Annotated in this window: 56 protein-coding genes and 1 riboswitch (2 of these 57 cut by a window edge); of the genes, 41 read left to right on the forward strand and 15 right to left on the reverse strand. The window is 36.1% G+C overall.

Annotated features, from left to right (window positions below):
• The 8 genes from U8526_RS00275 to U8526_RS00310 all read left to right on the forward strand — a co-directional run.
• Positions 1 to 1,220: the 3' portion of a 6-phospho-beta-glucosidase gene (locus U8526_RS00275; protein ID WP_334339962.1), read on the forward strand. The gene continues 226 nt to the left of window position 1, outside the view; 1,220 of the gene's 1,446 nt are visible here — the last part of the coding sequence; its start codon lies beyond the left edge, outside the window; its stop codon occupies positions 1,218 to 1,220.
• Between the two features lie 17 nt (positions 1,221 to 1,237).
• The gene (locus U8526_RS00280; protein WP_334339963.1) at positions 1,238 to 2,695 is read left to right on the forward strand and encodes a 6-phospho-beta-glucosidase; all 1,458 of its coding nucleotides are present in this window, start codon (positions 1,238 to 1,240) and stop codon (positions 2,693 to 2,695) included.
• Positions 2,696 to 2,833: 138 nt separating this feature from the next.
• Positions 2,834 to 3,607, forward strand: coding sequence for a MurR/RpiR family transcriptional regulator (locus U8526_RS00285; protein ID WP_334339964.1), 774 nt, complete (start codon positions 2,834 to 2,836; stop codon positions 3,605 to 3,607).
• Between the two features lie 141 nt (positions 3,608 to 3,748).
• The gene (gene celB, locus U8526_RS00290; protein WP_334339965.1) at positions 3,749 to 5,050 is read left to right on the forward strand and encodes a PTS cellobiose transporter subunit IIC; all 1,302 of its coding nucleotides are present in this window, start codon (positions 3,749 to 3,751) and stop codon (positions 5,048 to 5,050) included.
• 24 nt (positions 5,051 to 5,074) lie between these two features.
• Positions 5,075 to 6,160, forward strand: coding sequence for a DUF871 domain-containing protein (locus U8526_RS00295; protein ID WP_334339966.1), 1,086 nt, complete (start codon positions 5,075 to 5,077; stop codon positions 6,158 to 6,160).
• 52 nt (positions 6,161 to 6,212) lie between these two features.
• Entirely contained in the window at positions 6,213 to 7,376 is a 1,164-nt protein-coding gene (locus U8526_RS00300) for a GNAT family N-acetyltransferase (RefSeq protein ID WP_334339967.1), read from the forward strand.
• A gap of 148 nt (positions 7,377 to 7,524) precedes the next feature.
• Positions 7,525 to 8,652, forward strand: coding sequence for a GGDEF domain-containing protein (locus tag U8526_RS00305; protein ID WP_334339968.1), 1,128 nt, complete (start codon positions 7,525 to 7,527; stop codon positions 8,650 to 8,652).
• 302 nt (positions 8,653 to 8,954) lie between these two features.
• Positions 8,955 to 9,914: a GGDEF domain-containing protein gene (locus tag U8526_RS00310; protein ID WP_334339969.1), complete on the forward strand. Its 960-nt coding sequence runs from the start codon at positions 8,955 to 8,957 to the stop codon at positions 9,912 to 9,914.
• A 136-nt stretch (positions 9,915 to 10,050) separates the two neighbouring features.
• Here U8526_RS00310 and U8526_RS00315 read toward each other — a convergent pair whose 3' ends face one another.
• The gene (locus tag U8526_RS00315; RefSeq protein WP_334339970.1) at positions 10,051 to 11,394 is read right to left on the reverse strand and encodes a uracil-xanthine permease family protein; all 1,344 of its coding nucleotides are present in this window, start codon (positions 11,392 to 11,394) and stop codon (positions 10,051 to 10,053) included.
• The gene (guaD, locus tag U8526_RS00320) at positions 11,384 to 12,721 is read right to left on the reverse strand and encodes a guanine deaminase (RefSeq protein ID WP_334340606.1); all 1,338 of its coding nucleotides are present in this window, start codon (positions 12,719 to 12,721) and stop codon (positions 11,384 to 11,386) included. The genes U8526_RS00315 and guaD overlap by 11 nt, the downstream gene beginning before the upstream one ends.
• Positions 12,722 to 13,098: 377 nt before the next feature.
• On the opposite strand from guaD, the gene U8526_RS00325 reads away from it, so the two are divergent.
• The 15 genes from U8526_RS00325 to ribH all read left to right on the forward strand — a co-directional run bounded on the left by U8526_RS00325 (position 13,099) and on the right by ribH (position 26,384).
• Positions 13,099 to 14,052, forward strand: a complete 954-nt coding sequence (locus U8526_RS00325; protein ID WP_334339971.1) for a N(4)-(beta-N-acetylglucosaminyl)-L-asparaginase — start codon at positions 13,099 to 13,101, stop codon at positions 14,050 to 14,052.
• Positions 14,053 to 14,064: 12 nt separating this feature from the next.
• Positions 14,065 to 14,781 carry a GntR family transcriptional regulator, LSA1692 subfamily gene (locus U8526_RS00330; protein WP_334339972.1) on the forward strand — a complete coding sequence of 239 codons (717 nt, stop codon included), beginning with the start codon at positions 14,065 to 14,067 and terminating at the stop codon, positions 14,779 to 14,781.
• A gap of 16 nt (positions 14,782 to 14,797) precedes the next feature.
• Positions 14,798 to 15,322, forward strand: coding sequence for a GrdB-related putative oxidoreductase (locus U8526_RS00335; protein WP_334339973.1), 525 nt, complete (start codon positions 14,798 to 14,800; stop codon positions 15,320 to 15,322).
• A 15-nt stretch (positions 15,323 to 15,337) separates the two neighbouring features.
• Positions 15,338 to 16,654 (forward strand): PTS sugar transporter subunit IIC, encoded by a 1,317-nt coding sequence (locus tag U8526_RS00340; protein ID WP_334339974.1) that lies wholly within the window; start codon positions 15,338 to 15,340, stop codon positions 16,652 to 16,654.
• 17 nt (positions 16,655 to 16,671) lie between these two features.
• A complete protein-coding gene (locus U8526_RS00345; RefSeq protein WP_334339975.1) occupies positions 16,672 to 17,979 on the forward strand; it encodes a Sapep family Mn(2+)-dependent dipeptidase in 1,308 nt (435 codons plus the stop codon).
• A gap of 87 nt (positions 17,980 to 18,066) precedes the next feature.
• On the forward strand, positions 18,067 to 18,852 hold the full coding sequence (locus tag U8526_RS00350; RefSeq protein ID WP_334339976.1) for a Cof-type HAD-IIB family hydrolase: 786 nt from the start codon (positions 18,067 to 18,069) through the stop codon (positions 18,850 to 18,852).
• Complete coding sequence (locus U8526_RS00355) at positions 18,842 to 19,654, forward strand: Cof-type HAD-IIB family hydrolase (RefSeq protein WP_334339977.1); 813 nt, start codon at positions 18,842 to 18,844, stop codon at positions 19,652 to 19,654. Before U8526_RS00350 ends, U8526_RS00355 begins: the two co-directional genes overlap by 11 nt.
• A gap of 46 nt (positions 19,655 to 19,700) precedes the next feature.
• Positions 19,701 to 20,693, forward strand: coding sequence for a dihydroxyacetone kinase subunit DhaK (gene dhaK / locus U8526_RS00360; protein WP_334339978.1), 993 nt, complete (start codon positions 19,701 to 19,703; stop codon positions 20,691 to 20,693).
• Between the two features lie 15 nt (positions 20,694 to 20,708).
• A complete protein-coding gene (gene dhaL / locus U8526_RS00365; protein WP_334339979.1) occupies positions 20,709 to 21,293 on the forward strand; it encodes a dihydroxyacetone kinase subunit DhaL in 585 nt (194 codons plus the stop codon).
• A 2-nt stretch (positions 21,294 to 21,295) separates the two neighbouring features.
• Positions 21,296 to 21,664, forward strand: coding sequence for a dihydroxyacetone kinase phosphoryl donor subunit DhaM (dhaM, locus tag U8526_RS00370; protein WP_334339980.1), 369 nt, complete (start codon positions 21,296 to 21,298; stop codon positions 21,662 to 21,664).
• A gap of 274 nt (positions 21,665 to 21,938) precedes the next feature.
• Positions 21,939 to 22,685: a gamma-glutamyl-gamma-aminobutyrate hydrolase family protein gene (locus U8526_RS00375; protein WP_334339981.1), complete on the forward strand. Its 747-nt coding sequence runs from the start codon at positions 21,939 to 21,941 to the stop codon at positions 22,683 to 22,685.
• A 155-nt stretch (positions 22,686 to 22,840) separates the two neighbouring features.
• Positions 22,841 to 22,975: riboswitch (FMN riboswitch) on the forward strand.
• Between the two features lie 117 nt (positions 22,976 to 23,092).
• Positions 23,093 to 24,124 carry a bifunctional diaminohydroxyphosphoribosylaminopyrimidine deaminase/5-amino-6-(5-phosphoribosylamino)uracil reductase RibD gene (ribD, locus tag U8526_RS00380; protein ID WP_334339982.1) on the forward strand — a complete coding sequence of 344 codons (1,032 nt, stop codon included), beginning with the start codon at positions 23,093 to 23,095 and terminating at the stop codon, positions 24,122 to 24,124.
• Entirely contained in the window at positions 24,124 to 24,723 is a 600-nt protein-coding gene (gene ribE / locus U8526_RS00385; RefSeq protein ID WP_334339983.1) for a riboflavin synthase, read from the forward strand. Before ribD ends, ribE begins: the two co-directional genes overlap by 1 nt.
• Entirely contained in the window at positions 24,713 to 25,915 is a 1,203-nt protein-coding gene (ribA, locus tag U8526_RS00390; protein ID WP_334339984.1) for a GTP cyclohydrolase II, read from the forward strand. The genes ribE and ribA overlap by 11 nt, the downstream gene beginning before the upstream one ends.
• A 1-nt stretch (position 25,916) precedes the next feature.
• Positions 25,917 to 26,384: a 6,7-dimethyl-8-ribityllumazine synthase gene (gene ribH, locus U8526_RS00395; RefSeq protein WP_334339985.1), complete on the forward strand. Its 468-nt coding sequence runs from the start codon at positions 25,917 to 25,919 to the stop codon at positions 26,382 to 26,384.
• A gap of 27 nt (positions 26,385 to 26,411) precedes the next feature.
• Here the strand turns inward: ribH and U8526_RS00400 are convergent, their stop codons facing one another.
• From U8526_RS00400 to U8526_RS00415, 4 genes are all read right to left on the reverse strand, one after another.
• Positions 26,412 to 27,257 (reverse strand): aldo/keto reductase, encoded by an 846-nt coding sequence (locus U8526_RS00400; RefSeq protein WP_334339986.1) that lies wholly within the window; start codon positions 27,255 to 27,257, stop codon positions 26,412 to 26,414.
• Between the two features lie 117 nt (positions 27,258 to 27,374).
• Positions 27,375 to 28,034 carry an HAD family hydrolase gene (locus tag U8526_RS00405; RefSeq protein ID WP_334339987.1) on the reverse strand — a complete coding sequence of 220 codons (660 nt, stop codon included), beginning with the start codon at positions 28,032 to 28,034 and terminating at the stop codon, positions 27,375 to 27,377.
• 70 nt (positions 28,035 to 28,104) lie between these two features.
• Entirely contained in the window at positions 28,105 to 28,830 is a 726-nt protein-coding gene (locus tag U8526_RS00410; protein WP_334339988.1) for an alpha/beta hydrolase, read from the reverse strand.
• 65 nt (positions 28,831 to 28,895) lie between these two features.
• Positions 28,896 to 29,954: a CdaR family transcriptional regulator gene (locus U8526_RS00415; RefSeq protein WP_334339989.1), complete on the reverse strand. Its 1,059-nt coding sequence runs from the start codon at positions 29,952 to 29,954 to the stop codon at positions 28,896 to 28,898.
• Positions 29,955 to 30,208: 254 nt separating this feature from the next.
• On the opposite strand from U8526_RS00415, the gene U8526_RS00420 reads away from it, so the two are divergent.
• Together U8526_RS00420 and U8526_RS00425 are read left to right on the forward strand one after the other, a co-directional pair.
• The gene (locus U8526_RS00420) at positions 30,209 to 31,492 is read left to right on the forward strand and encodes a GntP family permease (protein WP_334339990.1); all 1,284 of its coding nucleotides are present in this window, start codon (positions 30,209 to 30,211) and stop codon (positions 31,490 to 31,492) included.
• 13 nt (positions 31,493 to 31,505) lie between these two features.
• The gene (locus U8526_RS00425; protein ID WP_334339991.1) at positions 31,506 to 32,651 is read left to right on the forward strand and encodes a glycerate kinase family protein; all 1,146 of its coding nucleotides are present in this window, start codon (positions 31,506 to 31,508) and stop codon (positions 32,649 to 32,651) included.
• A 73-nt stretch (positions 32,652 to 32,724) separates the two neighbouring features.
• On the opposite strand, the gene U8526_RS00430 is transcribed toward U8526_RS00425, so the two are convergent.
• Complete coding sequence (locus tag U8526_RS00430; RefSeq protein WP_334339992.1) at positions 32,725 to 33,171, reverse strand: GNAT family N-acetyltransferase; 447 nt, start codon at positions 33,169 to 33,171, stop codon at positions 32,725 to 32,727.
• Between the two features lie 94 nt (positions 33,172 to 33,265).
• Between U8526_RS00430 and U8526_RS00435 the strand changes: the two genes are divergently transcribed.
• From U8526_RS00435 to U8526_RS00455, 5 genes are all read left to right on the forward strand, one after another.
• Positions 33,266 to 34,117: a fructosamine kinase family protein gene (locus tag U8526_RS00435; RefSeq protein ID WP_334339993.1), complete on the forward strand. Its 852-nt coding sequence runs from the start codon at positions 33,266 to 33,268 to the stop codon at positions 34,115 to 34,117.
• A 79-nt stretch (positions 34,118 to 34,196) separates the two neighbouring features.
• Complete coding sequence (locus U8526_RS00440) at positions 34,197 to 34,529, forward strand: hypothetical protein (RefSeq protein WP_334339994.1); 333 nt, start codon at positions 34,197 to 34,199, stop codon at positions 34,527 to 34,529.
• A gap of 176 nt (positions 34,530 to 34,705) precedes the next feature.
• Complete coding sequence (locus U8526_RS00445; RefSeq protein WP_334339995.1) at positions 34,706 to 35,014, forward strand: PTS sugar transporter subunit IIB; 309 nt, start codon at positions 34,706 to 34,708, stop codon at positions 35,012 to 35,014.
• A 26-nt stretch (positions 35,015 to 35,040) separates the two neighbouring features.
• Positions 35,041 to 36,258 (forward strand): PTS sugar transporter subunit IIC, encoded by a 1,218-nt coding sequence (locus U8526_RS00450; RefSeq protein ID WP_334339996.1) that lies wholly within the window; start codon positions 35,041 to 35,043, stop codon positions 36,256 to 36,258.
• A 1-nt stretch (position 36,259) separates the two neighbouring features.
• Positions 36,260 to 36,589 carry a PTS lactose/cellobiose transporter subunit IIA gene (locus U8526_RS00455; protein WP_334339997.1) on the forward strand — a complete coding sequence of 110 codons (330 nt, stop codon included), beginning with the start codon at positions 36,260 to 36,262 and terminating at the stop codon, positions 36,587 to 36,589.
• A gap of 127 nt (positions 36,590 to 36,716) precedes the next feature.
• On the opposite strand, the gene U8526_RS00460 is transcribed toward U8526_RS00455, so the two are convergent.
• Positions 36,717 to 37,682: an AEC family transporter gene (locus tag U8526_RS00460; RefSeq protein WP_056952230.1), complete on the reverse strand. Its 966-nt coding sequence runs from the start codon at positions 37,680 to 37,682 to the stop codon at positions 36,717 to 36,719.
• Positions 37,683 to 37,716: 34 nt separating this feature from the next.
• On the reverse strand, positions 37,717 to 39,339 hold the full coding sequence (locus tag U8526_RS00465) for a malolactic enzyme (RefSeq protein WP_334339998.1): 1,623 nt from the start codon (positions 39,337 to 39,339) through the stop codon (positions 37,717 to 37,719).
• 232 nt (positions 39,340 to 39,571) lie between these two features.
• On the opposite strand from U8526_RS00465, the gene U8526_RS00470 reads away from it, so the two are divergent.
• The 6 genes from U8526_RS00470 to U8526_RS00495 all read left to right on the forward strand — a co-directional run bounded on the left by U8526_RS00470 (position 39,572) and on the right by U8526_RS00495 (position 43,765).
• On the forward strand, positions 39,572 to 40,441 hold the full coding sequence (locus tag U8526_RS00470; protein ID WP_334339999.1) for a LysR family transcriptional regulator: 870 nt from the start codon (positions 39,572 to 39,574) through the stop codon (positions 40,439 to 40,441).
• Between the two features lie 542 nt (positions 40,442 to 40,983).
• Complete coding sequence (locus U8526_RS00475; protein ID WP_334340000.1) at positions 40,984 to 41,265, forward strand: helix-turn-helix domain-containing protein; 282 nt, start codon at positions 40,984 to 40,986, stop codon at positions 41,263 to 41,265.
• Position 41,266: 1 nt separating this feature from the next.
• Complete coding sequence (locus tag U8526_RS00480; protein ID WP_334340001.1) at positions 41,267 to 41,719, forward strand: low molecular weight protein-tyrosine-phosphatase; 453 nt, start codon at positions 41,267 to 41,269, stop codon at positions 41,717 to 41,719.
• A gap of 55 nt (positions 41,720 to 41,774) precedes the next feature.
• Complete coding sequence (locus U8526_RS00485) at positions 41,775 to 42,350, forward strand: PTS sugar transporter subunit IIA (RefSeq protein WP_334340002.1); 576 nt, start codon at positions 41,775 to 41,777, stop codon at positions 42,348 to 42,350.
• A 62-nt stretch (positions 42,351 to 42,412) separates the two neighbouring features.
• Complete coding sequence (locus tag U8526_RS00490; protein ID WP_334340003.1) at positions 42,413 to 43,114, forward strand: MgtC/SapB family protein; 702 nt, start codon at positions 42,413 to 42,415, stop codon at positions 43,112 to 43,114.
• Positions 43,115 to 43,255: 141 nt separating this feature from the next.
• Positions 43,256 to 43,765, forward strand: a complete 510-nt coding sequence (locus U8526_RS00495; RefSeq protein ID WP_334340004.1) for a hypothetical protein — start codon at positions 43,256 to 43,258, stop codon at positions 43,763 to 43,765.
• Positions 43,766 to 44,116: 351 nt separating this feature from the next.
• On the opposite strand, the gene U8526_RS00500 is transcribed toward U8526_RS00495, so the two are convergent.
• Together U8526_RS00500 and U8526_RS00505 are read right to left on the reverse strand one after the other, a co-directional pair.
• Positions 44,117 to 44,263, reverse strand: a complete 147-nt coding sequence (locus U8526_RS00500; RefSeq protein WP_167593944.1) for an SPJ_0845 family protein — start codon at positions 44,261 to 44,263, stop codon at positions 44,117 to 44,119.
• A gap of 91 nt (positions 44,264 to 44,354) precedes the next feature.
• Positions 44,355 to 44,912, reverse strand: a complete 558-nt coding sequence (locus tag U8526_RS00505; RefSeq protein WP_334340005.1) for a hypothetical protein — start codon at positions 44,910 to 44,912, stop codon at positions 44,355 to 44,357.
• Between the two features lie 178 nt (positions 44,913 to 45,090).
• On the opposite strand from U8526_RS00505, the gene uvrC reads away from it, so the two are divergent.
• Entirely contained in the window at positions 45,091 to 46,908 is a 1,818-nt protein-coding gene (gene uvrC / locus U8526_RS00510; RefSeq protein WP_334340006.1) for an excinuclease ABC subunit UvrC, read from the forward strand.
• A 13-nt stretch (positions 46,909 to 46,921) separates the two neighbouring features.
• Positions 46,922 to 47,761 (forward strand): type I methionyl aminopeptidase, encoded by an 840-nt coding sequence (gene map, locus U8526_RS00515; protein ID WP_334340007.1) that lies wholly within the window; start codon positions 46,922 to 46,924, stop codon positions 47,759 to 47,761.
• 41 nt (positions 47,762 to 47,802) lie between these two features.
• Here map and U8526_RS00520 read toward each other — a convergent pair whose 3' ends face one another.
• On the reverse strand, positions 47,803 to 49,854 hold the full coding sequence (locus tag U8526_RS00520) for a hypothetical protein (protein WP_334340008.1): 2,052 nt from the start codon (positions 49,852 to 49,854) through the stop codon (positions 47,803 to 47,805).
• A 512-nt stretch (positions 49,855 to 50,366) separates the two neighbouring features.
• On the opposite strand from U8526_RS00520, the gene U8526_RS00525 reads away from it, so the two are divergent.
• Positions 50,367 to 50,906: a GNAT family N-acetyltransferase gene (locus tag U8526_RS00525; RefSeq protein ID WP_334340009.1), complete on the forward strand. Its 540-nt coding sequence runs from the start codon at positions 50,367 to 50,369 to the stop codon at positions 50,904 to 50,906.
• Positions 50,907 to 50,980: 74 nt separating this feature from the next.
• On the opposite strand, the gene U8526_RS00530 is transcribed toward U8526_RS00525, so the two are convergent.
• The 3 genes from U8526_RS00530 to U8526_RS00540 are packed head-to-tail and all read right to left on the reverse strand — an operon-like array spanning position 50,981 to position 54,623.
• Positions 50,981 to 52,924, reverse strand: a complete 1,944-nt coding sequence (locus tag U8526_RS00530; protein ID WP_334340010.1) for a PTS fructose transporter subunit IIABC — start codon at positions 52,922 to 52,924, stop codon at positions 50,981 to 50,983.
• Positions 52,925 to 52,943: 19 nt separating this feature from the next.
• A complete protein-coding gene (pfkB, locus tag U8526_RS00535) occupies positions 52,944 to 53,864 on the reverse strand; it encodes a 1-phosphofructokinase (RefSeq protein WP_334340011.1) in 921 nt (306 codons plus the stop codon).
• A complete protein-coding gene (locus U8526_RS00540; RefSeq protein ID WP_334340012.1) occupies positions 53,865 to 54,623 on the reverse strand; it encodes a DeoR/GlpR family DNA-binding transcription regulator in 759 nt (252 codons plus the stop codon).
• Positions 54,624 to 54,811: 188 nt separating this feature from the next.
• Between U8526_RS00540 and obgE the strand changes: the two genes are divergently transcribed.
• Both obgE and U8526_RS00550 read left to right on the forward strand, forming a co-directional pair.
• Entirely contained in the window at positions 54,812 to 56,092 is a 1,281-nt protein-coding gene (gene obgE, locus U8526_RS00545) for a GTPase ObgE (protein ID WP_334340607.1), read from the forward strand.
• A gap of 13 nt (positions 56,093 to 56,105) precedes the next feature.
• A protein-coding gene (locus tag U8526_RS00550) for an acyltransferase family protein (protein WP_334340013.1) crosses the window boundary here: on the forward strand, positions 56,106 to 57,671 show its 5' portion. It continues 360 nt past the right edge of the window; 1,566 of the gene's 1,926 nt are visible here — the first part of the coding sequence; it begins with the start codon at positions 56,106 to 56,108; the stop codon falls past the right edge of the window.

Genomic DNA, 57,671 nt, shown 5'->3' on the forward strand with positions numbered 1-57,671 from the left:
TTAAGTTATTTGCTGAATTAGGCTTAAAATGTTTCAGAACTTCAATCGCTTGGACAAGAATTTTTCCTAATGGCGATGAAGATGAACCTAACGAAGAAGGCTTGAAATTCTATGATGATATGTTTGACGAATGTTTGAAATATGGCATTCAGCCAGTAATTACTTTGTCACATTTCGAAATGCCATATCACTTGGTTAAGGAATATGGTGGTTGGAGCAATCGTAAGATGATCGAATTCTTTGATCGTTTTGCTGAAGTTTGTTTCAAACGTTATAAAGACAAAGTTAAATATTGGATGACATTCAATGAAATTAATAATCAAACCGATTGGCAAGATCCACATCCATTGCTTCAAAATTCAGGCTTGCAATTAGGCAAAGATGACAACTGGGAAAAAGAAATGTTCCAAGCTGCTCATTATGAATTTGTTGCTAGTGCAAATGCGGTTCAAATTGCTCATCGAATTGATCCAAGCTTACAAGTTGGTTCAATGATTGCTATGTGTCCTATCTACCCATTGACTTCAAAACCAGCTGATATCATGAAAGCTGAACGTGCTATGCAATATCGTTATTACTTTGGTGACGTTCAAGCACTAGGATTCTATCCGGAATGGATTGAAAAGTATTGGGCTCGTAAGGGTTACGATCTTGATATCACTGCAAGTGATTTGGCAACAATTAAGACTGGAACAGTAGACTATGTCGGTTTCAGTTACTACATGTCCTTTACAACAAAGGCACATGAAGGTGAGACTCACTTTGATTATGATGAGCATGACGATTTGGTTTCAAATCCATATGTTGAAAAATCAGATTGGGGTTGGCAAATTGATCCAGTTGGATTGAGATATGCTATGAATTGGATGACTACACGTTGGCACAAACCATTATTCATCGTTGAAAATGGTTTTGGTGCTTACGACAAGGTTGAATCCGATGGTAGTATTCATGACCCATACCGTATTCAATACTTCCACGATCACATTTTACAAATGGAAAAAGCTGTTAAAGAAGACGGTGTTCAATTACTTGGTTACACTCCATGGGGTCACATTGATCTTGTGTCAGCAAGTACTGGTGAAATGAAGAAACGTTACGGAATGATTTATGTTGACGAAGATGACGAAGGTCATGGTAGTTTGAAGCGTTCCAAGAAAGATTCCTTCTACTGGTATAAGAAAGTAATTGAATCAAATGGTAAAGATTTAGATATATAGTTGAAAGAGGTTTTCGTATGACTGAGACAACAAAAAGCGGATTAAGAAAAGATTTTCTATGGGGAGGAGCCGTTGCAGCAAACCAACTCGAAGGAGCTTGGAATGTTGATGGCAAAGGTGTCAGCGTGTCAGATATTATGACTGCTGGTGCTTATCAAAAACCCCGTGAAATTACTGACGGCATAATTGCTGGTAAAAATTATCCTAACCACGAGGCAATTGATTTCTATCATCACTACAAAGATGATATTAAAATGTTTGCTGAAATGGGCTTCAAATGTTTTAGAACTTCAATTGCTTGGACAAGAATCTTCCCCAATGGCGATGAAGATGAACCTAATGAAGCAGGTTTAAAATTCTATGATGATATGTTTGATGAATGTTTGAAATATGGAATTGAACCAGTAATTACTTTGTCACATTTTGAAATGCCATATCACTTAGTAACTGAATATGGTGGTTGGAGAAATCGTAAGGTAATTGATTTCTTTGTTAAATTTGCAACTGTTTGTTTCAAACGTTACAAGAACAAAGTTAAGTATTGGATGACATTTAATGAAATCAACAACCAAACTACTTTTACAAATGACTTCTCAATTGCAACTGACTCAGGTTTGATTTTTAGAGATAATGAGTCTGAAGCAGAACGTGAAGCTTTGATGTATCAAGCCTCACATTATGAAGTTGTCGCTAGTGCTTTGGCTGTGAAGATTGGTCATAAGATCAATCCTGATTTTGAAATTGGAAATATGGTCAACTTCACACCAGTTTATCCAGCATCGTCAGATCCTAAAGATATCTTGTTAGCTGAAAAAGCTATGCAAAGACGTTACTGGTGGGCTGATGTTCAAGCCTTGGGTGAATACCCAGTCGGTATGGAAGCATACTTCAAGAATCATGACTTAAGACCAGATATTACAACTGAGGATCGTGTTGTTTTACGCGAAGGAACAGTTGATTATGTTGGTTTCAGTTACTATAATTCTATGACTGTTAAGTACAGTGACGACAATCCAGAATTCAAGTTTGTTGGTGACCGTGAAACTGTCAAGAATCCTAACCTTAAGTACAATGATTGGGGCTGGCCTGTTGATCCAATTGGTTTGAGATATTCAATGAACTGGTTGACGGAACACTATCACAAACCAGTGATGATCGTTGAAAATGGTTTTGGTGCATATGATAAAGTTGAATCAGATGGCAGTATCCATGATGATTATCGTGTTGATTACTTACGTGCCCACGTCAAACAAATGATTACAGCAGTTAATGAAGATGGCGTAGATCTTATGGGTTACACTCCATGGGGCTGCATTGATTTAGTTTCTGCTGGAACGGGTCAAATGTCTAAACGTTACGGATTCATTTATGTCGACAAAGATGATGAAGGTAACGGAACACTTGCACGTTCAAAGAAAGATTCATTCTATTGGTATCAAAAGGTAATCCGTACAAACGGATCAGATATAGACTGAACCTAACAAAAAAAGCCGAGACAAAACTAAATCAGTTGTCTAGGCTTTTTTTATCGCTAGAAAGTGTAACATGTTACATGTATACTGAAACTTGTTTAGTAAAAGTGATATATACCAATAGAAAGGAGGATGAAAAATATGTTTCCTTATCAGAAAGTTCATGAATTGAACCGATTAGAATTGATTGTTTACAAATATATTATTGGTCATACCAAAGAAGTACAAGATATGACGATTCGTGAGATGGCTAATGCAGCGCATGTTTCAACGACAACCATCTTGAGATTTCTTAAGAAGATGGATTATAGCGGTTTTTCAGAATTCAAATTTGCTTTAAAGCAGAGTTTGAAACAACCATCTAAGGCGCAACAGGATCCAAGCATGGAACCAATCAAGAACTTCTTCCAATTGGTTGCTGACGAAGAGCCGTTTGATGATAAGATCGATCAAGCGGCTGACATGATCAACGCTGCTGACCTAGTTTTGTTTTTTGGAGTCGGTAACAGTGGTCGCATTGCACAGTATGGAGCAAGTATCTTATCAAGCTATGGGATTTATTCGTTGCCAATCATTGATCCTTTTCAACCAGAACCATTCTCCAATCGTGATTTCAGTAAAACCTTGTTAGTTTTAGTATCTATCTCAGGTGAGACGGATGAAGTTCTGGAACAAGCACGCTATTACAAGAAAAATGGGGCAGAAACGATAGCCTTAACAGCTAATTCATACTCTGTTTTAAATCAGGTAACAGACTTTGCAATTTCCTACGATACTCCTCAAAATCGCAAAGGACACATTAATGTTACAACGCAAGTACCAATTGTTTATACCCTGGAACAGATCTCAAACTGCGCCTATCATAAGATGGTAGACCAAGTAGATAATAGATTTTCGGAACATGTCACGGATTAGTGACATGTTTTTTAGGTTAAAACATATTATTTCATCTCTAAAAGCATACACATTTTGATGAAAAGGGTTACAATGGTATTTGTAAGCGGATAACAGTGTTTCTGCTTAGTAACAAATTTTATTTTTGAGGGGGTTTTGCTCATGGCTGAAAAGAAATCCAACAGTTTTATCACCGACAAAGTCATTCCACTCGCTGGTAAACTTGCTTCTTCTCGTCATTTGATTGCATTGCGTGATGGTATGACATTAGCTGTTCCTATGATCATCATTGGATCAGTCTTCATGATCATCGCACAATTTCCAATTCAAGCCTATCTAGACTTTATGGCTAGTGTCTTCGGTAAGAATTGGGCAACTGTTTTACAATATCCAACTAACGCATCATTCCATATTATGGGTCTGATTGCTGTTATTGGTATTTCTTATAACTTGGCTAAGAGTTATAAGGTCGATCCAATTTCTGCTTCAATTGTTTCATTAGGTGCTTTTGTACTTACTATTCCATTGAAGACAGATAAAGCTGGCGCATTGTGGATTCCATTGACACAATTTGATTCAGCTGGTTTATTTACAGCTATTATTGTAGGTTTGTTCATTACCGACCTTTATGTATGGATGGTTCACAAGAACTGGACAATTAAGATGCCTGATACAGTTCCACCTGCAGTAAGTAACTCATTTGCTGCTTTGTTCCCAGGTTTCATCGTTTTGGCTCTTGTTTGGGTAATTCGTTTAGGTGTTGAAGCAACTCCTATGCAAAGTATTCCAAATATCATCTCATTCTTCTTGGCAACACCACTAAGTCACTTGAGTAACACATTGCCTGGTGCTCTAGTAGCTGAATTCTTAATTTCCTTCCTATGGATCTTTGGTATTCACGGTGCTAACGTTGTTTCTGGTGTTATGATGCCTATCTGGTTAACAGCTTTGAACCAAAACCACGCAGCCTTCACTGCTGGTAAAGCTCTACCAAACATCGTTACAACATCATTCTTTGATAACTTCGTTCACATGGGTGGTTCTGGTGCCACAATCGGTTTGGCTATGTTGTTAGCCTTCGCCGCAAAGAGTAAAGAACTTAAGACTTTAGGTAAATTGGTTGCTGGACCTGCATTGTTCAACATTAATGAACCTATCCTCTTCGGTCTACCAATTGTTATGAACTACAAGATGTTAGTTCCATTTATTGTTACACCATTAATTAATGTAACAACAACATACATTGGTATGGCTACTAACTTGGTTGCAAGACCAATGGGTGTTTATATTCCTTGGACAACTCCACCAATTCTATCAGGATTTATTGCAACTGGACATATTTCTGGTTCTGTAATGCAAATTATCAATATCATTCTTGATACTTTGATGTACTTCTACTTCTTCAAGTCAATGGATAAAGAAAAATTGGCTGAAGAATTAGATCCAAAGAGCGCTAAAGCTTAATATTAATTTCTTGGAGGTTTCGTTTTGAGAAGACTTGGATTGTCACTATATCCCGAACATTCAACTTTAGAGGAAGATAAAAAATATCTTGATACAGCTAGTAAACTAGGTTATTCCAGAATATTTGCTTCATTGTTAGAGTTGGGTGACGACAAGGATACGACTATCAACCGTTTCAAAGAAACAATTGCTTATGGAAATAAGCTTGGATTTGTCACGATTGTAGATATGAATCCTGGATTATTTAAAGAATTGAATATCAGTTACGAAGATTTATCATTTTTCCATGACCTTGGAGCTTATGGAATCAGATTAGACGAGGGCTTTTCCGGAATGGAAGAGGCTAAAATGACTCGTAATCCTTATGGCTTGAAAATTGAGATCAATATGAGTTCTGGTACTCATTATTTGGATAATATTATTTCATATCATCCAGATACGAACAACTTACTCGGTTGTCACAATTTCTATCCTCAAAGATATACTGGCTTGGGTGAAGATTTCTTCATTAAATGGTCAAACTTCTTTAAAGAACGTAATATTCATTCGGCTGCCTTTGTAAGTTCACACCACGCAACTTTTGGGCCATGGCCGGTGCAAGATGGTTTACCAACTTTGGAAGATGATCGTGATTTACCAATTGCTACTCAAGTTAAGCACTTATTATTAAGTGGTGTAGTTGATGATGTAATTATTGGTAATACTTATGCATCTGATGAAGAATTAGAGGAAGCTTCAAAAGCTTTCTACGCACCATATCCAGTTTTGAAGGTAGACTTTTCTCAAAATGCTACTGAATTAGAAAAAGAAGTTATTTTAAAGTCTACTCACGTTTATCGTGGTGACGCATCAGATTACTTGTTGCGTAGTACGATGACTAGAGTGCATTATCGTGATCGTGATTTTCCTGCTCATGATACTGATGATATTAAACGAGGCGACATCATTATTGTTAACGAGAAATACGGACAATATAAAGGTGAAACTCAAATAGCACTCCGTGATATTAAAAATGATGGACGACGCAACGTCATTGGTCATTTGAATTCAGACGAGGCTTTCCTATTGAAATACATAGAGCCTTGGAGTAGCTTTAAGTTAACTGACTAAGATAAAGAATACTATTCTCAATTGAATAGTATTTTTTTATAGGGAGAAAATTATGAATAAATATTTGCTTGGAGAAAATGAATTCGATAAGTTTTATGACTTATATTTATATTCCTTTAATCGTCAAGATTCTGAACAACGTAGACGAGTATTTAAAGAAAGATACGATCATTCTTTAGTTTATGGAATTATGAACAGAGGGAAATTAGGTAGCGGACTGTTTAGTATTCCTCTCGAAGTTAATTTTCATGGCGTCGATTATAAGATGAATGGAATCGGAGACGTTATGAGTGCTCCTGAATTTGGTGGCCACGGTGGTGCCGGTACATTAATGAATGAGGCACTATTCGACATGTATAAGAATCATGTGACCTTGTCTTATTTAGCACCATTCTCTTTTGGTTATTATCGTCAATTTGGTTTTGAACAAGCCTTTGACCATACTCAAATAGAAATTAAAAATACCGACCTACCAAGAATTAAAAATGCAAGCCACGGTTACGTTGAAAGAATTGCCATCAAGGATATTCCAGATGAATTAAAGAAATTATATCTGGATAATAATAACCAAGGTGGCGTTAATCGTGCAAAGTGGTGGTGGGATCATATGCTTGATAAGCATTCTGATTACCGCGCTGCTTTGGCCTATGACGATGATAATGTCTTGATTGGTTATTTAATCTATTACGATCAAGACCAGACATTTTACATTCATGAATGGATCAACCTCAATCCATTAAGTCGCCAATTGTTAGCAAAATTTGTTATTAAGCATCAGTCAATCTTTTTAAGTTTTGTCTATGAGTCAGCAGATCCTGATTTCAAGGCAGATATTTTAGAGAATCCTTATTCGGCAAACTTAAAAGTGACACCTTATATGATGGCTCGTATCGTTGACTTGGAAGACTTCTTGAAACGTTATCCAATTCAAGTAAATTCATTAGAAAAGATATATTTCAAAGTTAAAGATACATTAGAGTGGAATGACCACACTTGGGCTTTGACTATCAACGACGGCAAAGTGGAATTAAGTAACGCTGACGGTGAGGGGGCTGATCTGGAATTGACCATTCAGACTCTTACTAAAGCTATGTTTGGTTACCGTGATTTGAATTCATTAGCCGATTATGGCTTGGTCAAAGGTGATTTGACTAAGATCAAACATTTGTCAAAAGTCTTTGTTTCTGAAAAGCCACAGTTGATCGACTACTTTTAAATTGGTAAGGACCAAAATATAATAAAATATATAGAATAAAATTCATAAAAAATATGCGATAAATAATGAAAAAATAAAAAAATTATAGTGCTCTTGTCATGGGGTTATAAATTATAGAAGGAAAAATACTATTGGGAGGTTACATTCTTTGACATGGCATGTATGGCAAGTAGCACCGTTCGTCACCAGTATCTTTTTTATACTGGGTGTATTTACGTTGTATCAAGTCCTATATGATTGGCTCAAGTCCATTTTTCATTATAAGAATATCAAAGTAAATGATGATCAGTTGAGGGATGTTTTTGGGATCCTTTACATGCTAATTTTCATTTTTGGTATGCAAGCCACGATTGTAGGAAAATCTATTTCATGGGAATTCATGAACTTTCAAATAATAGGACTGATTTTCTGTGCTTACTTTTTGAATATTAAGATTCCTTATCGTTATTTTATTCCTATCATATTAGTTTATATGATTTTTAATTCTTCTATTGGTTATTGGGAGTCTTGGTGTCATGCATGGACCTTAATAATGAGTTACGAATCGTTTAATCATATTAGAAGAATGTCAGAGGGCAACTATCGTTTTGCGAGATACATGATGGTAGGTGTCACTTATGGCGGTTTAATGTGGTTCTTCGTAATGGTCAAGTTCAACCTGACATTGGCCACATTTTATGAAGAGTGGTTTTACTTAATCATCTTCGAATTTTTACTTTATAGTTACGTGAACATGGTTCGGCGCGACAGTAAAATGAAAATGCATCTACTGGAATTTGCTAACCACGATGCATTGACCAAAGCTGAAAATTATGCGGCTTATACTAATGAGATTCAATATGAATTTGAAGCTTGTCAGCAAAATAAGTTACATTTGTCGATGATGATGTTTGATATCGATCATTTTAAACATGTAAATGATACTTACGGTCACCTTGCAGGAGATAAAGTTTTGCAGCATGTTGCGGATGTTGCACAGACAATTATTGATGCTAATGATCCCAAAGTGAAATTTTATCGAACTGGTGGAGAAGAGTTCAATGTGGTTTTTCCAGGATATGACTTGGAATCAACTAAGGATATCGTGGATGAAATCTTTATGGCTCTCAATCATTTACCGATTGATATCAATGGTAAGAAAATTTATATTTCTATCTCGATGGGAGTGTCGTCACTTTCAGCAAAGGACATTCAACCAAACGATTTATACAGTCGTGTGGATGGTAATCTTTATCATTCTAAGAACAACGGCCGTACGCAAATCACAGCTTTCTAAAAAAATTCGCTATTTCTATGATTGTAATGAAATAACGGATTTTTTTATGCTAGAATTAATTGTCATGAATATAAAAGTTTATGAAAATTAAATAAATTATTAAATGAATTCAAATCCGAGGAGGTTATGCGTCTTTGACATGGTCTGTGTGGCACGTATCACCGTTTATAACAAGTGTTTTCTTTATTTTAGGGATCTTTACGCTATACCAAGTTCTTTATGATGGATTAAAGACGTTGCTACATTCTAAAAATATTAAAATCGATGATGATTCATTAAACTCTATATTTGGAGTTTTTTATATGTTGATTTTTATTTTTAGCATGCAGGCCACCTTAGTGGGCACACCCATATCGTGGCAATTTATGAATTTCCAATTAATAGGATTGATCTTCTGTGCCTATTTCTTGAATATTAAAGTTCCAGCTTATTTTTTCTTCCCAATTATGGTTTTGTACATGCTTTTTAATGGTTCGATTGGTTATTGGGAATCATGGCTTCACGGATTCATTTTGATGATTTTCTATATTTCATTAAATCGATTACGTCGTCGTCAAAAATATAGCCATCCGTTTGTCTGTTACATGTTGATGGGAATTGTTTTTGGAGGGGCATTGTGGATGTGTATGAAGATCAAATTTAATCTTCCAATGTCAACCTTCTTTGAAGAATGGGGTTACTTAGTAATCTTTGAAGCCTTACTGTTTAGTTATGTAGGGATGATTTTGCGTGATAGCCAATTAAAATTGAAGTTGTTACAATTTGCAAATCATGATGCTTTAACAAAAACTGAAAATTATGCAGCTTATAGCGCTGAAATCAATAATCTTTTTGATAGCAGTTCGAAAAATAAGTTAGATCTATCAATGATGATGTTTGACATCGATCATTTTAAACAAGTTAATGATACATATGGTCATTTAGCAGGGGATAAGGTATTGAAACACGTTGCCGACGTTGTTCAGACTGTTATCAATGCGAATGATCCGAATGTAAAGTTGTACCGTACCGGTGGAGAAGAATTCAATGTGATTTTTCCAGGTTATGATTTAGATTCAACAGAGCCAATCGTCAAAGAAATATTTGCGGCTTTGAATCATTTGGATGTTAATATTGATGGACAAGATATTTCAATAACAATATCCGTTGGTGTTTCCATGATTTCTAAAAAAGATACTGAGCCTAATGATTTCTATACACGAGTTGATAGTAATTTGTATCGCTCAAAGAGAAATGGCCGCATGAGAATCACAGTCGCATAGAGAGAGCGGAGCAGGCCTGCGAAGCTCGTTTCCACTATAAAACACAGAACAATGGTTATTAAAAAGGAAAAAGCCCATGTAACAATCAATCTCTTATAAAAGAGATGATTGTTACATGGGCTTTTTTAGTATCTATCTAAGCAGTTTCAACCTTAGAAACTTTTGCTTTAGGCATAACCAAGTTTAAGATAATAGCGGCGATAGCTGCTACAGCAATTGGAGAACCTAATAAATATTGAAGAATTTGAGGTGCGTTCTTAGTTACGTCAGCAGGTAAGAGTACTAAAGCAAGTGTAAGAACAATTGGTAGACCAATGATGTAAAGGTCACGATCGGTTGTTTCGAGACCACGGATAACGTTTAGACCATTAAGCATGATCGTAACTGTGATAATAGCGAACACGCCACCGATAACTGGGGCAGGAATGGCTGCTAAGAAAGCAGATAACTTACTGAAGAATCCTAAAATGGAGAACCAGATTCCGGCAAAAAGGAAAACTCGTTTACTTGCGACACCGGTGATAGAAATCACACCAGCGTTAGTTGAGTAACCTGTAACAGGAGTTGTACCAAGTAAAGCAGCGACTAAACAACTTAAACCTTCACCGATGATACCGTGGTTCCATTGCTTGTCAGTGATTTCATGATTAGTAACGGCACCCATGGCAAACCAAGTACCAGTTGTTTCTGTAGTGATAACGGCATAGATGATAATGAAAGTAATGATAGCTGAAGGTGAGAAGTTAATACCCCAATGGAAAACCGTTCTTTGTGGAAGTCCAAACCAAGCAGCGTCAGCAACAGTTTTCCAGTCGAACATACCCATCAAACTAGAAACTAGTGTACCAACACCTAAAGCTAGAATAATAGAACTTGTTCTGAAGAAACGACGAACCTTAGGGAATTTCAAACTAATACCAACGGAAACAACTAAAGTAAGAGCTGTAATTGAAGCTAAAATAATATTTTTGTCGATACTTCCAGGAGCATTGAAGATGTTGCTGTTTAAAGCTGTGGGAATTAAAGAAAGACCAACGCAGGTGATAATAGTTCCACCGACCATAGCGGGAACTAATTTGTTGATGATTTTTTGGAAAATACCTGTGGCTCCAAGGATAACTAGGATAATCGAACCGATCAGTAAGGCACCAATTAGAGTACCCATACCGTTACCCTTAAGACCACCTGAAGCTAAAACAACACCGGCTGCGGCGCCCAACGGAACAAAGGAAGGTCCTTGTGAAACTGGCATTTTCATAAAGACAAAGGTTTGAAGAATAGTACCAATTCCGGCAGCTAGGAAAGTAGACTGTAGTAAGCCCATTTGATCTCCTAGACCCATTGCCATCATTCCTGCAAGAATGATAGGTGGTACGTAGATATCCATTGCAAGGACGTGTTGAAGTCCTAAAAATCCAGCTTCTCCTAGACCAATTTTATCATCTGGTCCAACTAATAAATTACTTTTATTATTTTCCATTATTTTCCCCCATATTATCGTGAACTAATTTTCCAGATACATAGACTTGTTTGATATTTTCTTTATTGGTGTGATAAATCAATCTTTCGAAAATTTCTTGTGGATGATTAGACGATAGTTCATAGTATTGATCTTGAACAATTTGTAAGTCAGCTTTAAAGCTAGCCTTGATTCGACCAGTTTTGAGATGGAGTGCTAAAGCGCCACCAACAGTTGCTAGATAAAAGACATTGGCAGCTGTGAGACGGGTGTTTTGATTAGTTTCATCTTGTAAAGTTTGAGATGACATAATTGCTTGTTGCATATTACGATAAATACTTGGAGAAAAGCCTCCAGAGATGTCCGTTCCTAAACCAACTTTTACATTTTTGTCATGAGCATCTTTCACTCTCATAACATTATTACCAAAGTAAACGTTGGAAATAGGGCAGTGAGCCAAGGCAGTTTGCTTGTTGCGAAGTAGTTCTAAGTCGCCATCTGTGAGTTGAGTGCCATGAGCTAGAACAGTCTTATCAGTCAAGAGACCGAATTGTTCTAGTACTTGGGCATCGCGTTTGTGGAAACGTTCAATAGCGTATTGATCTTCCCAGATACTTTCACTACAGTGTGTTTGAACAGGAAGATCATATTTAGCAGCTAACTTTCCTAATCCATCAAGTGTCTCGTCAGTGCAGCTGGGTACAAAACGAGGTGTAATGACAGGAGTGATGTCAGCACTATTTGTTTTTTGAAGTTTGAGAACTTCTTCGATAAATCGTTTGGTTTCATCAAGTGCTTCTTTGGAAGAATTGTCTCGATAAAAATCAGGTGTTTGTTCAGGATTATCCATCGCAACTTTACCAATGAAGGCTCTTTGTCCCAATTGAGCACAAATTTTTGCGAGGACTAAATTAGCGTCGGTGTCGACAGAACCAAAGAAAAGTCCCGTTGTTGTACCGTTTGCTAATAACTCAGAAATGAGGTTTCGGTAAACTTTTTCAGCATAAGCTAGGTCCTTGAACTTAGCTTCCAGTGGAAAGGTATACGTATTGAGCCATTCCTGTAGTGGCCGATCCAAAGCCAAACCAGCTTGAGGCCATTGCGGTGCGTGAATATGTAAATCAGTGAATCCCGGCAATAGATAATTACCAGGTGGTAAAATATGAAGAATCTTTTGTTGCTCAGCTCTTTGTTTGACAGATTGATAATCAGAATCTTCAACGGAAATTACACGGTCAATAATGCCTGACTGGTCTACACATATAAGTACTTTTGGTGTAAAATCCGCCTTGTCAAACGTAGCTGAAGAAACAATAGGTCCTTCAAAAACGATTTGATAGGTGATAATCTAACACTTCCTTAAATTTGATGTTCTTAGAATAACATGAATGATTGTGTAAATAAATAGTAAAATGTTCGTATTTTGCTTAAATAAGGAAAAAGACACGTTCTTATATTTTTAAGAACGTGTCTTTTTTGATATAAAAATAATTTTGAAACAGGTTGTAATTGTTAATAGGACGGTGTTTTTATATGTGACAAATAAGCCGTTATAAAAATTATTTTTGTTAAGAAATTATGGAAATTTCTTTATAAAAAAGTTTAGTTTTGATTAAATTGACTGATTGTAATTATTCTTTACAAAAGATTGATTAAAGTTTTGCTTGATTGTATATACAATCCTGATTATACTATTCATGAAAACGTTTACTAAGGAGTGATAAAATGACATATGCAATGATTGGAACTTGGAGAATGGCATATGAAGGATTGGAAAAGGGTATGGAGCTTTTAAAAAATAAAGGAGAAAGTTCAGATGCCGTTGAGACAGCCATAAAAGAAGTTGAAGATTATCCATTCTTTAAATCTGTTGGCTATGGTGGATTGCCTAACGCTAATGGTCTAGTAGAAATGGACTCTGCATTTATGAACGGAGATACTTTTGAAGTCGGTGCTGTAATGGGAATTAGTGATATTAAAAATCCGATTTCAGTAGCAAAAAAGTTAAGTCATGAACATTTTAATAGTGTGATGGTCGGAGAGGGTGCTACCCAATATGCAGCTCAAAATGGATTTGAAAGAAAAAACATGCTAACCGATCGTGCAAAGAAAATATGGGAGAACAGAAAAAAGGAAATAGCTGAAAAAAATCTCTCCCCATATGATGGTCATGATACCGTTGGAATGGTGAGTCTAGATCAAAAAGGTTCTATTTCAGTAGGGACATCAACATCAGGCCTATTTATGAAAAAACCAGGTAGAACTGGAGATTCAGCTTTAGTAGGTGATGGTTTTTATGCTGATAGTGAAATTGGTGGAGCCGCAGCAACTGGATTAGGTGAAGATATTATGAAAGGATGTCTGTGCTATGAAATTGTTCGCTTGATGGGTACAGGACTGAGTCCACAAGATGCTTGTGACCAAGCTGTTTATCCATTTGTACAAAAGCTGAAGAAACGTTATGGCAAGGCAGGCGAATTTTCATTGGTAGCTCTTAACAAGAACGGTGAATGGGGAGTTGCAACTAATGTTGAGTTCACTTTTGCCGTAGGAACTGAGAAGGAAGAACCTAAGATTTATATTGCTCACCCAGAAGATGAGAATGAGACCAAGATCGAACCTATTACTCAAGAGTGGTTAGATGCTTATGAAAAAAGGATCAAAGCTCCAATAAATTAAGAGGAAGTTTTTATGAAGTATTTATACAGTAAGATAGCCGATAAGATAGAAAAAGATATCAAAGATGGTGAATTTGGAATTCATCAAAAATTACCCGCTGAAAATGAATTATCATTTCGCTTCGAAACATCACGTTTAACAATTAGAAAAGCCATTGAGGAATTACAAAGACGTGATTTAGTTGTAAAAGATCGTAACCGTGGAACCTTTGTTATGCCACCGGAAACTAAAAAGATTTCTAGTGGCTTGAATGGTTTGTATAGTTTCAGTGAAGTTGCTCGAAGACAACATATGAAACCAGGAACGGTTGTCCTGAATTTGGAGACAGCACGTAATATCCCTGATTTAGTAAAGAAACAACTTCATCTGCGAGGCGATGAACCAGTGTGGAAGCTAGAAAGATTAAGATTGGGTGATGGAGAACCGTTAACTCATGAGGAAATTTATTTACAAAAACGTTTTGTGCCCAACTTAACAAAGGAGAATGCTGCTACCTCATTATTTGAAATGATTGAGAAAAATATTTCCATTGCATATGCGAGTCAAGAGTTAGAGGCAGTTATTCTTGAGGGACGAATCAGCAAACTTTTACATAATAAGGCTGGTGAACCGACATTTTTAGTTCATACGACATCATATTCGGCTGATGGATATCCAATTCTACATGATGAATCTTACTATCGATCTGATAAATACAGTTTCCATAATATTTTATATCGTCATCATTAGTTAGGAGGTTAAGAAAATGAAAGTGATCATATTTTTGGATCAAATTCAATCTGGTTTGGGAGGTAAAGAAAAAGCTGATACTGAACTAGGTGGTAAAAAGTTAGCAATGGGTGCGGCTGATACGATTGATAAAACCCTGAAGAAGCAGGATTCTTCAATTATGGCAACTTTTTTCTGTGGAACAGAATACTATGAGGCTAACAAAGACATTGTTCAAGGAAAAATCACACGTATGTGTCAAAAAATGCAACCGGATGTAGTTTTAGTTGGACCGACATACGATTATAGTGCTTTTGCTAAGATGGCTTGTGAAGTAGGCTATGCAGTCGAAAGTAATTCTGACATCCCAGTAGTAGCAATGGTTGCTCAAGAAAAGAATGCTGACACCATCGAAAATTATAAGGATAAATTAAACATTGTGAAGATGCCTAAGAAAGGTGGGACCGGATTATCAGACTCAATCGATCACGGAATTGAGCTATGTTCAAAGAAAGTAAAGAAGGAAGATATAACTGAATTTGTAAATGAGTATTGTTTTTAGAAAGGGATGATTTTCATGCAAAAGAAGTTTGAACAAGTATTAATGCCTGTGGCAACAAAATTGGCTAACAATGTTGTATTACGTTCCCTACGTGATGGATTTCTAATTATTACGCCATTGATTATTGTTACTTCAATTTTCTTGCTGATTGGAAACTTTCCAATTCCCGGTTGGGCCGACTTTTGGACAGGAGTTCTCGGTCCACATTGGACAGAATGGTTTAGTGCCGTTTCCGATTCTGTATTTAGCTTTACTGGTCTTTTAGCATGTTTTGGTATTTCTTATGCTTATGGTAAAAACCGTGGTTTGCGTGCAGTTCATGCTAGTGCCGTAGCCATCGTTTCATTTTTAATTATGACACCTACAACAGTTGAAGTAGGTAAGAAAACTGTTGGAGCTGTTCAAACAATTTATTTAGGACCTAATGGTATTTTCTTAGGATTATTTACGGCCTTAGTCAGTGTTGAATTGTTCCGTTTTGCAATTAAACGTAATTGGACAATTAAGATGCCTGACGGTATTCCACCTGCAGTAAGTGAATCATTTGATGCTTTGTTACCTAGTGGTTTTGTAATTTTGGCCTTTTTCTTAGTTAGAATTATTTTTAGTTTGACTGATTTTGGTACTGCTTATAACTTTATTTACACAATGTTACAAGCACCATTAAAGAATGTTGGTAACTCATTACCATCAGTTCTACTTTATAACTTCTTAGCATCATTACTTTGGTGCTTTGGTATTAATGGACCAACTATTACTAATAGTGTCTGGTCACCAATCTTTTTCGTTTTAACACAAGATAACCTTAAAGCTTTCCAAAATGGTACTGATCTACCACATATCTATACACAACAATTTATTGATATTTTCACAACTTATGGTGGTGGCGGTAGTACATTGTCACTATTGATCGTGATGTTGTTTGTCTGCAAATCTAAACGTATTAGAGAATTAGGTAAATTAGCTGTTGTACCGGGAATCTTTGGTATCAATGAACCATTGATTTTCGGATTGCCAGTTGTTTTAAATCCTATTATTGCTATTCCATTTATTATTGTGCCAGTTTTGAATACTTTAATTTCTGGTATTGTCTTTAGCTTGCACTGGGTCCCTTATACCAACGGAGTTATGTTGCCATGGACTACGCCACCATTGATTTCCGGATGGCTCTCGACAGGTAGTTGGACAGGCTCGGTATTGCAACTGTTTGAGTTAGTATTAGGCGTTTTGATCTACTATCCATTTGTCAAGATGCTAGACAAACAATACTTGAATGAAGAGGCCGCTGCCGAAGAAGTAGAAGATGTTGATATCGACTTTAGTAATATTTAAAGACGAGGAGAATAGTATTGAAAGAAATTAGAACAGATTTTCAAAAATTATTTGATGAATCTAAAGATGAATTTTTGGCCGACTTTAAACAATTGATCAGAATTCCCAGTGTTAATGGTAATAAAACTTATCAAGCACCATTTGGAATTGGACCAAAGCGTGCTCTGGAGTATATGCTGGACTTGTCGCAGAGACTAGGTTTTAGAACTGGCCAAGCTGGCGACTGTGTTGGTTGGGCCGAATATGGTCCGGAGACTGAAGATTATTTCGGTGTTTTAGGACATATCGATGTTGTTGATGTTGTTGACGACTGGAACTATCCTCCATTTGATCTTACGTTAAAAGATGGATATTTCTACGGTCGTGGGGTATTAGACAATAAGGGTCCCCTGTTATCAACCTTGTTTGCCTTGTATTTGATTAAGAAGCAACAATTACCATTAAAAAAGAGAATCCGTATCATGTTCGGGACAGATGAGGAAATGGGAAGTCGTGATATTCCGTATTTCTTGAAAGAACAACAACCTCCATATGCAGGATTCACCCCCGATTGTAAATTTCCAATTGTTTACGGAGAACGAGGAATCGTCGATTTGACAATTACTTTACCAATTGAAGATGGATCATTAGAACAAATTGATTCAATTGATGGTGTATTTGATCATAGTTTTTTGCCGGACTATGCCGCTATAACGGTTAATGGTCAAACAAGTGAATTTCATGGTAAAAAGGCTCCTAGCAATGCTCCCGATATGGCTGAAAATGTTTTACCCGTTTTGGTTAAAAATAATCAGTATTTGACAGGTCGTACAGGTGATGTATTTAAATGGCTCAATGAAAAAATTGCTGATCAGTATAACGGTGAAAACTTAGGCCTTAATTATCGAGATGAGGATTCAGGGGAACTTCAATTGTCATTCTATGATTTGGAGAAGAGCGTAGATGAGATTAGTTTCAGTATTTCAATGCGTTATCCAGTTACAATATCTGAAGAAAAGATTTTAAGTCAATTGAAGAGTCAGTTATTGGATGGAATGAAGATAAAGATCAATCGTAGTTTCCCATCAACTGTTAAAGATAAAAACTTACCTTATATGCAAAGATTCTCGAAAATATATGCAGAAGATACTGGTTTGAATGGGGAGCCAGTGACTACTACAGGAGCAACCTATGCAAGAGAGATGCCAAATATCATTGCTTTCGGACCGTCTTTCCCTGGTCAAAAGGGAATTGCGCATAAAGGTGATGAGTGGTTGAAATACAGTGATTGGCTAATGATGATGCAGATTTATTATGATTGTCTCATTGATGAAATAACTAATTAATTAACTAAAAGTGGAGTCTAATAGGCCCCACTTTTTTTATGTAAAGGATTACAATAAAAGTAGATACTACTGTAAGGAGAAAAGCGTATGGACTATAAATTAATTGCACTAGATATGGATGGCACTCTTTTAAATGATAAAAAAGAAATTACAGATAAAAATAAAGAAGCCATTTCTAAGGCTACCGCTCAGGGTGTAAAAATTGTGCTTAGTTCTGGGAGATCCTATGACGGTATAGCCTATGCTTACAAAGAACTAGGTATTTCGGGCTCAGATGAATACATGATCAATTGCGGTGGCAATTTGATTGAAAGTTTGGACAAAGAAATTATCTATGAAAAAGTATTGGACAACAGTGTTTGTGAAAAAGTTGCTCGTGAGTTGAATGAAAATAAATTAAATTATATTTTGATTGATGAAGAAGGAAATTCATACGATTCCTATCAAGAATGGATGGAACAACATATGTTGAACAACGAGTTGGGTATCGTGAAATTCATGGTGCATACGCATAAACGTAAATTGTTGGAGGCGGCAAAGTTACTCCATCAAAAATTTGATCAGGAATTCTTTGTCGTTGTAACTAGCAAGCAAGATATTGAAATCTTTCCTAAGGAGGTCAATAAAGGAAAAGCTCTCAAAAAATTAGCTAAATATTTGAAGATAAAAGCTGACGAGATTTTGGTCATTGGTGACTGGGATAATGATGTTCCAATGATTAAATTTGCTGGCTTAGGAATTGCTATGGGTAATTCTCCAGAACACGTAAAGAAAGCAAGCGATGAGATAACTGCAGACAATAACCATAGCGGTGTTGGTCAGGCAATTGAAAAATATGTTCTAAAAGAGGGAGAAGCATTAGATGAGTTATAAATTAATTGCTTTGGATATGGACGATACCTTATTGACGACAGAAAAAACTATTTCTGCTAAAAATCAGGAAACTATTAAACGAGCTTTAGAAAAGGGGATTAAAGTCGTTTTGTGTTCTGGACGGACGCATAACGCTATTACAAGTTACGCAAAGACCCTCGGAATTAGTGGTGAGGACCAATATATGATCACTAATGGTGGTGGCATGATTGAAAATATGGCTGGAAAAGTAATTTTCTGTAGAACAATGACAAATCAGTTTTATCGTGAATTTGTCGACTTTATTAAGAAGAATCAATTACATTACAATGTCGTCGATGATAAAGGAAACACCTACACTAGTCATGTAGAGTGGATCGATAAATATACTATTACGCAAGCATTTGAGAATGAAAATGGTCTCTATATCCGTGAGCCCGAAGAGTTACCGGATGACTTTGAGATTGTTAAGGCCATTATCAATGGTAAAGAGAAACAATTGGATGAGATATCCGCAATTGTTCATCAACACTTTGATAAAGACTACTTTGTCGTACGGACTGGTGTGGGTTTTCTAGAAATTTTTCCCAAGGATGTCAACAAAGGAGAAGCCGTCAAACAATTGGCTGCTAAATTGAAGATTGACTTGAGCCAAGTTATGGCTATGGGTGATCGTGATAATGATATTTCCATGTTAAAAGTGGCTGGCAAAGGTGTCGCAATGGAGAATGCTACTAGTGGTGCTAAAGCAGCTAGTGATTATGTAACAGCCGATAACAATCATGATGGTGTTGGTTTAGCAATTGAAAAATTTGCTCTGTGAGTATGGCGTAACTATTAGATTGAAAATGGAAGGAATGGATTAATTTATGAAGAAAATCATTAATAATACTGAGGATATTGTTCCTGAAATGATTTCAGGACTGGTGAAAGCTAATAGTGATTTAGTAAAACAGATTGAAGGCACAACCGCCGTTGTCAGAAATGATCCTAAGTTCACTGAAGAAAAGCAAGTTGGTGTCGTTTCCGGTGGTGGTAGTGGTCATGAACCTTTACACGCCGGTTACGTTGGTGACGGGATGTTGAGTGCTGCAGTTGCCGGCGAGGTCTTTACTTCGCCAACTCCTGATCAGATTTATGAAGCCATAAAAGCAGTTGATCAAGGTCTAGGTGTTTTGTTGATTGTGAAAAATTATTCTGGTGATGTTATGAACTTCGATATGGCTAAAGAAATGGTTGAAGCCGATGACATTAAGATTAAATCAATAGTTGTCGATGATGATATCTCTGTTGAAAACAGTGAATTTACACAAGGAAAACGTGGTGTGGCCGGAACTGTTTTGGTTGAAAAAATTGTTGGTGCCGCCGCTCGTTCTGGAATGAATTTAGATGATTTGGCTGCACTAGGTCAAAAAGTTATTGATAGTACTAAGACTGTAGGAATTGCTCTTCATGCCGCAACTGTTCCAGCAGTGGGTCATCCTGGATTTGAATTAGGCGACGATGAAATCGAATATGGCATTGGGATTCACAACGAGCGTGGTTATTCAGTTGAGAAGATTCAGCCATCAAAAGAATTAGCTCATGAATTGATCAAAAAAATTATGGGTGAGTTTTCGGATCAGACTGGTCATTTTGCAGTATTGATCAACGGAATGGGTGCCACTCCATTAATGGAGCAATATATTTTTGCTAATGACGTTTTAACTGAACTTGAAAATGACAAAATTGCGGTTGAGTTCAGTAAGGTAGGTAACCAAGTAACATCGCTTGATATGCAAGGAATATCTTTGACGATAATGAAAGCTGAGGATTCTTGGATCAAGATGTTAAAAGAACCAGTAACAACAATTGGTTGGTAGAAAGGGAGTAAACTGATGGAATTAAATTTAGCGGATACGAAAAAGTGGATTGAGTTATTTGTTAAAAAAGTAGAGGACAATACCTCAGAATTGAATGAACTGGATACAGCAATTGGTGATGGTGATCACGGCAGCAACATGGCTCGCGGGATGGCCGCAGTGACTGATGCCCTTAATAAAAAAGAACCAACTGACTTGGCAGACTTGTATAAGACAGTAGCGTTTGCGATGATTCAAAAAGTTGGCGGAGCTTCTGGTCCATTGTATGGAACGGCTTTCTTAGATATGTCAAAGAAGGCTAAGGACACGACTGATTTAGCTGAACTAGTGCAAGTTGGTTGCGATGGCTTAAAGCGTCGTGGTCAATCAGACATTGGCATGAAGACAATGATCGATGTTTGGCAACCAGTTGCGGAATCGTTAAAGGTTGATCATTTTTCTAAGAATGTAGTAGAAGACGCTTTGAACTCTACCAAAGATATGGTCGCTACAAAGGGCCGTGCCAGTTATCTAGAGGAAAAATCCAAGGGTCATTTGGATCCCGGATCACAATCAAGTGCGTACTTATTTGAATCCTTACTTGAAGTGTTAGGAGAATAAAAATGAAATATGGAATAGTGATCGTGTCTCATTCATTTGAAATCGCTGAAGGAGTTAGAAAATTAATTTCTCAAGCTGCACCCGACCTTTCAATTACCACAGCTGGGGGAACTGATGATAATGAAATTGGCTCTTCATTAGAAAAAATTCAGAAAGCCGTTGATGAGAATACTGGTGATGAACTTTTAGCATTTTACGATTTAGGAAGTTCCAAGATGAATTTGGAAATGTTGATGGAAATGACTGATAAAACAATTCATAAGTATGATGTTGCCTTGGTCGAGGGTGCTTATACAGCAGCAACCTTGGCAGAAGTTAATAGTCCTTTGGCGACGATTGAGACTAATTTAAAGCCGTTAAAAATAAAATAATTTTGTTTTAAAATCCGATAATCTAATTTAGAATTGTCGGATTTTTTATTTTTTAGCCAATTTCTATTAGAAAAAGAAGAAATTTTATCCAAAATGTCTATAATATTAGAGACCCTTTAATATTGATTGTATGAATCAGCTTTATTATACTAAATTATAAGTGTAAATATTAGACTTTTATTAGTATTTATTTAATATTATTAATAAAAGATTTGACAGATTAATTTAGAGTGCTAATCTTACAATTAAAATTATAAAAAGGGGGTTCAACTCTATGGGCAAATTAATTGGTATTACTGCGGATGTTTATTTAGGGTCAACTGATGTAATAAACCAAAAATTAATGGACTACGTGCCACGACCAATTGTTGATGGGGTGTTGATGGCAGGAGGTATTCCGGTCGGATTACCGATTTTACCAGTTGATAAAGTAAATCAATTAATTGAGAGAATGGATGGAATTATCTTTTCTGGTGGACCAGATATTGATCCTAGCTTTATGGGAGAAGAACCAATCCCAAAATTAGGTGTCACCAATCGAAATCGTGACCGTTTTGAAATTGCAATGATTAGAACTGCTGTAGCAAAAAAAATTCCAATTTTTGGTATCTGTCGTGGTACGCAGATGATAGATGTAGCTTTAGGTGGAACGATTTATCAGGACTTGGGGAGTCAGTATTCAGGTAAATTGATCAAGCATAAGCAACAAGCTCCGGGGGACCAACCAACCCACTTTGTAAGAGTAGACTATAATTCTAAACTTTATAAAACGATAGGCGATAATGTCTTTGTGAATTCTCGACATCATCAGGCTATTAAAGAAGTTCCTGATTTCTTAAAGGTTGTAGCGACAGCCTCTGATGGAGTAATTGAAGCAATTGAAAATGAGGATGCCAGTATTCAGGCGGTACAGTGGCATCCCGAAAATTTATGGAGACATGATTCACAACAACTGGCTTTATTTAGTGATTTTATCGGTCGTATTGGCAATGAAAGTACAATTCCATCAGGTTTGAATTGAAAGAAAATAATTATATAAAAATGGACTCTGTGAGAGCGATGATTTTTGGGAAACTAAGAATTCAATGCTCTTTTTTAATTTATTAGATAAAATATAATAAAAGTGTATTTGCTAAAATTATTTTTTTATAGTACTATCGTTTTTGAAAACTGAATAGATTTCTTCGGGGCAGGGTGTAATTCCCGACCGACGGTAACAATTCTTTGAAATTGAAGTCCGTGACCCGCGAAAGCGGTGGATCTAGTGAGAGTCTAGAACCGACTGTAAAGTCAGGATGGTAGAAGAAAATAATATTTCATGCTATTGATAAGTCTTTTTTGGACTGCACTCGTATGAAGTCTTATTTAGCTTATCTTGAAAGCCCCGCAATAATTATTGCGGGGCTTTTTTTGTGGGGTGAATAAGCATTGGAAAAATTTATGAAATTGGCTTTTATAGAGGCTAGAAAGGGAAAAAACACTTGGACTAATCCACAAGTTGGTGCCGTTATAGTTAAGGACAATCAAGTTCTAGGACAAGGACACCATGAGACTTTTGGTCAAAACCATGCAGAAATTAATGCTTTGAATAGTTTAAGTGATATAGCACAAGCTAAGGGATCCACTCTGTACGTTACTTTGGAACCCTGTTCGCATTTTGGCAAAACACCACCTTGCGTTCAGAAAATAGTTGAAGTGGGAATTAAAAAAGTTGTGATTGGACAAATTGATCCTAATCCTATCGTTAGCGGACGAGGAGTTGAATATCTAAGAGATCACGGTGTTGAGGTAGAAATACTGGAACTTTCTTCGGATTTAAATTCTGCATATAATTTTTTCTATAAAAATAAACGTCCGTTGGTTACCTTGAAGTACGCCATGACCTTGGATGGAAAAATTAATCGAAAAAAAGGAACTCGCTCAATGATCTCAAATCAATTGGCCTTTGATGATTCCCAGAAGTTACGTGAACAGAATCAAGTAATTCTAATTGGTGAAAATACGTTAAAGGTTGATGATCCCAAATTAACTGTCCGCACAAAAGATTTGATGTTTCCACCAATTCGAGCGGTGATGGTACGTGATATTAATACGATTGCTTTAAACGGTCGATTGTTTCAAGCATCAGGTCCTATTTGGATTTTTAGTGGAACACAATCGCAGCAAGAATTTCCTCAAAATGTACGGATTTTGGTGAATGATTGGACCCCACAAAGGGTTATTGATTATTTAGGCAAGCAGGGTTTGGAGTCGGTTTTGGTTGAAGGTGGCAGTCATATTCAAGCTGATTTTTTTGAACAAGAGTTAGTTGATCATATCATTATCTACCTCGCCAACAAGATTTTTGGCCAAGGATTACCAGCAATCTGGGGTAAGCAGTTACCGACAATGAATTTCAGTGATTTGACTGTAGAGCAGTTGGGTTCAAATTTAAAAATCACAACTTGGAGGTTAGATTAATGTTTACAGGAATTGTAAAGGATATTGGTAGTGTGATTGCTATTGATCAGACTAAAGAAAATTTTGTTTTGACCATTCAACACAATTTTGGAACAGTACACTTAGGCGACAGCGTTGCGATAGATGGCATTTGTCTAACAATTATTGATTCTCAGAATAATCAGATCCAAGTTGAAGTCATGCCGGAAACAGTTAAAAGGACTAATATTGCTGATTTAACAACTGGTCAAAAAGTTAACTTGGAACCGGCGTTGAGACCAAATGATGAACTAGGCGGACATTTTGTTTTGGGACACGTTGACACTACAGGTCAACTTTTGAAAAGAGAATTAGCTAAGAATTCAATCTTATTAACTTTTTCTATTGCATCGCAGTTTTTACCTTATCTAGTTGAAAAAGGATCAATTGCCATTGATGGTGTCAGCTTAACCTTGATTCAGGTAACCGATAAAGATTTTCAGGTCGGTATTATTCCTTACACGAGTAAAGAAACGGTTTTAGGAAATTTGGAGATTGGTCAAACTGTTAATTTGGAAACCGATATTTTAGGAAAATATATTATTCAAGCATTTAAGCGGGGGTATCAAAATGTCAATTAATGAGACAATTCAAAAAGTGGAACGTGCAATTGAAGAATTAAAGCAAGGAAAGCTAATTATCGTAGCTGATTCAACAAAAAGAGAAGCCGAGGGCGACATGATTGGTCTAGCGGATTTTGTTACTCCTGAAGCAGTAAACTTTATGATCAGTCATGCTAAGGGTTTGCTTTGTGTACCAATGAGTTCGAAGCAAGCTAATAAATTGGACCTTCATTTGATGACAAAAGGACACGATGCTTTTAATACTGCTTTTACCGTCAGTACTGATGCCAAGACAACTACTACGGGTATTTCAGCGTTTGACCGTGCAGATACGATAAAGAAATTAGCAGTTTCACAAGATCCACAAGACTTTTATCATCCGGGACATATTTTCCCATTGATTGCTAAAGATGGAGGAGTACTAGAACGTGATGGCCATACGGAAGCAGCCGTTGATTTAGCTAAACTTTCCCAATCTTCTCCAGTTGCCTACATTTGCGAGATGGTTAAAGATAATGGAAGAATGGCCCGTAGACCAGAATTAAAAGCTTTTGCCAAGGAGCATGAAATGTCTCTAATTACGATAAAAGATATTATTGATTATCGTTTTGCACGTGATGTTGATGTATTAACAGAAGTGTCAGATGTAGATTTGCCTACTAAATATGGACATTTTCGATTAAAGTCATTCCTATTCAAACAAGATCCCATTCTGATTATTTATAAAGGCGAAATTCAGCAGCAAAAAAATCTCTTAGTCCGTGTTCACTCAGAATGTTTTACGGGAGACGTTTTAGGCTCAATGCGTTGTGATTGTGGAGAGCAATTGGCGACTGCATTGCAAAAAATTGAAGAAAATAAATCCGGAGCCGTAATTTATTTGAATCAAGAAGGTCGTGGGATTGGTTTGATCAATAAATTACGAGCTTATCAATTACAAGATCAAGGCTTAGATACCGTCGAGGCCAATCTAAAATTGGGTTTTCCAGCAGATCAACGTGATTATCGAGTCGTTACTGCCGTGTTGAACAAATTAGACATAACTTCTATTTCGTTGTTGACTAACAATCCTGATAAAGTTGATCAATTAAAGCAGATGGGACTGACAGTTACACGAGTGCCTTTAGAAATGCACCCCAATAAAAGTGACATAAAGTATTTAGAAACTAAGAAACACAAATTTCATCATCTATTAAGTGAGGTAGAGTAGAATGCCAGAAATAGTCGGTCAATTGAATGGAGAAAAATTAAATATTGCGATTGTTGTAGCTAAATTTAATGACATTGTCACTAATAAGTTACTAAACGGAGCACGAGAAAAATTGTTGCAACTGAATGTGGCAGAACAGAATATTACCGTAGTCAAAGTTCCAGGAGCAATGGAGATTCCACGAATTGTTAAATTGTTGTCTGAAAGTGAACGCTTTGATGGTATTATTGCTTTAGGAGCCGTTGTTAAAGGTGAAACAGCCCATTTTGATTATGTCTGTGCTGAATCAGCAACAGGAGTCAGTCAAACTTCTCTAAATGGTTTTGTACCAGTAATGTACGGTATTCTAACAACAGAAAATATGGCACAAGCATTGAATCGTGCTGGTGGTAAAGCTGGTAACAAGGGTTCTGAATGTGCAGTAGACGTTGTTGAAATGGCAAATTTGGAAATTGAGTTAAAAAAATAACGTGAGAAAAGTCTCACGTTAAAATAATTAAATAGTTTCAAGGGATGGTTCACTAGTAGGTTTAGGGTAACTTTTATCTAGAAGTTCTAATTCGTCAGCAGTGAATTGAACATCAAGAGCGGCTATATTACTTTGCATATGATTTGCGGAACCAGTCTTTGGAATACTCAACAAATCATGATTACGAAGGACCCAGGCCAAAAGCAACTGATGAATTGAAATGTTCTTTTGTAAAGCCATCTCTTTGATGACTGGTTTGATATTAAGATATTCGCTGCCATCAGAACCAAAAGGAGAGTAACCAACAAATGACATGTCATGCTGCTTTTGCCATGGTAAAATCGAATACTCGATTCCTCGACTACCAATATTATAGAGATCTTCGTTGATACGACAATGGTTACCATTTTCCAGATTGGATAATTCCTTCAAATCATTTAAATCAAAGTTGGAAACACCCCAATTTTTAATGAGGCCAGCTTGGACCATTTTTTCTAATCCAGAGACAGTTTCTGAAAGTGGTGTATTACCACGCCAATGAAGTAAATACAGATCTAGATAGTCGGTTTGAAGTCGCTTGAGACTAGCTTTTAAACTTGTTTCGATTAACTGTGGAGTTGCGTGAAATGGATAGAATTTAGAAATCAGTTGCAAATCTTCACGATGATAATCTTTTAGTACATTACCAACTAGTGATTCCGATAAGCCTTCACCGTACATTTCAGCAGTATCGATAAGATTAACGCCATGATCCAGACCATATCTGATAGCCTGCATTTCTGCTTCAGTTTGGGATTGGTTTCCTTCGCCGATATGCCAAGTGCCAATACCAATGGCGGAAGTCTTCTGATGATTAAACGTAATGTATTGCATAAAAGTCCCTCGCTTTCTCGTACATCTTTACTATCATTATAAGTCAGTGAATTTGTTTTATATATGAAAATACCAACCAATCGTTAATCTAAATTGGTTGGTATTTTTTAGTGTCAATTAATTTAAAAATTCCAATGTGGAAGTTAAGTCAGAGACTGTATGTGTCGGTTGAACAGAACTTGATGCTGAAGCTTTTGAACGATTGACCCAAATAGACGGCCACCCTATTTTGTCGGTTGAAATAATATCACTTTCATAACCTTCAGCGAGGTGCCAGTGATTTTGGGATGTAAAACCGTATTCCTTTTCAACAGTCTCAAAAAAGTGAAGGTCAGGTTTGTAAGCATGAACATCCTCAGCTGTCCAGATGTCAAAAGGTACTTCGAGTTTTTGAACGTTTTTATCGATGATGTCCCATGAGGAATTGGACATGATAATAAGATGGTAATCACGCTTAACCAGTGTTTTTAGTGTCTTAATTGTTTCTGGAAAGGGAACTAAATTTTGATGAGCAATCATCACATCAACAAAATATTTTTCGAATTGATGTTTTAAACCAAATTGATAATCTAAATGAATCAAATTATTACGAATGAGTAGATCATAATCCAAATAGGGATGTACATTGTTGGAATCATTTTGATAAGTTTCAAAACGTTGTCGGGCAATTGAGGGGTCAACCCCAACTTGAAGAGCTATTTTTTCGATCTCGTCGTAAGTGTTATTTTCTTGAAGCAAAGTGCCATAACAATCAAAAGTAAGATATTTTTCAGACATGATAGAAGACTTCTTCCATAAAAAGATTTCATATCCATAATATCATTATATAAATATATTTATATGAAAGCTATGATAACCAATCAAAAATATTCTGGATGTTGCTGCTCCAAACTTTCCAAGAATGGTCTCCTTCAACTGGCATCCAAGTGTAATGATCTTTAGCGTGAATCGTTAAGAAATTCTTGAACATAACGTTGTCTTCATGCATAAAATCAATATCACCACAGAGTGTTAAGATAGGTAACTTTGGTTGGCGATTGTTATAAATATTGATCAGTTGATTTTTGGCTATCTCTTCAGGACTGTCAAAAATAGCGTTGAAGGTATCTTTAGACATGGGGCATTTAGGATTGTCTCGGAAATGTTCGATATCGGTAATGGGTGATAAAGCAGCTACTTTACCGAATTTATCGGGATTTTTAAAAGCAAATTTTAAGGCGCCGTAGCCACCCATACTTGAACCGACGATATAGTTTTTGGCCGGATCTTTAGAGATCGGTAATAGGTTTTGCATTTTAGGAATAAATTCATCTATGAAAAAAGAGTAATAAGGAATGAATTTAGAATCAGAATAAAATGAATTTAGACCGTCAGGCATGATAATTGCCATGTTATATTTACGAGCGATTTCTTCGATATAAACATGCTTACCCCAAGCAGTATTGTCACCAGTATATCCATGCAACAACCACACAGTCGTGTAATTATCTTCATTAGTATCAGGAATGACGACGGAAGTTTTGAAATAAGTGTGTAAATAATTTGTACGATAATTAAGATTCATTAATACCATTATTAGACCTCTTTAGATTAATTATTAGTCTTCGTGAAAATGGTAAACATAATGTCAATAAAAGTCTAGTTAGACGGTAACCATTTATTTTCGTAAAGATATTTTTTGAAGTGCAAATAGTTAGTATATAGCTCTAACATATCCGTAATATCATGCAAGTCGAGGTTAAAGTAGTCAGAAATTTTGTTCAGACGGTAGTTGGTAGTATTTCGATGTATATTTAATCTGGTGGAGGTGTCGGTTACGTTACCATTCGACTTGAAGTAACAATCGAGTGTGTCGATCAATTCCTTACCGGCTCTAGTTTTGAGTAAACCCTTAAAGGTGTTGATATATTTGTCCGAATAAAGATGGCTTTGCAACAATTGGTTGAGGAAAGTGATTTGTTGATAGTAATAAACATTAGTCAACTGCAATTCGTGAACTACTTTGATAGTATCGATGGCCTGTTGAACAGCCTTCTTTAAATTGGCACTTTGATTACTAATACCAATCACAATTTTGTTTAGACGACTGTACTCTAGATACTTTTCTAAGTTGTCAGTGTTTCTAGTAATAATTAACTGTTGATGTGGTGTTTTGCTAAAGTAGAAATCACCCTCTAAAATAGTAGGCTGGTTATCGGTTTCTAAAATGAGAGCATAACGTTTTAATTCAAGATTAATATTTAGAGCCTGAGCGCGTGATTTCAATTCGAAGTTTTCAGAAATATTGTCAATTGTCGTCCATTGATAGAGAAAGTGATTTAAAGATTCTTTACGTTGATTTTCAGCCTTGGAACTGTTGATCTGTGTGATTAACAGTTCAGTCGAAACTTTAAGTAGTGAAGCCAAGGGGGTGACTTTTTCAGGGTCACCAGTAATACCGATAACACCGATAGTTTTGCCTTGGAATTCAACGGGGATATTAACGCCCGGCTGACCAAATTTACCAAAAGATTCGATCATCGGTTTAGTTTTACCGCTTTCTATGGTTTCGATAGCACCAATATGTAAAGTATTGATTCGATCTTTATTGCCACTAGCAATGATGTAGCCTTTTTCGTTCATCATATTGATATTATAGGGGATGTAATCCATCATTTTATCAACAATAGATTGTGCTAATTTAGGGTCTAATTTCATAATTTTTTCCTTGTTAAAGATCAAGCAAAGTTATGCAAAAGCTTGAATCTGTTATTTGTGCATATAAATATTTTACATTATTTTAAAATTTAAAAACATTGATTTATCAATAAAATTCATTATTTTTTAAAGTATCACCCAATTATTTTTGTGCAAATGTACATTGATTTAGTGATTTCATCACGGTATTATACAAAAGTTAATAATTGTTCAATATTTAACAATTACCGTGTTTTTGAGGAGGAAGTTTTAAAATGGTTATTGCTTGGTGGGCAGCCTTATTAGGTTTGCTTTTAGCAATTGGATTGATTTTATTCAGAGTTAATCCTATTTATGCATTAATTTTTGGCGCAATCGTTGGTTGTTTAATTGGGGGAATGAACCTTTCGCAAACGACAGACGTGATCGTTAAAGGTAGTTCTGGCGTTATGGGTACAATTATCCGTGTGATTGCGGCTGGTGTTTTAGCTGGAGTCATGATGGAATCAGGTGCAGCCAACGTGATCGCATCTAATATTGTTAATCGTTTTAATGATAAGTTAGCGATTTTAGCTCTAGCGTTATCGACGATGGTTCTAACAGGTGTGGGGATATTCATTCCTGTGGCAGTTTTGATCGTGGCACCAATTGCTCTAGAGGTAGGGCAAAAGATGCACTACAGTAAGCTCTCATTATTGGTAGCTCTTTCTGGTGGTGGTAAAGCGGGAAATATTATTTCGCCTAATCCAAATACAATTGCAGCTGCAAAAGGTTTCAATGTTGAACTTTCACAAGTTATGATTGCTGACTTTGTACCAGCAGTCGTAGGTCTTATTGTGACAGTACTTTTAGCTACCTTGATCAAAAATAAAGGATCTTTTGTACCAGCTGATCGTAAGTTTGAAGCCAAAGAGGAAAAAGACTTACCAAGTTTAAAGGCAGCCATTGTGACACCTTTAGTGGCGGTCGTCCTCTTATTGATCACTCCTGTAGGTGATATTTTGGGAATCAAAGCCTTAGCATCATTTAATTTGGATGCAATGTATATTTTACCGATTGCTGGTTTAATTGGAACTTTGGCAATGGGACAACGTAAAAAGTTTTTGAAATATATGACTGGTGGATTAGCACGTATGACCGATGTGGTACTGATTTTGATTGGTGCTGGTGCAATTGCTGGTTTAGTTTCAGCATCTGACTTGCCCCAGAAGGTAGTTGAGATAGTAAAAGTTTCCGGAATCTCTGGAACGTTCTTGGCACCAATTGCCGGTATCTTGATGGCAGCAGCAACGGCATCAACATCAACTGGTGTTATCTTAGCTTCAAATTCATTCAGTAAGTCAATCATGTCATTTGGTATCTCCGGTACTGGCGCTGCAGCAATGGTTCATACCGGAGCCACAGTTATCGATCAATTGCCACATGGTAACTATTTCCACGTGACAGCCAAAGCTGTTGACATGCACTTTAAGGAAAGAATGAGCGTTGTCTTCTGGGAAATGCTCGTTGGACTTTCAATGACGATTGTAGCAACATTAATGTATGGAAATCTGTTCTAGAGGTGGATTATAAATGAAAATAGTTTTGGCTCCAGATTCATATAAAAATTCATTAACAGCTAAGGAAGTTGCTCAAGCAATGCACAAAGGCTTTGCTAAAGTTTATCCAGAAGCCGAGTTTGTCAATGTACCAATGGCCGATGGTGGTGAAGGAACAGTTCAATCATTAGTCGATGCTAAAAATGGTCAAATTATAACTGAGGAAGTTGTTAATCCTTTAGGCCATAAGACAACAGCTCACTACGGTTTGATCGATGATGGCAAGGTGGCTGTTATTGAGATGGCAGAAGCTAGCGGGATTCAATACATCAATCAATTTACGCAAAATCCATATATCACAACAACTTTTGGAACTGGTGAGTTGATCAAGTCAGCCATTCAAAAGGGCGCTAAGACGATTATCATTGGAATTGGTGGTTCGGCTACTAATGATGGTGGTGCTGGTATGGCTCAAGCCTTAGGTGCTCATTTATTAGATGAAAAAGGCCAAGAACTCCAATATGGTGGTGCCATGCTGGAGAAATTGGATCGAATCGATATCTCAAATATGTTGCCAGAATTAGCGGATGTTAAAGTTATTATTGCTTCAGATGTAACCAATCCTTTAACGGGTCCCAACGGTGCCAGTCATGTTTTTGGGCCTCAAAAGGGTGCTAATGAGAAAATGGTTGAATTTTTGGATAAAGCTTTATCACATTACGCTGACATTTTAAAAAGAGATCTTGGAAAAGATTTAGAAGAAGTTCCTGGAGCTGGTGCTGCTGGCGGATTGGGTGCGGGACTCTTAGCCTTTACGCACTCGGAAATGCGTTCAGGAGTCGAAATTGTCGTCGACTATACTGATTTAAAAGATAAAGTAAAAGATGCTGATGTTGTAGTGACAGGAGAAGGTCAAATTGACTTTCAAACTAAGTTTGGCAAGACACCGATTGGAGTGGCCAAGGCAACTAAAGCTGTTAATCCAAAGGCAACAGTCATTGCGATTGCAGGTTCTGTTGGTGAAAAAATATCGGAACTTTATCCTTTGGGAATTGACGCAATCTTTACTTGTGTGCCTGGAGTTGAAGAGCTGTCAAAGGCTATTGCGGATACTGATAAAAATTTACAACAAGTTTCAGAGAACATTGCACGTTTAATTAAAAATACAAATATGAAATAGATGATTTAAGCACTTAAAAAGGCATCCGTAACGTCCAAATTTTTTTGGTTGGTATGGATACCTTTTTTGTGAATTAGTCTGCATCAGTTTTTTTCATGTGTAAAATAGGATAAGGATTACCGGCATCATCAGTTTCAGTACGGCGGTAAGTTTCAAAGCCAAGATGTTGATAAAATCCAATGGCTTGAGGATTCTGTTCGTTGACCGTCAATTTATTCACATTAAAATTTTTGATTCCATAAGTAATTAATTGCTTGCCAATGCCATGGCCACGGAATTCTGGAGCCACAAATAACATTTCAAGTTCTTGATGAGAGATACCCATGAAAGCAATAGGGGACTCATCCTCTGCAATTATCAAATCAGGAATTTTTCGTAAAATTTCTGGTAAAGAAGTCTTAATTGTTTGAACTGCCTCTTCAGATAAAAAGGAGTGGGTAGCTCTAACAGATGATTCCCAAACATCGGTCAATTGAAGTATTAGATTTTCGGACCTTTTAGAAACAATTTTTATTTTCAAATTACACCTCAGAATAGATTTTGCTTATTAGCAAAGAATTAATTATGATTGTAACAGGAGTTAAAGAAGGTTAAAAGGATAAGAGGAATATCTAATGCTTATAGATAAAAGTTGGTATGACGAACTGAAGTTAGGTCAGATTCAAAATGTCCAAGCTGTTTCTGGCGGCGATATTAATTTGGCTTTTAAAGTGGTTTCAGATACAGGTGAATATTTCCTAAAGGTTCAACCAAACAACAATGAAGGCTTCTTTGATCATGAAATTGAAAGTCTCAATCTGATTAATTCAGTGGCTAATGCTCCTAAGGTAATTCGAAGTGGAACTTTTCAAGATAATGGCTATCTGGTTTTGGATTATATTCATTTTGGAACGGGTTCCCAGTATGATCTAGGTCGATTAGTGGCTAAAATGCATCAACGTCATTCACTACGTTTTGGTTTGGGACATGATGTTTTAAATGCAAAGAATCCTAAAATAAATACTTGGCGCGCTAATTGGGGTGACTTCTATATCCAACAACGTTTGAATGTTTTGATCAATGAAGTTCAGAAAAAAGGTTTGTGGAATGATGACCGCGATAAGTTAATGCGTCAATTTGAGGAAAAATTAACAGATTATTATCAAGTTCATCCCATCACGCCGAGTTTGATGCACGGTGATTTGTGGAATGGTAACGTTGGTTTTCAACAAAATCATCAACCAATTTTATTTGATCCCGACGTCTTTTTTGGTGACCGTGAGATGGATATTGCAATGACTTTGTTGTTTGGTGGCTTTAATGAAGAGTTCTATCAAGGATATCAGGATCTTTACCCATTAGATAAGGATTGGCAAAGAAGGGTACCTTGGTATCAGACTTATTATTTACTGGCACATCTAAATCTTTTTGGTGAGACTTATGGGGCAAGTTTTAATAATACATTAAGACAAAGTGTAGAAAATTAAGACTAACTTCCTTGTCAATTTACCAAAATAAGAGCGATACTATAAGTAAAGACTTTTCTTTTTAGCGGGAGTGAATTAAATGAATAACGAAATTAAATATATCTTAAATGAACTAACGGTTATTTACGGATTTTATCAAGATAAGTTTAGTTTGGAGAGAATTAAGACTTATATTTTAAGCATGCCCGAAGGTTCAAAGTTAGTTAAGGTGGAAGAAGGGCAAGTCCCAATGTACGATCATAATGTAACTTTGCCTATTGGAAAATTTAACGATGATACCGATTCTGTCAGCTTGTTGTTAGTAACTCACACCATGGTCAAAGAACGCGATATGGATATGATTGCTAGTGACGCTAGACGAGTAGTGGCTTTAGTCAATCGTTTAATTAGTTTGATCTCACCTCAAAAATAGAATATTTTACCGATATTTTGGCCAATGACTACACGATTTTTATCGTTGTCATTGGCTTTTTTTGTTGATATAAAGCCTTTTTTGATGGAATAGAAAAATAAAGGTAAATTTGACTTATATTTTTGACTTCATTAAATTGAATGAGTATTAAATAAATCAACGATTGAGGGAAGAATATGAGTTTACAAGTTTTATTAGTTTGTGGTACTGGTGCTTCGTCAGGATTCATGGCTGTTAGCATGCGAAAAGTCGCTAAAAAGAAAGGGTTAGATTATCAAATTAAAGCCCGTAGTGAATCTGAATTAGAAAATTATCTTGCTGAGACCGATGTTATCATGATAGGCCCACATTTATCTTTTATGGAAGCAGAAATTAAACAATTGGTGACAGGTACTGATAAAAAAGTTATTCTGATGAATTCTGATTACTATGCCACTTTAGACGGTGAAAAAGCATTAGATCACCTTCAAAGCGTACTTGATTAGAAAATAATTGGAAGGATTTGAAGCAAATGAATAACTTTATGACAGTTTTTAAAAATAAAGTAGCACCCAAAATGGATCGAATCAGTCGTAATATTTGGATCAGTGTTTTAAAAGATTCGATTTTACAAACATTGCCCTTTATTTTGGTTAGCTCGGTAATTACTTTTTTAGGTTTGTTCGCTAATATTTGGAAATGGTGGCCTGATTTATCAGGTATCAGTAATTTTACTTTTGGAATTATTTCAATTTTTGTCGCATTTCTAATACCTTTTAATATGATGGAAAAAAAGAAATTAGCAAAGCAGAGAATTATTTCTGGACTAGCTTCTTTAGGATTATTTTTACTTCTAACTAATCCCGTGATGGGAAAAGATGGTAGTGCGATATTTGAATTCAGTCACTTTGGTGCAGCAGGGATGTTTGTAGCCATTATTTGTGGTATTTTCGCGGCCTTAGTTATGGGATTCTTTGGAAAATTCAGTTTCTTTTCTGAAGATACTGTTATTCCCGACTTTGTGACGGCATGGTTTGATTCAATGTTACCGATAGGAATTGTTATCACAGCCGGTTTTATTTTAGTCGATGTCTTAAAAATCAATGTTTATCAATTGATCATTCAAATGTTTTCACCTTTAGCTAATATTGTTGAGACTCTACCTGGATTTGTATTAGTTATGTTGATCAATTGTTTGATTTATTCAATGGGGATTTCAACATGGATTTTGACTCCAATCACAACGCCGGTATATTTAGCAGCTATTCAAGCTAATCAAATACATGGGGCCCATAATATCGTTACTGGAGAAACAATGTTTTCAACCTATTTATGGATTGGTGGGGTAGGTTGTACGATGCCATTAGTTTTAATGATGTTATTTTTAGCTAAGTCGCAACGATTAAAAATTTTAGGAAAAGCCTTTATCGTACCTAGTATTTTTAATATCAATGAACCGGTTGTCTTTGGTTCGATCGTCTGGAACCCATATTTGATGATTCCGATGTGGATTCAAGGAGTAATTTTGCCAATCATTGTTTGGCTTGGTTTGAAAACAGGATTAGGACATATCCCTGATGCAGTTTTCCAGATGTGGTATGTTCCTTTCCCAATCAATACGTGGATCAATGGACATACGATCGGTTCAATTATTTTGGTATTAATTATTTTCCTAGTCGCAGCAGCAATTTGGTATCCATTTTTCAAGGCTTATGACCGTGAATTAATAAAGAAAGAAGCAGGTAAGTAAGATGATAGATGAATCTGAAAATAATGCTGACCTACGTCGATCAATGCAGATGATAATCTCTTCTGGTGATGCCAGAAAATTTATTATGCAAGCGTTAGACTTAGTTGGAGATGCTAAATATGATGAGTCTGAGCAATTATTGAAGCAGGCACATGAGAAACTATTAACAGCACACGCATTGCAGACAGATAAGATTCAAAAAGAGGCTGAGGGTGAAAAATTAGAGTATTCAGTTTTGTTCACTCATGCTCAGGATACGATGATGTCCGTTAACAGTGAATATAACTTAGTTAAGCATTTGATTGAGGTATTTAAAAAATTGAAGCAATAAAAAACTCCTTAACCTGGATTCTTGTCCAAGTTAAGGAGTTTTATTTTGAAAGAATCAAACACGGAAAGCTCAATTCTTTATGCGAAAAGATAATTTATAGGAGGTTTTGAATGTGTGAATAGTTTGATTAGATCAAGTTTGCTACTTGCATCAAGATTGGAACGACGATTACGAACAAGACAGTTGATGTTGTAACAAGATTTGTTGCGTAGTCGACGTCACCATGTGATTGGTCAACCAAGATAGGTAGAACAGCAAGTCCAGGAGCAGCAGATTGAATGATGAATGAGCTACTTTCTAGAGCAGGTAAGTTAGTACCCATCATTGATTTACCTAATAGGATGATACTGATCATTAAAGCAGGGGCGATAATGAATCTACCAACTAGGGCTAGAATTGTATCACGGTCGAATTTGATAGATTTCAAACCAGCATCAGCTAAGATAATACCAATGTAGATAAGTGACATAGGTGTAACGATACCACCGACCATGTCCAAAGTCTTATTGATCCATTCTGGAACAGGAATAGCTAGTAATAAGAAGACTAATGAAACTAAGAAACCAACAAGTGGAGCAGGTAGAAGTTTCTTCCAGTTGAAGTCCTTCTTAGCACCCTTTTCAACGGTTGGATCATCACTTGAGATGAAGAAGATACCGACAGCCCAAGTTGAAATTGTGTTCATAACATAGTAAACAAGGAAGTAAGGTAAACTCTTTGTACCAAATAGAGCCATGTTCAATGGTAAACCAATGAAGATAGTATTAGCATTAACGAACATGTTAATGAAAGTACCACGACGACCTTTTCTGATACGGAATACTTTAGTTAAGATCCAAGCTACGATGTAACCTAGAGTGAAACTGGCGAAAGTGAAAATCAAACCGCCAGACAGACTTGCTAATTTATCTCGATTCAAATATTTAAGAACAGAAACGAAGATAGAAGCAGGTAAAGCAATTTTCATGATGATGAATGAAATATTGCCCTTGAATTCATCACCTAGGCGACCAGACCCTCTTAGCCAGTATCCTAAAGCAATGACAATAACGATTTCAGCAACACTTTCTAGTGAAGTGATAAATGCAGCCATAAAATAATTCCCCTTTGTTTGACAAATTTATATATTAATATTTAGGTTCCCACTTAAGGTCAGCAACGGCCTTCTTGGCGTCAGTAGCTGATGATAATTTTTCATCAATAGCTTCTTGTGCGACACCTTCAGCAACAGTAATACTGAACTTATCTAGTTTTGAAACAGGAGGCAATACTGCAGCACCTGCTTCTGTAGGATCAACGATACCACCCAATGAGTGAGCAGCTTTGTTGATCATACCGTCACTAAGCAACTTAGCGTTAACAGCCATTGAACCAAGTCCAAGACCAGGATATACCAAGGCGTTGTTAGCTTGTCCAATATTGTAAGTTACACCATTGTATTCGATTGGATCAACAGGAATACCAGTAGCGATAAGAGCTTTACCATCAGTCCATTTCAAAAGATCTTCAGCCTTAGCTTCAGCAAGCTTTGTAGGATTTGATAGTGGGAAGATGATTGGACGTTCAGTGTGAGCAGCCATTTCCTTGATAATTGATTCAGTGAAAGTACCAGGTTGTGTTGATGTACCAACAAGAATAGTAGGATGAACAGCCTTAACAACAGCTTCTAGATTTGTTAGTTCATCAGCATTAGCAAATTCACTACGTTTTCTAGTAAATGGTTTTTGTTCTGGTGTTAGATCTTCAGTGTCATCGAACAATAGACCTTGCTTATCAACTAAGTAGAAGTGTTTCTTAGCTTCTTCTTCAGATAGGCCTTCTTCAACCATTGAGTCAAAGATTCTCTTAGTAATACCAGCACCGGCAGTACCAGCACCAAATGATAGATAAACTTGATCAGTAAGCTTTTGCTTAGAAATGTTCAAAGCACCAAGGATACCGGCAAGAGTGATAATACCTGTACCTTGAATATCATCGTTAAATGTAAGAATTTGATCCTTGTACTTGTTTAAGATATTGGCAGCATTGCTACGACCGAAGTCTTCAAAGTGAAGATACATATTAGGGAACAAGTTTTCAGCAGTTTCAACGAATTGGTCAACAAAGTTGTAGTACTTGTCGCCTGTGACACGTTCGTGATGGTTACCCATGTATAGGTCATCATCAAGTAATTCTTTTCTGTTTGTACCAACATCAAGAACAACCGGAAGAACTGACTTAGGATCAACACCAGCAGCAGCTGTATAAACCATCAATTTACCAACAGAGATGTCAACACCTTGAACACCCCAGTCACCAATACCAAGAATACCTTCACCATCAGTAACAACGATAAGTTTGATATCACGACCCTTAGCAGCATTCTTTAGTGATGCTTCAAGATCATCAGGATCATCGATTGATAAGTAAGCAGCATTTTGTGGATCTAAGAAGAGATGACTGTAGTTTTCAATTGTATCGGCAATTGTTGGATCATAAACAACAGGCATGAATTCATAAACGTGTTGACTGAATAATTTATAGAATAAGGTAATATTCTCATTGAATAAATCCATCAAATACATTCTCTTATCAAGGAATGTTTTCTTACTTGAATAGTTCTCGTAAGCTTGTTCAACTTGTTGGTCCAAAGTTTGAACGAATGGTGGAAGCAAACCTTCAAGATGATTTTCTTTTCTTTCTTCTTTAGTAAAAGCAGTACCTTTATTTAAGAAGTGATTATTTAATAAATCTAAACCCTCATATTTCATAGAATTAATTCCTCCTAATTATTTTTTTATACAAGTAAACACTACAATAATTGATATACGTTTATATATCACGTTATATAAAATAAATTTTCGAATAATGAATTTTATATATAGAACGGTTGGCATATTTATTATTGGTGTTCGTAAATAACTTTCGTATGGTACTATAAAACATAATAAAAAATATAGTCAAATATATCATCTTTGATAAATAAAATTTATAGGTGCAAATATGAATATAAAAGATTATCAGTACTTCAAAAAACTGTCCGAGTCTAAGAGTTTCTCTGATACAGCTAATTTTTTTGGTGTCAGTCAACCGACGATTACTTATTCGTTAAAGCGTTTGGAAGATACATATGGCATTCCTCTGATCAAGCGAAAGAGTTACGCTAATTCGTTATCTTTAACCTATGCAGGGGAACAGTTGTTAGCTCATATTGATAAGATCTTATTAGAGAATGATTTGATTAGCGATGACATGAAAAGAATCAAACGTAAGAAGATTGTCATGGGATGGCCACCGATTATTAGTAATTATGTAATCCCTAAAGTCTTTGATCAGCTGCGGGACGCCAATCTGTTAAGTGCAATTGTCCCAGAGGGTGCCAGTTCACGTCAGTTATTGTCGGAATTAAAAAATGGCAAGATAGATCTATCCTTATTAGGATCGACCATCTTGCCACAAGAAAATCACTTGGATTATCAATTAATTAAAGAACATCACTTCAAATTCATTGCTTCCGCAGATCGGGATGTCTCTAATATTAAAACAGTAGAGGCACTATTCAATGAAGATTTTATTTCCCTAGACGAAAAATCAGTTCACAGTCAAGTTTTACAACGAATTACTGAACGCTATAATGTCAAGCCACACACAATGTTTAAAACAAATGATTATCGGTTGATGTTAAGTCTAGTTAAACAGAATAAAGGTGTCAGCTTTGTCACGGAAACGGCCATTCAGGATGTCCCAGGCATCCAAGAAATTCATATTGATGATTTAGATTTGCCTTCATTCTATATTTTGTTTGTTTATCGTCATAATATGGTGGGAAGTGAAAGGCTTCAACAATTAATGAAAATTTTCAAAAATATTTAGATAATAATTTTTATTTATAAATAAAACGAGGTATACAGGTCTAGTCCATTTTAGTAAAATATAAATTGTCAGTTGATATATCTAATTGGCAATAGGGGATTAGTGGTAATTATTTAAAAATTAAAGACTATATCTCATCAATATGGTTTCTAATTTTTGTGAATATATTGTGTAATTATCATTTTTTATAATCAAAATGGATTAAAAAATTATGGGATAGGCATGTTTTGATAATCTGTTTACTGATAGAAGGCCATTTGTATAGACCTTTTTGTATAAAAGAATTGATTTATAAAAAGTTGTCGACTTTTGTAAACCCACTTATCTTTCTGAGGGAATATGGTAGTATTATTTGTGGACAGAGATTCTGCTAAATCTTTGTTAGATGATTTTATGATTACAAAAGAATATAAAATTGATGGTAGTTCCTCCCTGAGCTGCCATTTTTTTGTGGTTTCGATTTGCTAAACTTTGTTATATCAATAATGGTATTGCGTTCTATGGTATAATTTTTTGTAATAAGCTATTTAGGAGTTTTTAGTATGAATTACAATGTTGATCAACAAAAAGAAATTGCCCAATATGCAGTAGAACATGATAACAACTACAAAGCTACTGGTGAAAAGTACGGAATTTCATACCAACAGGTAGCTGCATGGGTTAGAAAATATAAGAAGTCACAAACTAAATCTGAAGAAAAAACTGCACCAACTTCCAAGCCACAACAATCATCACAACCTAATATGCTGGATGTGCTGAGTCGTAAAGATCCTGTTTTGGAAGCTCAATTACGTGAAGTTAAAAAAAGATTAGGACTATTATAATATGAAGAAAGTCATCTTCGTTTGTTTAGGAAATATCTGTCGTTCACCAATGGCAGAGATGATGATGAAACAATTGGTCGAACAACAAGGCCTTGATTCAGAGATTAAAGTAGAGTCTCGGGCTACTTCAACTTATGAGATTGGTAATTCGCCTCATCTAGGTGCAATTGCGGAATTGAAGAAGCAAAACGTACCTATTGTTAGACACACTGCTCAGCAAATAACGTCTCAAGATTTTGATAGTGCCGATTTAATCATCGGAATGGATAAACAAAATATTGTCGACCTAAAGCAAATGGCACCTGCCGCTGATGAGAGTAAAATACATATGGCCTATGAAGCGTTGAATAGTAACGCCGTAATTGAAGATCCTTGGTACGATCATAAATTTAATCGAACCTATCATCAGTTAGCGGAGGTTTTACCCATTTGGCTAGAAAAATTGAAATCATAAGAGTCAAACTCTATTTTAGATTTTGACTTTTTTTATTTAATTTGGAGGTTTTATAATGCATCAATCATTGTGGGACCAGCTAAAGAATGTTTTTAAAAAGAAAGAAAAGAATGACGATACCATTTTAACGAATGATATTAACGATCCTCAAAATAAAGCTCGAAGCAAAGAGGAAGAAACTAGTGATTTTTCACAGATATTGAAAGTAGAAAATGTCCAAGTAGACGTTACTGTTGCTTCTGAAAATGAGCTGTTGAAGTACCTATCTAAGTTTGCTAGCCAACGACAGACAGGGTTAGATGAAGAAAAAATATATGGTCAATTTTTATTACGTGAACAACAAGCATCGACTAATTTAGGTGATGGAATTGTGTTACCTCATGTTATTGATGATTCAATTAAAGAATTGACAATGTTGGTTTTGAAATTAGAGAATCCTATTATGTGGAATAATGAAAAAATTGACTTAGTGATCGGTTTGTTGATTCCTAAATCGGAACCAAATTTTCTTCATGTAAAATATCTAGCCAGTATTTCGATTTTATTATCAGATCCTAAATTTCTTTACTCTTTAAAAGAGACTACTAGTTCTAAAGAGATAGCGGATATGTTTATTAACAGTAATAATTAATAAAACGGATAATAATGTTATAATAATTGAGTTATTTAACAAGAAAATTGGAGGGATTATTTTTGAGCCAATTAAGTGTGCTAAATGTAGTAATTCGACTCCTATTGGCTGTGATATTTTCAGGTATCATTGGTTTAGATCGAGCATATAAGCATCGTCCAGCAGGATTAAGAACGCATATCTTAGTGTGTTTGGGTGCTTGTATTATTGCGATGATTCAAAAGAATATTGGGTTCGATGCCTTAGAGATGGCACGTCAGTATCCTCAATATAAAGGTGTTATAAGAGCAGATGATGCTCGTTTGATAGCTCAAGTTGTTAGTGGTATTGGTTTCTTGGGTGCTGGAACGATTATTGTGGAACATCACTCGATTCGTGGATTAACAACTGCCGCCAGTCTTTGGGTAGTTGCTTGTCTAGGAATTGCTATTGGTATGGGTGATTATATTATTGCCATAGTCGGCTTTTTAGTAGTTTACGCTGTTTTAGGTTTTTTGAAGAAGATCATCAAGATCAGTCCAGTCAGAAAGCTAAAGATCGAGTACAAACATAAGCTGGATACTAAGAAGTTTATTGATGATTATTTTCAAAGACACGATATAACAGTTGAAGGTGTTAGATTCAGCGTATCCAATTTGAATGATACGAAGATATATACTAATGTTTATTCAATTGATTTTGGAAAAGATATTGATTACGTTGATATTGTCGAGGGACTGTCAATGAATGAAAATATTCTTAAGGTAGAAACGATTAATGTTTAAAGTAAGAATATCCCTAAATTATTAACTTAGAGATATTTTTTTATGCTCATTTTTAGTAATGGTATATTTAAATATTTTAGTCTGGATAATTGATTGAAATTTGTCTAGACCTTTGCTATCTTTTGTAATTGGGGGAATTAAATGATAAGAATTTTGCGATCCAGATTGTTAATTGTTTTTTTGTGTACGTTATTAGTCTTAGTTGGTTATCTATTATTATCGAAAAATAAAGTAATTGGTAGTAACCGCGAAAGTATTATTTTAGTAAGTGAAGCAAAACATAAGCAGAAGAGTATTTCGGAATTTAGTAACGAGAGTAAAAAATACTCTTATGTTTCTTTTGACAATTTATATGAGAATACAACTTTATATTTTGGATCGAAGATTTTTCAATTTGGACATGTTAAAAAATTGGATCCAGAAGATAAATATATGTTAGTAGCATTAGATGGCAACGATGCGTCAAGAGTTTGTAAAGTGAAGTATACTGACTCCAATTTTGCGAGAAACATCAGTAGCTTACAAGAAAATGACGCTATAAAGTTTTATGGTGAAGTTCTTTCAATGGATAATTATATTAACGAAAAGGGCCGCCAGATTAGACGTCCCGTGATAAGTGCTAACTTTATACAATTAAAATTAAACAAATAAGGGGAAAAAATGACTCTATACAACAGTATCCTAGATGATAACTTTGAATACTTGATGTTCCAGGAATTGATCGATTTAAGAGAAATGGAATCAGAGACACTTCCAGAATAATTAAATTCTAACTAAATTGTCGAGAAACATCTTATGAAAAAGCAGTATCCGTTAAAACCACCTTGAATGTGGATTTAATGGATACTGCTTTTTAGATACAAAAAACCCTCCAAGCTCGGACGGCAAATATCCAAAGTGGAGGGCACACATTTTATATCAAAAGGGTTCTTTAAGAAATAGTAAAAATCAAATGGCATCTCAATTAAGAGAAGTGACATCAAACAAGAGAAGTTTTAATTACTACTTTTTAGATTCCTTTTTATTCTTAGCAGATTTCTTATCTGCGGAATCTACGCGTTTTTCGTTTTCTTTTACATCATCGGGAAGAGAGGCAAACTTATCAAACAAACTGCCAAAATCACTTTCACGTTTCACTGTTAAGCCCATCGGAATCAGCCCCTTTCAGGTTTTCTTTATACTGCTATTATATAGCCTTTCAAAAAGAATAACAATTATTTGGATAAATTAAATTAGTCGATTAGTCAATTTTTTCAATCTTGCCCGCCGCAATAGGCAAAGTAGTGTGAGCGTCATAATCACCCACAGCACCGCCCACGCTTTCAGGTAATTGGAGACTGTCAGGAACACCATGGATATAAATAACACGTTTATCTAGTTCTAGTTCGTCAGTGCCAAAGACCTCTTTAAACTTCTTTTGTAAATCTTTCAAAGGTACATCTATTTCATAGGCAAAATGACCATTAGCGTCAGAAATAGGATAATTATCATTAGGTACATTCATGTTTTGAGGGGCATCGTCAAAGGGAACCATCGTAGTACCTGAAACAATCTCTGTTTCAGGAAGGTCAACTAAACCATCATGATTAACATCTTGGGCCATGGTAGCGATTTGAGCTATTTTACCATCAGGAAAACCATGGAAGTGTTCCCAGTGTTGAGTGTTCTTAGGAGTATCAAACATTTCAATCTTAATATGTAGATTTTCGTCAGATTCAATAAAACTCGCATTACCATGAGCCTTAGTACCGATAAATTCATCATTTAATGGAACTATATCTGCTTTATATTCTGTCATTTTTCTTATCTCCTATTCAAATTGTACACAAATATATTGTATAAAATCAATTATATTCTCAAAATATATAAAAGCAAATAAAAACAACTCGAAATCCCCAAAGGGGCACTTAATTTGACAATTACGCAGATTAACTTAATATTAGATAAGTTCGAACTATACGAGGGAGGGGTATTTATTGGCAACTGAATATCTTGAACATAAATTAAGCCTTTTGCCACCACGTCCTGGTTGTTATTTAATGAAGGATATTAATTCCAAAATTATTTACGTTGGTAAGGCTAAAAACTTACGTAATCGAGTGCGTTCTTATTTCAAAAGTTCTCATGAAGGCAAGACGGCTCGGCTAGTATCAGAGATTCGCGATTTTGAAACAATTATTACTTCCAATGATAAAGAAGCATTTTTGTTGGAAATTACTTTAATTCAAAAACATCAACCATATTACAATATTAAATTAAAACGTGGTACAGGGTACCCTTATATAAAAATTACTAATGAACGTGATCCTAAAATGGAAATCACGGGCTTGGTTAAGAAGGATGGTGCCTATTACTTTGGACCCTATCCTAATGTTTGGGCAGCGTCTAATACTTTGAACTTCTTACAAAAGGTTTATCCATTAAGAAGATGTCAAGGTAACCTGGGCCGTCCCTGTTTGTATTACCATATGGGGCAGTGTTTAGGAGCTTGTTTCCAAACCGTTCCGAAGGAAAAATATGATCAACAGATTGAAAAGATTAAAAAGTTCTTGGGCGGTAACGTTGGGGAAATTAAACACCAACTAGAAGACAGAATGGAACATGCTTCGGAAAAATTGGAATTTGAAAGAGCGGCTGAATTAAGAGATCAGATCAAATATATTGAGACAACTGTAGAGAAGCAGAAAATTATTTCTAATGATAGTACGCCTAGAGATATTTTTAATTACTATGTCGAAAAGGGTTGGATTTCAATTCAAATTTTCTTTATTCGTCAAGCTCGCTTAATGAAACGTGAAAAAAAGGTTTTTGCATGTATCAATACGCCAGAGGAAGAATTATCGACGTTTATTTTGCAATTTTATAATCGTCGTAATCAAGTCCTACCTAAAGAAATTTTGGTGCCTGATAACTTGGATAAGGATACTTTATCTCAGGTTTTGAATATTCCATTTAGGACGCCACAACGTGGTCAAAAACGTGATTTGATGGATATGGCAGCAGAGAATTCTAAATTGGTTCTACAAGAGAAATTCCGTTTGATGGAATTGGATAATCGTCAAACATATGGTGCTCAGAAACAAATTTTTGAGGCGCTTGATTTACCATACGGCCATATTATTGAATCGTTTGACCACTCACATATTCAAGGAACTAATCCCGTTTCAGCAATGGTTATGTTTAAAGACGGCCGACCTGAAAAGAGTGGTTATCGGAAGTATAAGATCAAAGGTGAAGTAGAACACCAATCTGGTGCGGATGAAGCAGCCAATACCAGAGAAGTTATTTATAGACGCTATTCACGTTTGATTAAGGATGATTCCCCATTACCTGATTTGATTTTGATGGATGGTGGTATCATTGAATTACGTGCAGTAGTGGATGTCTTGAATAACGAATTGGGAATTGACATACCAGTAGCAGGGATGGTTAAGGATGATCACCATAATACTTCACACTTAATTGTCGGCGAAGATGGGATTGAGGTACCATTAGATCGTAAGAGTCAGGGATTCTATTTGCTACAGAGAATTCAAGATGAAGTTCACCGTTTTGCCATTACTTTCCATCGTAAGACGAGAAGTAAAAATGCGTTATCTTCGCAACTTGATAATATTCAAGGTGTCGGTCCGAAAACTCGTACTAAGTTGTTAAAGAAATTTGGTTCAGTTAAGAAGATGAAAGAAGCTTCGGTTGAACAATTGACCGATCTGGGAATTCCTAAGACAACCGCACAAACGATCAAGATAACGTTAGCAAGCACAGATTTTCATAAGAAGTATCATAAAGGTTAAAGGGAGAGATTTGATGATTACATTGAAATCAGAACGAGAAATCGAAGGTATGCGTGAATCAGGTAAGATATTAGCCGGAGTCCATTTGGGCTTACGTGACTTGATCAAACCTGGTATCTCAGCTTATTCGATTGAAGAATTTGCTAATGACTATATTGTTAGCCATGGTGCAGTTCCTTCAGAAAAGGGTTTTGAGGGTTATAAATACGCTACTTGTGTCGATGTTAATGATGAGGTTGCACATGGTACACCACGTCGTGATTTAATCTTACAAGAGGGTGACTTGGTTAAGGTAGATATGACTGTTAGTTACAAGGGCTATCAAAGTGATTCTTGCTGGAGTTATGCTGTTGGTTCAGTGACTCAAGAAACATCCGATTTAATGGAAGTTACTAAGAAGTCATTGTACTTAGGGATTGCTCAAAGTATTGCTGGTAATCGTTTAGGCGATATTGGTTATGCTATTCAACACTATACAGAAGATGAACATGGCTATGGTGATGTCAGAGAACTTTGTGGACATGGTATTCAACCAACAATGCATGAACAACCAGATGTTTTACATTATGGTGAACCAGGCCGTGGATTACGTTTAAAGAATGGTATGACAATTACAATTGAACCTATGATCAATGAGGGTACATGGGAAATTGTTGATCGTTCACTAAAGGACCCTAACGACGATTGGATTTACTACGCTAGTGCTGACGGTTCTTGGTCTGCTCAATATGAACATACTTTAGCAATTACCGAAGATGGTCCTAAGATTTTGACTTCTCAGGATGCTGCAGAGGATGAAAAATATCTAAGTTGGGCTCGTAAATATTTAAAAGAACACAACCAAATGAAATAAGACGAAAAAAACAGCCCTTTGAGAGGACTGTTTTTTTCGTCTTATTTTTTGTTTGCATCACTATGATGAACGAATTCGTTAGAAGCGACACGATAATGTTTTTCTTCTTTATCACCTAAATAGGCAATACGATCATATTTCCAAGAGGTTTTAGAACCTAAGGCACGATTAGTGATAGATTCAGAATTTGAATTGACTAAACTAGTGTATTCCTTATCTTTAGTTTCAATGACACCGGATTCTACTTGATAACGGTAGACATCTTTTGCACTGACCCATTCGTTAGAAGCAACACGGTAATAAATTTTTCCATCGACCTTGATACTTTGATCGAATCTCCAGTCGGAGTGTTTTGATAACTTCTTATCGGTAATAAGTTCCATCTTGTTTTTGTCCAAGCTATATAACTTAACATGTTCTTTCATAGTACCAACAAAACCATTCATTTTGTCGGGGTTAGGATTTGGAGCTGGGTTAGGGTTTGGAGCTGGGTTAGGATTTGGAGCTGGGTTAGGATTTGGAGCTGGATTAGGGTTTGGAGCTGGATTAGGGTTTGGAGCTGGGTTAGGGTTTGGAGCTGGATTAGGGTTTGGAGCTGGTTCAGGGTCTGGTGTTGGTTCGGGAGCTGGAGTAGGTTCAGGCTCAGGAGTTGTTACTGGTGGCTTAGTATTACCATTACCTTCATCATCCTTGATCAACTCATATTTAACTTTTTCATCAGTAGTGATGGTTCCATCTTCGTTTACCTTAGCTGTTACAGTTTCTTTATCAGGTTTGTAGCCATCAATTTGGGGAACTTTAACAGTTACGGTTTCACCTTTTTTACCAGTGACATTCTTAACAGTTTGCAAGCCCAAGTTAGAGCTAATCACTACGTTGGAAGTTACAGTTGAATTTTCGTCTTCATCAGAATAGTCTTCTGATTCGTAATAAATTGAGAGATTTTGAGTACGTCCAGCCATGAACATTTCGATTATTGGATCCTCATCGTCACCAGAATAAAAGGCTAGAGCTTGTCTTAGAAAACCTTCGGTTCGTGGAACAAGTTCGCCGTCTTGTCGGTCGAAGATATACTGATGAAAGGCCTTACCAGTTCTTGAATCCAAGCCAAGTTGTGGAAAGTATGAATAACTAACGTCAGAGTGGGTTTTATTAGGATTCAATTTAGCTTTTGATGAGTCCGGCAATTTTTCGTCAATTTGTTGAGGAACTTCTGTAAAGATTTCGTTTTCAGTACTTTGTTTGGAGAAAAGTTTACCATCGAGATAAACATTGAGATTGAAGACTGCTGGTTTGGCCCGTTCTAATTTAACAGTGAATTCAGCATTATCTTTAGTGATCTTATCGGGATCAAATTCCTTTTCGAGAGGTTGTTCATTAAAATCGATATCAAGAGGATTATTGGCATTTTCGATGTTAGGTAAATTATCCAAATCGATGAATACAGCATCAAAGTGTCCTTTTAATAGATTCTCTTTATGTAATCTATATAATTTTTCGACTGTAAAGGTTGATTCATTAGAGCTAAGGTCAGACTCATGCACATGCTGATAAATTTCTTCACCAGTGTCTTTAAAAACATAATGCACATTGGCATCTCCCTTGAGTAGTTCATAAGCTATATGATCAACTTTTTGAGAGTCGTTTAGTAACGAAAGAGTTTGAGTATTCTCATTGTATTGCAATTGTAACTCATTTTTTGGAGCATCGATTCTATAAGTAAGTTCTCCTCCCCAGCTGGTTGTGATTTCTAAATAGCCGTAGAAGGTGGCACTTTTGCCATTCTTTAATTCGGTAATTTGTTCATCATCGAGATTGACATAGGTATCATCTAGCTTAGTACTGTTATCTCTTGTGGTAGAAGGGACTACAATACTTGTATCAGTGTTTAATTGATCTAGTGAGACTTTGTCACTTAATTTGACACTGTTGGCCCGAAGTTCTTGGTTATTGCTACTCTGGTCGTCAGTTGTCTCCTTATTCTGAATTACTTCAGGATTAATTGTATCAGCGTAAGCAACTGTTTGTTGCGCGATAGGGGCTGCAAATCCACCTAAAATAACGGCTGATAGTAAAATGGTTTTCATTTTCATGGTAGTAAACTCCTTGCGTTTTGTGGTAGGGAATTTTAGGCCATTTGTGACCTGCAAGTTCAAAATAATACCAGATAAATTTCGATTGTAAAGAAAAAAGCACATGGTGTCTAAACAAATGATAAAATGCTAAATTATTTAATCGAATTAATCTGTATGTCAGCAATTGCTTGCTATACAATAGGATTTCGTGAACTTCTTACTTTTTGTAAGTGGTTTCAGTATAGCAAATAAAATAGCTTTGTAAACGTTAAATAACGTGTTATATCAACAAACAATGGTAATTAAAAAAACAATTTATGAAAAACTATTTTAAACAATGAGAAGAATGTTATAAAAACTGATGAGGATGAAAAAAGAGATAAAAATTCAGTAATAGGATTAGACCACTGAATTTTTATCTCTTAAATTTTTGCTTTATCCTAAATAAAGAATAAAATTAATTAAGATAAAAATCTTAATTGAAGAAAATATCTATCTTATTACTAGATAAAACTAAGAGGTAAGTACAAATGTTATCTTGCAAAGCATCAGACAACATTAAATTAGCAATACCAAGACCTAAAATTGACGGCCCCAAGCTATTTAACTTGTTGGACAAACAACGAGAGTATTTTGAATATTATTTACCATGGTTAAAGTTAACTAAAGTGGTGAATGACGAAGTTGAATTTTTACAGATGACCAACCGCCACATGGGGACGAATGATGCATTAAATCTTGTAATTTGGTATCAAAATGAAGTTGCGGGAATGATTAGTTTTAATCATTTTGATAATTTACGGGCCAGTGCTGATATTGGTTATTGGTTGGGTAGAGAATTTCAGGGCAAGGGTATCATGACCAAAGCAGTAAAATGTTTTGTTAATTTAGGATTTGAAGACTACGGTTTAAACCGGATCATAATTCAAGCAGCAGTTGATAATGAGACTAGTAATGCAGTGGCTAAGCGGGCAGGCTTTATTTTTGAAGGAACATTACGTCAAAACGAACTGTTGGATGATGTTTTTCATGACGAAAATTTGTATAGCTTGCTTAAAAACGATTTATAGTATCAAGTCCAAATAAAAAAGATTCAACTAACTTTTATGTCAGTTGAATCTTTTTTATATCTAATAGTAGAAATCTATTTGTTTTTCTTCAATGCAGGTTTCCAAACACCATAGATAACACCAGAAATTACAGCACCGATAACAACGGCTAGTAAGTAAAGTAATGGTTTGTTAGCCAATGGTGTAACGAAGATACCACCGTGAGGAGCAGGTACGTTAACGCCCCATAGTTGTGTCAAACCACCACCAATGGCAGAACCGATAACACTTGATACGATAACGTGTAATGGATCTCCGGCAGCAAATGGAATAGCACCTTCAGTAATGAATGATAAACCTAAGATATAGTTTGAAAGACCGGCTTGTCTTTCTTGTTCAGTAAACTTGTTCTTCCAGAATGTTGTTGCAATCGCAATAGCTAGAGGAGGAACCATACCACCAACCATAACGGCAGCCATCAAAGCACCGTCTTGAGTCGCAGTAAATGTACCAATGGCAAATGTGTAAGCAGCCTTGTTGAAAGGACCACCCATATCGATGGACATCATACCACCAAGCAATGTACCTAAGATAACAGCATTGCCTGTACCCATAGATTCTAGGAAGTGAGTAATAGCAGCGTTAACAACGGCAAAGATTGGATCAACAGCAAAGTACATGATAGCTCCGGTAAAGAGCAAACCTAGTACTGGGTAAATCAAAATAGTTTTAAGACCAGCCAATGATTTTGGTAAGTTCTTGAGCCATTTCTTTAAGAAGACAACGACCCATCCAGCAATGAAACCAGCTAGAAGACCACCGATAAAGCCAGCGGGACTCTTGGAACTAACTACAGAAGCTGTAGCTTGTGATGCCATATAACCACCAACAAAACCAGGTAGTAGGGCAGGACGATCACCGATTGAAACAGCGATATAAGCAGCTAAAACAGGAATCAAGAAACTAAAAGCATAATTACCAACATTGTTAAAGAAGAGGAACCATTGTGAATGAGCACCAACGGAGTTTTCCAATAGGAAGGAAATAGCCATTAGAATACCACCACCGACAACGAATGGAAGCATATTAGAAATACCATTCATTAAATCGGCATAAATTCTTGACCAAAGGGACTTCTTTTCTTCTGTATCTTCTGTTTCTTGTGCAGCGCCACCTTCAGCGTGGAAGACAGGAGCTTTTTGTTCAACGGCTAAGTTGATCAATTCTTCAGCCTTGTTGATACCATCACTAACAGGGCGGTTAACTAAGTGCTTGCCATCAAAACGAGGCATGTCAACTTTCTTATCAGCGGCGATGATAACACCATCAGCACGTTTGATTTCATCGGCAGTTAATAAATGCTTAACACCTTCGGAACCATTAGTTTCAACTTTGATGTCAACACCCATTTTTTCAGCTTGTTCTTTTAGAGCAGCTTCAGCCATGTATGTGTGGGCAATACCAGTAGGGCAGGCTGTAACAGCAACAACATATGGTTTCTTGTCGTCAGAGTCACTAGCTTGAGCAGCAGCTGCTGCTTTAGCCTTTTGTTTCTCTTCATCAGCTTTGTCCTTGGCTTCTTTTTCCTTCATAGCCTTGTCAAATAATTCTTGAACTTCATCAGCTGTTTTGGCAGCCTTCAAATTCTTAACTAATTCAGGATTGATCAAAAGTGATGAAAGTGCTGCAAGTGCTTGTAAATGAAGATTATCGGCACCATCTGGAGCAGCAATCATAAAGAATAGGTAGGCTGGTTGGCCATCTAATGATTTATAATCAATACCCTTAGCACTCTTAGCAAACAAGACTGTGGCACGTTTAACAGCTTTATCACGAGCATGAGGCATGGCAATTCCATCACCAATACCAGTACTTGTTTGTGCTTCACGTTTTAAAATGTCTGATTTATATAATTCTTTGTCATCAATAACGCCGACTTGATAGTACTTATCAACCATTTCTTCAATGGCATCCTCTTTGGTAGTAGCTTTCAAGTCCATAATCATGGCGTCTTTTAACAATAGTTGTTTTAGATCCATTATTAAGAGTCCCCCTCAATTAAATTTCAGTAATAGAAATTTCTTTATAAACTTCGTCAATCTTGTCTTTAATAGCTATGTCTTGACTAAAGGCAGTAGCTGATCCGCAAGCAGCACCCATGTGGAAGCTTTCAATAGGATCGTTTGTTTCCATGAATGTACCAGCAAAACCAGCAATCATGGAGTCACCAGCACCAACTGAGTTGATGACAGTTCCCTTAGGAGCGTTGGCCTTGTAGGCTTTATCTTTAGTAACTAACAAAGCACCGTCTCCGGCCATTGAAACTAAAACGTGTTTAGCTCCCTTGTCCAAAAGCTTTCTAGCGTAACTAATAATTTCTTGTTCATCTTTGAAAGTAACGTTGAATAGATCAGCCAATTCATGATGATTTGGTTTTACGACTAATGGGTGCAATGGTAATGTGTCCAAAAGGGCTTGACCAGTAGTATCAATGATGAATTCAGCACCTTGCTTTTGAATCTTTTCAGCGATATCTAAATAAAAATTAGTGTTGAGATTTTTGGAAAGGCTTCCGGCCATAACAACAATGTCACCCTTACCGATTTCACTTAAATTATTCATGAAAGTAGTTTGTTCAGCATCACTGATGGAAGGACCGGCACCGTTGATCTCAGTCTCTTCATTTTGTTCAGTAGCATTGATTTTGACGTTGATACGTGTATCTTCTTTAACCTTAGTGAATGAAGTTTTGAGATTATGTTGTGAAAGTAATTCTTCAAACATTGAACCTGTGGCTCCACCAACAAAGCCAAGTGCTGTGGAATCAATATTTAACTCTTTCATAATTCTAGAAACGTTGATTCCTTTTCCTCCGGGAAGTTTAACATCACTTTGAGTGCGGTTAACTTCGCCAGTATTCAAATTCTTCAATTGCAAAACATAATCAATTGAAGGATTAACTGTAATTGTATAGATCAACTAGATTGCCTCCGTTATCTTGGTAATTTTTTTCAAAGCATTAGCTTCTTTTTCTGATAGTCTGCTTGTTATTAATGGAACCTCATCTAAAGTTGCAAAACGACTAAAACTAACTTGCGAAAACTTTGAACTATCGGATAGTACGTAAGATTGATTTGACTGCTTGATCGCCAAACTTTTAATAGCTGCTTCTTCAGGATCCGGCGTTGTATAGCCAGCATCGATAGAGAAGCCATTAGTTCCGAGAAAAGCACGATCAAAATGGTACTTCTCCAGAGTTTGAATAATGTTTGCACCAATCAACGCTTTCGTGGATGATTTTAACTTTCCCCCAGGAATAAATGTGTTCACATTATAATCAGCCAGCATTGAAGCATTATCGACACTATTGGTAATGACTAACAAGTCGTTGTGTTCTATTAAGTAAGGAATCATGAATTGAATGGTGGTTCCGGAATCTAAAAAGATAACCTCATGATTTCTAACTAAACTTGCAGCGGTCTGACCGATTAGTTTCTTTTCATTAATGTGTACAGCTGCTTTTTGAGAAAGAGCTGGTTCCTCATGTAATGAAATAACATTTTGAGCACCGCCGTGAATTCGCAATAACTTGTGACAATTCTCAAGATCTTGCAAGTCACGACGCAAGGTAGACTCAGAAGCACCCGTTAATGGAATTAAATCGTGGAGTTTGACAATATTGTGTATTTTTAGTTGTTCTAAAATAATTTGTTGTCTTTCTTCAGTAAGCACTTTCATCACCTCGCAAAAAATATAATACAACCATATTCGTTCAAAATCAATCATAAAAACTCAAAATCTTTCAAAAACTTCCAAAAGATATTAACCAATTAATAAATTTCTGGACAATCAATCATACTTCAAAGTATTATGAAGTATGTTTTTGTGCTAAAATTTAGAAATGATAATTAAGTTTAGAAAGGGGGATTTTAATGTTTGTAGATAACGTTAAAATCACCGTAAAATCTGGTAAGGGTGGAGACGGTGCAGTTGCCTTCCGCCATGAAAAGTATGTACCACTTGGTGGACCTTCAGGTGGAGACGGTGGTCGCGGAGGCGACATAATTCTAAAGGCTAATGAAGGTATGAATACTTTAATGGACTTTAGATACAAGAGAATTTTTAAAGCTCAACCTGGTCAAAATGGCCAAATTAAGGGAATGTATGGTCATAAGGCTGATCCGGTTTACATTGTCGTTCCAACAGGAACATCAATTTATGATGAAGATAGTGGAAGATTAGTTGGAGATCTAACAGAAAATAACCAAGAACTAGTCGTTGCTAAAGGTGGCGATGGTGGTCGTGGTAACATTCACTTCGCTACTTCTAAGAATCAAGCACCAGAAGTGGCCGAAAATGGTGAGCCTGGTCAAGAGAAGCATTTGAAGCTTGAGTTGAAATTGATTGCTGATGTTGGTTTGGTTGGATTCCCATCTGTTGGGAAATCTACCTTATTATCAGTAGCAACTTCAGCTAAACCTAAGATTGCTGCATATCACTTTACAACTTTATCTCCTAATTTAGGGATGGTTAAGTTGGAAAATGGGCAAGACTTTGTTATTGCTGATTTGCCTGGATTGATCGAAGGGGCATCAAATGGTGTTGGTTTAGGAATTCAATTCCTACGTCACGTTGAAAGAACGCGAGTTATCCTACACTTAGTTGATATGGATCCTAATAATGGTCGTGAACCTTATGAAGATTATTTAGCTATTCGTAAAGAACTAGGTAACTATGATAAGAATGTTTTGAAGCGTCCAGAGATCATTGTGCCAACTAAGTTGGATATTCCTGGCTCTGAAGAACGTTTAGCAGAATTTAAGGAAAAATTAGATTCAGATGTTGATATTTTCCCTATTTCAAGTATTCAACATACTGGTGTTAAGGATCTGATGAATCATACTAGTGAAGTACTATCTAAGGCAGAACCAATTCACTTTGATGTGCAAGCTGATGATTCTAAGGAATACAACTTTGAACCAGAACAGAAACAATTTACTATTGAAAAGGATGGCGAGCATAGCTTTATCGTTAAGGGTGATCGAGTTGAATTGCTTCTTCAAAGAACCAACTTGGATCATCAAGATGGAATTATGCGTTTTGCTAGACAACTGAAGTCAATGGGGATTGAAGATGCATTGATGGATGCAGGGGCTGAATCAGGAGACTCAGTTACAATTCTTGACTTTACTTTTGAATTTATTTAGGGGCTAGAAAAAAATGAATAAATCACCGAAAAGAAGATTTATTACTGGATTTGATGGACTACGTACTTTAGGGGTTATAGGTGTTATCATGTATCACTTAAATCCTAATGTTTTTTCCGGCGGATATTTGGGTGTTCCAATTTTTTTCCTAATATCAGGATACTTAATCACAGACCATTTCTTTAATACTGTTGATTATGGTGGTTCATTTTCATTAAGTAATTTTTATCTAAAAAGAATAAAAAGATTGTATCCCGGAATGCTATTTGTACTCTTAGCATCCGGTGCATACATTGTTTTGTTTTTAAAGAACTTGCTATACCATTTCGATCAGATTTTTGCGACAAATGTTTTAAATGTTTATAACTGGTGGCAAATTTTTAATGGTCAATCGTATTTTGAGCGATTTGCCAATAATGAATCACCGTTTACACATTTATGGACATTGTCAATTGAAGGTCAATTCTATATTATTTGGCCAATTCTGTTGATTTTATTTAGCAAATTCCATGTTAAAAAAGGACGTATTTTTGGTTTCTCTATGATTGTCTCTATTGCATCAGCAATCTGGATGGCAATCCTATTTAAGCCGGGCGTTGATCCAAGTAGAATTTATTACGGTACTGACACAAGACTTTTCTCTATTCTTTTAGGATGTGGACTAGCATTAGTTTGGCCTGCTGAAAAATTGAAGGAGGGTCTTAAAAAGTCTGACAAATGGAAATTAAATATTGTCGGTCTCTTGTCATTTGCCTTAATGCTACTAATGATTTTCACGATCAAGGATTCAGATCCATTCCTTTATCGTGGTGGGATGTTCATCTTCTCTGTTACAACATGTATCTTTATCGCCGTTGTAGCACATCCAGATTCTATGTGGAATGGCTTATTATCTAATAAGGTTTTCCATTATGTTGGTTCAAGAAGTTATGGACTATACCTATACCAATTCCCAGTTATGATCTTTTTTGAATCTAAATTTAAAAATATTGCAGACCATCCGATTCTATATCCGGTGATTGAAGTTATTTTAATTATCTTAGTAACTGAATTTTCATTCAGGTTCGTCGAACAACCTTTGGCTCATGCTAAGTGGAGTGATGTAAAGAACTTCTTTAGATCTTCAACAGGATTGCAACGTGTTCTAGCTTTAATTATCGCCATAATCAGTATTACTGGTTGTTATGGTGTCGTTAAGGCGGTTAGTGCACCAAATCCTAATGTTAACCACAGTCAATTAGCTAATAAGATCAATAAGAATGAAAAAGCTAATAAGAAAAAGAAACAACAAGCTATTGAGAATTTGAAAAAAGCTAAACAGAAACAAAATGCAACTGGTAAGATGTCAGCCGCTGACTATGCTAGGTATAAGAAAGCAGCTAAAGATCATCCAATTAATACTGAATTCGAGAAGTATGGTTTAACACAGATCGATTTGCAAAGATTAAAGGATGTACCATTAACTGCTGTTGGTGATTCAGTTATGGCTGATGGCTCAGATAACTTCTTGAAGCTGTTTGATGATAAGAAGGTTATCGTTGATGCGGCTGTTAGTCGTCAGTTAGTTGCAAGTCTTGAT

It is taken from the genome of Companilactobacillus sp. HBUAS56275 (assembly GCF_036913655.1).
Lineage (GTDB): Bacteria > Bacillota > Bacilli > Lactobacillales > Lactobacillaceae > Companilactobacillus > Companilactobacillus pullicola.

Bases quoted from the DNA above. Each gene is read 5' to 3' on its own strand.
- U8526_RS00410 (WP_334339988.1), bottom strand. From the start codon at position 28,830: ATGGTATTAATGAATCTTAATTATCGTACAAATTATTTACACACTTAT.
- U8526_RS00475 (WP_334340000.1), top strand. From the start codon at position 40,984: ATGAATTACAATGTTGATCAACAAAAAGAAATTGCCCAATATGCAGTA.
- U8526_RS00350 (WP_334339976.1), top strand. From the start codon at position 18,067: ATGGACTATAAATTAATTGCACTAGATATGGATGGCACTCTTTTAAAT.
- U8526_RS00440 (WP_334339994.1), top strand. From the start codon at position 34,197: ATGAATAACGAAATTAAATATATCTTAAATGAACTAACGGTTATTTAC.
- ribE (WP_334339983.1), top strand. From the start codon at position 24,124: ATGTTTACAGGAATTGTAAAGGATATTGGTAGTGTGATTGCTATTGAT.
- U8526_RS00400 (WP_334339986.1), bottom strand. From the start codon at position 27,257: ATGCAATACATTACGTTTAATCATCAGAAGACTTCCGCCATTGGTATT.
- U8526_RS00425 (WP_334339991.1), top strand. From the start codon at position 31,506: ATGAAAATAGTTTTGGCTCCAGATTCATATAAAAATTCATTAACAGCT.
- U8526_RS00420 (WP_334339990.1), top strand. From the start codon at position 30,209: ATGGTTATTGCTTGGTGGGCAGCCTTATTAGGTTTGCTTTTAGCAATT.
- U8526_RS00450 (WP_334339996.1), top strand. From the start codon at position 35,041: ATGAATAACTTTATGACAGTTTTTAAAAATAAAGTAGCACCCAAAATG.
- U8526_RS00435 (WP_334339993.1), top strand. From the start codon at position 33,266: ATGCTTATAGATAAAAGTTGGTATGACGAACTGAAGTTAGGTCAGATT.
- dhaL (WP_334339979.1), top strand. From the start codon at position 20,709: ATGGAATTAAATTTAGCGGATACGAAAAAGTGGATTGAGTTATTTGTT.
- dhaM (WP_334339980.1), top strand. From the start codon at position 21,296: ATGAAATATGGAATAGTGATCGTGTCTCATTCATTTGAAATCGCTGAA.
- U8526_RS00340 (WP_334339974.1), top strand. From the start codon at position 15,338: ATGCAAAAGAAGTTTGAACAAGTATTAATGCCTGTGGCAACAAAATTG.
- U8526_RS00445 (WP_334339995.1), top strand. From the start codon at position 34,706: ATGAGTTTACAAGTTTTATTAGTTTGTGGTACTGGTGCTTCGTCAGGA.
- ribH (WP_334339985.1), top strand. From the start codon at position 25,917: ATGCCAGAAATAGTCGGTCAATTGAATGGAGAAAAATTAAATATTGCG.
- U8526_RS00495 (WP_334340004.1), top strand. From the start codon at position 43,256: ATGATAAGAATTTTGCGATCCAGATTGTTAATTGTTTTTTTGTGTACG.
- U8526_RS00325 (WP_334339971.1), top strand. From the start codon at position 13,099: ATGACATATGCAATGATTGGAACTTGGAGAATGGCATATGAAGGATTG.
- U8526_RS00540 (WP_334340012.1), bottom strand. From the start codon at position 54,623: ATGAAAGTGCTTACTGAAGAAAGACAACAAATTATTTTAGAACAACTA.
- U8526_RS00500 (WP_167593944.1), bottom strand. From the start codon at position 44,263: ATGGGCTTAACAGTGAAACGTGAAAGTGATTTTGGCAGTTTGTTTGAT.
- map (WP_334340007.1), top strand. From the start codon at position 46,922: ATGATTACATTGAAATCAGAACGAGAAATCGAAGGTATGCGTGAATCA.
- U8526_RS00465 (WP_334339998.1), bottom strand. From the start codon at position 39,339: ATGAAATATGAGGGTTTAGATTTATTAAATAATCACTTCTTAAATAAA.
- U8526_RS00455 (WP_334339997.1), top strand. From the start codon at position 36,260: ATGATAGATGAATCTGAAAATAATGCTGACCTACGTCGATCAATGCAG.
- U8526_RS00335 (WP_334339973.1), top strand. From the start codon at position 14,798: ATGAAAGTGATCATATTTTTGGATCAAATTCAATCTGGTTTGGGAGGT.
- U8526_RS00530 (WP_334340010.1), bottom strand. From the start codon at position 52,924: ATGGATCTAAAACAACTATTGTTAAAAGACGCCATGATTATGGACTTG.
- U8526_RS00330 (WP_334339972.1), top strand. From the start codon at position 14,065: ATGAAGTATTTATACAGTAAGATAGCCGATAAGATAGAAAAAGATATC.
- U8526_RS00405 (WP_334339987.1), bottom strand. From the start codon at position 28,034: ATGTCTGAAAAATATCTTACTTTTGATTGTTATGGCACTTTGCTTCAA.
- U8526_RS00520 (WP_334340008.1), bottom strand. From the start codon at position 49,854: ATGAAAATGAAAACCATTTTACTATCAGCCGTTATTTTAGGTGGATTT.
- dhaK (WP_334339978.1), top strand. From the start codon at position 19,701: ATGAAGAAAATCATTAATAATACTGAGGATATTGTTCCTGAAATGATT.
- U8526_RS00460 (WP_056952230.1), bottom strand. From the start codon at position 37,682: ATGGCTGCATTTATCACTTCACTAGAAAGTGTTGCTGAAATCGTTATT.
- U8526_RS00470 (WP_334339999.1), top strand. From the start codon at position 39,572: ATGAATATAAAAGATTATCAGTACTTCAAAAAACTGTCCGAGTCTAAG.
- U8526_RS00285 (WP_334339964.1), top strand. From the start codon at position 2,834: ATGTTTCCTTATCAGAAAGTTCATGAATTGAACCGATTAGAATTGATT.
- celB (WP_334339965.1), top strand. From the start codon at position 3,749: ATGGCTGAAAAGAAATCCAACAGTTTTATCACCGACAAAGTCATTCCA.
- ribA (WP_334339984.1), top strand. From the start codon at position 24,713: ATGTCAATTAATGAGACAATTCAAAAAGTGGAACGTGCAATTGAAGAA.
- U8526_RS00315 (WP_334339970.1), bottom strand. From the start codon at position 11,394: ATGGAAAATAATAAAAGTAATTTATTAGTTGGACCAGATGATAAAATT.
- U8526_RS00375 (WP_334339981.1), top strand. From the start codon at position 21,939: ATGGGCAAATTAATTGGTATTACTGCGGATGTTTATTTAGGGTCAACT.
- U8526_RS00480 (WP_334340001.1), top strand. From the start codon at position 41,267: ATGAAGAAAGTCATCTTCGTTTGTTTAGGAAATATCTGTCGTTCACCA.
- U8526_RS00525 (WP_334340009.1), top strand. From the start codon at position 50,367: ATGTTATCTTGCAAAGCATCAGACAACATTAAATTAGCAATACCAAGA.
- U8526_RS00355 (WP_334339977.1), top strand. From the start codon at position 18,842: ATGAGTTATAAATTAATTGCTTTGGATATGGACGATACCTTATTGACG.
- U8526_RS00300 (WP_334339967.1), top strand. From the start codon at position 6,213: ATGAATAAATATTTGCTTGGAGAAAATGAATTCGATAAGTTTTATGAC.
- U8526_RS00310 (WP_334339969.1), top strand. From the start codon at position 8,955: ATGTTGATTTTTATTTTTAGCATGCAGGCCACCTTAGTGGGCACACCC.
- U8526_RS00415 (WP_334339989.1), bottom strand. From the start codon at position 29,954: ATGAAATTAGACCCTAAATTAGCACAATCTATTGTTGATAAAATGATG.
- U8526_RS00280 (WP_334339963.1), top strand. From the start codon at position 1,238: ATGACTGAGACAACAAAAAGCGGATTAAGAAAAGATTTTCTATGGGGA.
- U8526_RS00485 (WP_334340002.1), top strand. From the start codon at position 41,775: ATGCATCAATCATTGTGGGACCAGCTAAAGAATGTTTTTAAAAAGAAA.
- U8526_RS00505 (WP_334340005.1), bottom strand. From the start codon at position 44,912: ATGACAGAATATAAAGCAGATATAGTTCCATTAAATGATGAATTTATC.